Origin of the sequence: Oceanobacillus sp. CFH 90083 (genome assembly GCF_009389585.1) — a bacterium.
GTDB lineage: Bacteria > Bacillota > Bacilli > Bacillales > Amphibacillaceae > Oceanobacillus.
In genome coordinates this window covers 1-57671 of record NZ_VIYG01000015.1, presented here as the reverse complement: position 1 = coordinate 57671, position 57671 = coordinate 1, and the positions used below count along the sequence as shown (strand labels likewise).

Below are 57671 nucleotides of genomic sequence, written 5' to 3'. Positions count from 1 at the left end.
ATTTTTCACAAGTCTTTCAAAAATGAAGTGCTTGATGATTTTCTTTAATAATCTCATTCATATAGGAGTTTGGTTATGGCAAATATTCATGATATTGCAAAAGTAGCGGGAGTTTCTGTCTCTACAGTTTCCAGGGTTCTGAACAATTACAAATATGTTTCGAACGAAAAAAGAGAGGCTGTTTTAAAAGTAATGGAAGAAATGAAATATACACCTAATAAAAGTGCGATTGATTTAATTCGTGGGGAAACGAGAACAATTGGTGTTATTCTTCCATACAACAATAATCCAGCATTTGATCAATTGCTGAATGGTATTCTGAACAAAGCTTTGGAAAATGATTTTTTAATAACTCTGCTTCCTTCAAAATATGATAAAGAACAAGAATTGGAATACCTGGAAAAATTAAAAAGTAAGCTATTTGACGGTATCATTATTACATCAAGAGCAAATGATTGGGAGGAAATCATCCCTTATAGTGAGTTTGCACCAATTGTTTCTTGTGAGTATGCACAGCATCATGAAATTGGTTGTTCCTATACAGAACGGTATGCTTCTTTCTTCGATGCTTTTCAATTATTGAAAAATAAGGGACATCATATGGTTGCATTTACAACAGCCAGAATGGAAAGTAACAGTACAAAGAAAATTATAAAAGCTTATCACGAGGTTTTTGGTGATATTCCACCTGGCTATCATATTTCCAACTGTCAATGCTTAGAGGATGGATATGAAGCAGCAAATCAATTTTTGCAATTAAGAGAAAGACCGACTGCGATTTATGCAAATGGAGATGAAGTAGCCAGTGGAATATATCTATATGCAAAAGCGGAGAAATTGAGCGTCCCTGAGGATCTGGCAATTATTGGTCAGGAAAATCAGCCTGTTGGTATTGGTTTAGGACTGACGACTGTAGACCACCAGCTTACTAAAATTGGTGAGCAGGCTTGCAGTTTAACTATAAAAAAGTCAAAAGAAAAAATAAAAATCCCTTACCATATTATTGAGAGAGATTCAGTTTGAAAAGGTATCACAATAATAGATAATAATCAGGAGGAATGGTGCATGTTTACTGTGGCGATCTTTGATGTTGATGGAACAATATTAGACACTGAAGAAGCGATATTAAAATCATTGCAAAGGACACTTAAGGCAGAACTTAACCTTAATTATGAGAAGGAGGAACTGACATTTGCTTTAGGAATACCGGGAAAAGAAGCTTTAAACAGACTGCGAATACAAGATGTGGAAAAAATTCAATCTGTGTGGGCAAAAAATGTACTTTCATTTGTGAATGAAGTAAAGGTGTTTGAACAAATCGAAGCAGTGATAAAGCAGCTCACGAGCAAGCAAATTAAACTAGGAATTGTTACATCCAAAACAAGTGAAGAAATGTTCAATGAATTTGATCAATATGGTTTAAATCACTATTTTTCTAAGACTATAACGGCATCTCATACAGAAAAACATAAACCGCATCCTGATCCGCTGTTAGCCTGCATTAATCAGTTAGCTGTAGAAAAAGAAAAAGCTGTCTATATTGGTGATTCGATTTATGATTTACAATGTGCCAAAAGTGCAGGAGTAAAATTTGCACTTGCTCTATGGGGCAGTAAAACACAAGAAGGGTATGAAGAAGCGGATTATGTATTAAATCAGCCCGCCGATTGTTTGAAGTTATTTTAAAAGTAAACATTTAGAATTGTACTTTTTGAATTGGTAAAGCTAACCGGCTTAAATAATATAAGGCCCTGATAGAGGGCTAAGTTAAGAAAACACTGAAATGCAGATTGTTCAGTGTTTTTTGCTTTTGGCATGCTTTATCATTCACATTTCGGTAGGAATTTTATTTTCGTGTAACAGTATTCCAATCTATATAAACACGATAGCGCATAAAAAATTAGATAAAAATAAAATGGTAACACAGTAACCAGCCCCAAATTTCTTCTTGACATTCAAGCTGCTTTAAGGTTTATGCTTATCCTTAAGAAAGGCTACAGGGGGAGAGCAAATTGATGACAATACAGGCATTTTCAATTAAAACCGGAATACCAAAAAGTACCCTGCGCTATTTTGAGGAAAAGAACCTTCTGCAATCAGTGAGGCAGGAGGAGAGTAATTATCGGATGTACTCAGAAGATCAGGTTCCTCTTGCCAAGATGGTTGCAAGCTTAAGGACAGCGAATGTCGCTATTCGTGATATTCAGCTTTACTTAAAAGCCGATGAAAACAGACAAAAGCTGATGAAGCAGAAATGGATTCAAGCAATTAAAGAAAATCAGAAGCAGCTGGAAGTCAGTCTCCGCTATTTAGAAAGTGATTATGGAGAAGAGGAGATTTATATGTTTGAAAAACCGGCAGAGAAAGTTATTTGGTTTGAGGCAGAAGCTTCCCCGGGGCAGTTTAGTGAGGAATTTAAGTTAAGGCGCAAACAGATGGCTCAGAATCATATTCCGGTTAAGAGTACGTATTTGCGGTATATATCCGGAAACACCAAAAAAGTAAAAGCAGAAATTGGTTTTGGTATATCAACTAAAATTAATACTGGATTTATTCCAGACGCTTTTTCCGAGAAAATGAGAGGAAGCTTCTGTATTGGTCTGACTTTTAAAGATGATTTTTCAAAAATTGATACCGCTTATCGAAAATTAATGCAATATTATATGTCGCATAACTGGACTCCGGCCGGTTCTATACTGGAATGGTATCGCGGAGATCAGATGGATGCAGCAGATATTATTATACCTGTGACACACATAGGAGGGAAGCAATGACTCAAAAATGAAAGCTGCTGGTGGACGTGGTAGCATTAAAAGGAAACGCTTATGAAATCGGAATGAAACAGGGGTCTGCACTAAAGTTACATGCAAAATGGAAGCAGCAATTGGAATTATTGACGAAGCAAAATAACAGAGCACATACATTTTGCTTCTAAAATGAAGGAGGAGCAAATTTTTGAAAGAGCTATTTGAAAATAATTTTGAGAAATATGAAAATCCTGAGAAATACGATGAAATGTATAGTAAATATCAAGATGATTTACTATATTTAATGGAGAATGTAAGCGGAATGGATAAACCAATCATTGATCTTGCTTGCGGTACAGGAAGACTGACAATACCTATGGCTAAAAGAGGATTAAATATGGTCGGGGTAGATTTACATGGCGGTATGCTGAGCCGGGCAAAACAAAAAGCCGCTGCTGAACAGGTAAATATTATTTTTGAACAGCAGGATTGCACGGAGTTAGACTTAGCTTATAAATCACCATTAATTTTTATGACTGGTAATTCATTTCAACATTTTTTAACAAATGAAAGTCAAGATGCGTTATTCCAGTCGGTGAAAAAACATCTATTACCAAATGGACAATTTATATTCGATACAAGAAATCCTGATATAGATGAATTATCAGTTGACAGTGAATTTGAGGAGTCTCATGTAAATAATGAAAGCCAGACTGTGATCAAAAAGCACTGTGAAGCGTATAATCATGAAACACAAATTTTGTATTGTACAACGCACACTGAAATTATTGAAAATGATCAGTTAGTTCATACGGCAAGTGATTCCATTTCATTGCGCTATGTTTATCCCATGGAGCTGTATTGCTTATTGGACTCACATGGTTTTGAATTAATCAGCTTATATGGCTCCTGGAAGAAAGATATTTTTACAAAAGATAGTACTTCCATGATCGTTCATTGCCGATTAAAATAGGAATGGTTTGCTTTAGTTGAATGATCATTGTAAAAACAAAAAGCGTATTAGTAATTTGACTAATGCGTTTTTTGTTTTTACAGGAGTAATTCGATGATGTTTCGTAATAAATAATAGAAGAAAAATAAATATGGAAAAGGCATCAAGGATATCTCTTGACGCCATCTTATAGTGTTTAATGATGTTTTACTTATAGCCGGGATTATCTTGACAATTTATACGCTTGTCACGTGAATTGTAATCTGATTTCTGATTCGATTGTTTTATTAAAGGGAGCGGAGCCTAATAGATTATATAATAATTTATGTTATATTGAGATATCTGAATTTACAATGTGAGTCTGGTTTTTAATTCAGTTAAAAGACTTCTATAAGAGAATTTGATCTTATCTGAGTTTTGAGGGGTTAAAATGTTCATAGCACTGGAAACAGATTTTAAAAAACGAATGATAAATACTGAGATAATGTAACAGGTATAGTCTAATTAATGTTTGGTTGAGTAAAATAGAACTTTCAATTTTTAAAGGAAGTTCTATTTTGGCTGATACCAACTTAAAACAAACTTTAGAACCTTTGTTAGAAAGCTATCATATGCTATAATTAGTACCAGATAATAATACTAACTTCTAATTACGTTGGAGGGATACGATGATAGGAGCAAGAATGACTGCGATTGGCAGCTATGTACCTGAGAAAAAATTAACCAATTTTGATCTTGAAGAAATGGTTGAGACAACGAATGAGTGGATTGTTCAGAGAACAGGGATTCATGAACGCAGAATAGCGCGTTCCGATGAATTTACAAGTGATTTATGCGTAGCTGCTGTGGAAGATTTAATGGAAAGATATAATAAAACAGTGGAAGATGTCGATATGATTATTGTAGCAACCAGCACGCCAGATTTCCCTTATCCGTCCGTTGCCAGCATCATACAGAATCGCCTGGGAATCAAGCAGGCAGGGGCAATTGACTTAAGTGCAGCATGTGCAGGATTTGTTTATGGATTGCATACGGCGAATAGTTTAATTCGCTCTGGTCTTCATAAAAAAGTGCTTGTGATTGGAGCCGAAACACTTTCAAAAGTAACGGATTATACGGACAGAACCACCTGTATTTTATTCGGGGATGCTGCCAGTGCAGTGTTAGTGGAAAAAGATGAGGAATCAGAAGATTTTATTGACTTCCATTTGAGCAGTGATGGAAGCGGAGCACAGCATGTATACCAAACTAGTTTATCGAACAAGGTGAATGATGTGGAATTGATTGATACACAATATCTTGTCCAAAATGGAAGAGAAGTTTTCAAGTGGGTAGTAAGGAATGTGCCGAAAAGCATCGAACAGCTTTTGGAGAAAACAGAAACCAGTCTGGATGAAGTGGATTGGTTTATTCCACATAGTGCAAACTTGAGATTAATCGAGCCAATTTGTGAAAAAATAGGACATCCAATCGAAAAAACACTTTATAGCCTCGAGAAATTTGGCAATACTTCTGCAGCAACCATTCCTTTGGCGCTGGACCTTGGCATTCGGGAAGGAAAAGTGCAGAATGGAGATAAAGCGCTTCTGTACGGATTTGGTTCGGGTTTAGTGCAAGCAGGGCAGCTGTTAAAGATACATTTTGATGAACAAATCAACGCTCCGGCACCATTATAATTAAATATTTATTGGAAAAAGGAAGAGATTTATGTGCGAAATCCCTTCCTTTTCTCTTGTACTAAATTATGAAAGCTCACTACATATTAATTCTATTTTTCATTAGAAAAGAAGCTATTAATCAATAATATCAATGAATATCCGCCTTCTTAAAATAAACAATCATAGTGATAAATCCTATCAGCGCTGTAGCTGCAATAATAATATACGAATATTCGGGCGGATACGTAGGGGGAAGCGTATGATTAGAAATATCTCCTGCCGCTGCCCAAGGAAACAACCCCCGATGCTCTGAATTTCCCGCCATGACATTGATTAATGTGATGACAACTGTAAAAATAATAGTTGGCACATAATTTTTCATTACCAATGTTACTAAGATAATGGGGGAAGAGAGGATAAATAATAATATTCCTCCTGTACTAAATTGTTTCAACGAATCCAGCAATAAGGAGCTGTTTAATCCATCAAACTGTGTTAACAATCCCAAGAATAAAGTCAGTCCCCAGGCTATTATCGATAGCATCATGATCCACATAAACAGCATCAGCGCTTTACTGATAATAAAGCTCAGCCGTGACACAGGAATCGTTAATAAATTTTTCAATGTATTTTCCGTATATTCACGATTGAAAAGATATGTTGTCACCACGCCATATAGGGGAACTCCTATGATAAGAACAGTATACAGATTAACGTTGTAAAACAGGTCCCCAAAAGGAGTGGATGGTTCATAAATAAATGTAGCGATTACTACCACAAAAGGGGCAACAGCTGCTCCTAGTATACTTATTAGAAACATACTGGAGCGCTTGAGTTTTAAAAGTTCTGTAAATAATAAATCAGCCAATTGATCCACCCCCGACCAATTTTGTAAAATAATCTTCCAAATTATCCTCACTTACTTTTATTTTTAACACTTCAATATCATTTTCAACGAAAACCTTATTAAGCTTGCCTTGATTTCCTAAATGGGAATATACTCGAATATTCCCTTCATCATGAACTTCATAATCCGAAATACCAAAGTGGCTTTCCAGGAGCATAGCTGCTTTGTTGTCATTAGAAACTTGAAACTCTAAATACTTGCGGTTTCGCTTCCTGAGGCTTTCAAAGGCAGTTTCTTCCAGTAGCTTACCTTCATGGATAATTCCCAAATGATCTGCCAGCTGTTCGATTTCCGATAATATATGGCTCGATACAAAAATGGTTATATTTCTTTCTTTAGCCAGTGACTGGATAAGGTTTCGCATTTCCTTAATCCCAATTGGGTCTAAACCGTTGGTAGGCTCGTCTAATATTAACAGCTCCGGATAATGAAGCAGTGCTCTGGCGATGCCTAATCTCTGCTTCATCCCTAAAGAATATTTGCCGACAAGTTTTTTTGTTTCATGGTGCAAATCAACAATCTCTAAGGCTTCCTCGATTGCATTTTTCTTATGCACACCGATTATTTTTGCATTGATTAAAAGGTTTTCTCTCGCCGTAAGATTTTCATAAAATCCCGGAACTTCAACCATTGATCCAATTCTTCTTAAAATTCCTTTTTGATTCTTGAATAGATTCTCACCAAATATTTCAATTTGACCGGAAGTTGGCTTAATCAGCCCCAGTAACATTCGGATCGTCGTAGTTTTCCCGGCACCGTTTCGGCCGAGAAAACCATATATTTCTCCCTGATTCACAGTAATGTTAAGGTGATCCACCGATTTCTGCTGTCCATAAATTTTCGTCAGATTCGTAGTTTTAATAATTTCACTTATTTGAAACACCTGCTTTCAATGGAGTCTATGGTTACATTATAGAGAGCAGATTTTAATTCGGGCTTAATCATTTCTTAATTGTTTCTTAATTCAGGTATGATAAATTGTTTAGGAATAGAAAAGCCGAAGACAGTTCTTTCCCATGGAATACTTTCAACCCAAATTTTGCCGTGATGCTTTTCAACCAAAGCTTTTGCAATGGACAGACCGAGCCCGCTTCCTCCGCACAGCTGATTTCTTGACTGATCTCCACGATACATCCTTTCAAACACATGCATCACATCTTCATCAGCAATTCCCGGTCCTTGATCCCAGATCAGCAATTGATAGTCTTTAGGGGTTTCTGTAAGCTCTACCCCCAATATTTTGCCTTCTCTGCCATAATGTAAGGCGTTCCTGATTAAATTACCTATGATTCTTTTAAGACTCAGATGATCTGCGTTGATGATATACTTTTCTTCCGGAATAACCGTTTTTAATTCAATCTGCTCTGTTTTTAAATCAGGCAGAAACTCAATTAAGCATTCCCTTGTCATTTCAGCAAAGTCCAATTCTTCTTCCTTTAATGTGATTTCATCCGCGTCGATTTTTGCCATTTGGAAGAGTTCATCTAATAATTGCTTTAGACCGTTTGCTTTTCTGGATATAATGTCAATATAAGCTTTCTTTTCTGCTTCTGAAGCAGCGATATCATCTTTTAAGGCATCTATATACCCGATAATAGACGTAAGAGGTGTACGGATATCATGGGAAATTCCGGAGAGGATACCTTTTCTTGCTTTTTCTGATTTTATTGACTGAACCTGTATCTTTTCCAATTGTTCTACTAATTCGTTGATAGAAAAAACAAATTCATTTAGTTCCTTATCGTGCTTAGTCAATAATCTGGTTTTTACATTTCCATCATCAACAGCACGCCTTATCTCTTTATTCATCCGTTTTAATTGTGTAAGGTAACGAAATCTAGAAATAAAAAAAGCAGCTGATATGAAAAATAACATAATATATAAAGTCCATTTTAATATGTCTCCTGGATGGCCATTGACATCCATAATAAATATCCAATTCAAAACGACAAACTGGAGGATGATAAGGAAAATAATCTTGTCAAACTTCATCCTGTTCACCCACAAATTTATAGCCTATTCCCCACACCGTTTGAATGAATGTAGGATTAGAGGGGTCCGCTTCTATTTTCTTTCTAAGCTTTCGAATATGCACCATAACGGTATTATCATCTTCTATAAAATCACTTCCCCAGACATGACGGAATAATTGTGTTTTCGTGAAAACCTGTTCCGGCTGGGAGGCAAAAAATTTAAGAAGTTCAAATTCTTTTGCTGTCAGCGGAATTTCTTTGCCGGCAATGGTTAGTGTATAGTTTTTAAGGTTTATCGTCAGACCTTTAAAAGTTATAGATGTTTTTTCAAGCAGGTTATCACTATTCTCCCTTATAAAAGATCTTCGCAGCAAAGCCTTGACTCGGGCGACAACTTCATGGATACTGAAAGGCTTTGTAATATAATCGTCTGCACCGATTCCTAAGCCTAAAAGCTTGTCCACTTCCTGATCCTTCGCGGTAAGCATCATAATAGGGACATTTGACTTTGTACGGAGTCTTCTGCATACCTCTACGCCATCGATCTTGGGCATCATCAGATCTAAAATGACAAGATGATATGGCTTTTTATCGAATAATTGTAGGACATCTTCACCATTTACAGCTAAATCAATTTGATATTGCTCTCTATCTAAATATTTCTTTAGTAAATCTCTAATTTCTTTTTCATCATCAGCTATCAGAATTCGAATGTTCTCCATGTTTTCACCTGCTTTTTATGGTTATATGATAAATATTTCTGCTGGTTTGCAATTCATAAATGTGTTTTTTTCTTCGGTTACCTGATGTTATTTTCCAGGATTTATATACATTCTTTAGTTTAATGTTTGACGTATTTATTATATTTCTCTTGTAAAAGATCTACAAGTTTATGAACACATGCCATTAAGTGAGGTCATCTCGTATATGTTAGTATGGAGTAAATAGAGAAATTAAGGAGACTGACTTATATATACATGTTGATTCACTAAAAGAAGGGAACAAAGAACAAGAGGGTTATCGAATAAAGGCATAATAGATGCTCACCGAATAACTGACGTAAAAGAGGAAGAGCTTAATGCTTTTATTTCCAGTCCATACAAACGTTCGATACTAACTGTTCAGCCATTAGTAGATCAACTAGGGCAAAAAGTTTTGATAAGGGAAGACCTTAAGGAGATAATCTTTTCCCGTGAGGATAAGAGGATTCCTGATAATGAATTACTGCCATTATTAAAAAAGTAATTCGCTGAACCAAATTTTACTTTACCCGGAGGAGAGTCTAATACAGACTGTCAGGAAAGATCCATAAAAATCTTAAAAGAAATATTAAATACATACCGGGGACAGAAAGTAGTTATAGGCACCATGGTGCTTTAATGCACTAATGATGGGTTATTATGATAGTAAATATAACTTGGAATTTTTACTCCATACATCAAAACCAGATATATTAATGGAGAAGACTTGTTGGAAGTTAATAGAATATGGGATTTCACATAAAGCCTCCGGTTTGGCGGATAAAAATTTATACATAGTGTAAATGATTGAACAATGAATATTTAAATTAGTGACGAGGCAGGTTAGTAAAATGACTGTTGTACTTAAAAAGGTCTTAGAATCGGAAAAAATTAAATTAAGAAATCTTTATTCACTGTATCTTCATGATCTGTCAAAATTCACTTCAACGATCGATATTGGGGCGGATTGTTCCTTTGAATACGAAGACTTGGACCAGTTCTGGGAAGTGGATGGTCTATCTCCATATTTTATAAAAATGGATAATCATATCATAGGATTTATATTGCTATTGGAGCGTCCATTTTTGAAAAAGGAGAATGACTTTGGAGTAAACGATATTTTTATATTGAATAAGTACAAAGGCAAAGGGATAGGTAAGCGGGCTATTGAAAAATTATTTCAAGAGAAGAATGGAAAATATTTTGTCATTGAGCTTATTGAAAATAGACCAGCGGTTTCTTTTTGGAAAAAGCTGTACACGGAATTAAATATAGATTATGAAGAAAGACAAGAATTAATTGATGAGGAACAATGCTTGATTCAAATATTTAAAATATAATTCATTGATTGGGCACGAATCGAACAACCGAGATTAATCAAAGGGTTTGTCAAATAACACGTTTTTCCTTATTATCAGCTTCCTGGTGTGTTGCTATAAAAGGAAATGGATATAAAACAAAAAGAGAGTGGATTTTCTCCTCTCTCTTAGTTCCTTTCTATTGAAAATTCGGATGACTAACAGGTGGAGAGGGCTATAAAAATTTAGGGGTAAAGAAGATGTAATCCTGATTTCTTCTCTTTTAGTGAATTTTTTCTTGAAGAAATAGCCATTTCGTTTATACTGGAATCTAAATGCAATACGGATTATAAAATAAATTAAAAAGTGAGGATATATATAATGATTGCAAAGACAGAAGAGGATTTTAACGGATTAAAAGAAATTGGTAAAATTTGCGGGGAGATTCGAGATGAATTAGTCCAGCGTGCTAAACCAGGAATTACTACGAAAGAGCTTGATGAAATTGCAGAGGAGATGTTTGCCAAAGCAGGCGCTCAATCAGCACCAAAAGGAGAATATGATTTTCCAGGATACACATGTATCAGCGTAAATGAAGAAGTAGCGCACGGGATTCCGGGAAAGCGGGTTATTCAAGAGGGAGACCTTGTTAATATTGATGTTTCAGGCTCGAGAAATGGTTATTTCGCAGATACCGGAATTTCTATTGTAGTCGGAAAGGGCGATGAAATTTTACAGAAAATATGTGATGTGGTGAAAGAAGCATTCGACGCCGGACTTAAGAAAGCAAAACCAGGCTCGAAAAAAAGCGCGCTTGGAAAAGCGGTACACAATGTAGCAAAGCAGCATGGCTTAACGGTTATCAAAAATCTCACTGGACACGGAGTTGGACGGTCTATTCATGAGGCGCCTGATCATATTTTTAATTACTACTCACGCTGGGATGACGAAATTTTAAAAGAGGGTATGGTTATTGCCTTTGAACCTTTTATCTCTACATTGGAAGAGGAGGTTTTTCAATCCGAAGATGGCTGGACTTTTCTGACGGATGAAAGCTTTGTGGCTCAATATGAGCATACGATTATTCTGACGAAGGAAGGCCCGGTTATTACTACATTGTAAGAGGGCGAAAACTAAAAAAGGGTGCAATAATTGAATAAGAGGAAAAGCGACCAAAGATTTTGTTAATAAGGTCGTTCAGCTGATCACACGTATATTTATGAAGAAAATGAAGAATGAAATGATGGTTTTCGATTTATATATACATGTTGATTGATGTTCTGTTAAAATTTTGACGACATAAAACCCCTTGGTATAAAGGAGAAAGCCTCTTGGAAGAAGTCAGTGGAATCTTTCTATTGGCTTCTTCCTTATTATTGCCTCGAAACTTAGATTAACCTGTTATTTATTAGTTTATCTATTCAGCAGAAAATTATCTTTCTAACTGGACAGCCAATTTTTCCCCAATAATATGACTTACAATAAACAGTGGAATAAATAGTATAATAACAATCAATGAATAAATAACTGTAGTTAAGTTTAAGATTCCATGATGGTAATATTGCATATAAACGATAATATTATAAGGAATAATAAGTAATAATGTTGTCCATAGCCCTGGGACATAGCATCTTAATAATAAGGACTGAAGCGGATGAGTAAAGATATTTAAAGCAAAAATCATGTTTAAACCGAAAAATATAAAGTATTGTTCTGTGATAACTGTCACTAATATCAAAGCTGCTGCTACAATAGAAAGTATACATACTACGATAGAAAATTGAACAGAAGTCATTGTTTTGTATTTTTCTAATTCCTTAATGGCAAAAGACGGTATGCGTTCACGGGTTTTCGGATACTTTTTATGAAACCAACTTTCTATCATAATAATTTCCTCAAAATTATGAAGCATGAAGACGATTAAAAAAGACCAAATCAATGTATTTATATCCATTTAAATTCCTCCTCAAGGAATATTTTCTTTATGTCTTTTGCTTCTTAGGAAAAAGCGTATAACTGAAGCTTATCACAAAATCGATAACCACAATCAGAGACCAGAGCAGCATGATATGCATTAATGCCTCAGTTTGAGGGGAATTGTTAATATAGAAAATGATACTTATTAAGATTCCTCCACCTATTAACAGGGAGAGCAAATGCCGGTACCATGCTTCGCGTTCTTTTCTGGCGTGCTCTTTTCCATATTTTATTTTCACCGGTTTTTTACCATTTCCAAACCAGTAATTAAAATGCCCATCTGCCCATTGAATCATTCGGTGACCAAAGGCTATACTTACTCCAACATAAACCGCAGCTATTCCATGTATAGCGGTAGCAACAGTGCCATTTTTTAAATCGAATACTGTTACAATCAGTAATACGAGGTCCACAAGCGGTGTACAGAGAGTTAATATTTTTCTCTAGTAGGAGTTCATGCTGTGAAAACTGTGTAGCTTTAGTGGTTTATTACATAAATACGATTTCATATGAGCGAAAAGCTATAGTAGAAAAACAAACATAGAAGGCATAGTGGCCAAATCGTCAGCAGTCCTTAGCAACCAATATTGGACAGCATAAGGACTGAAGAATTTACAGTATAGATAGCAAAAAAACGTTGAATTTAAGTTTCACCAATATGGCGGTGCGAGAGAGACGGTTCGTTACCGCCTCCTATTCGATTCTATATAGTAACGTTTACTATCATCCTGCTCATTTTTTTACATATATCCCAGTCCGAAAAGTAGAGTATGCCATCTTCCTAAATTTGTTCTTTGCAATTAAGTTAATGACAATTGCTGCTATAAGGAATTTAACTTGAATGGAACTAAGCATAAGGTATCAGAAATCCTTTTCCTCCGTTTTTTAGAAGTAGCTAAATCAACATTGAAAATCCCCATCCTCCATTAGCAGAACTTCGCTTCCATTTTCTTTAATACCCACTACTTTCATATCTTCAGTACCAAAGGTCACATTGACTAACAGGAGTGAAGTATTAAGACCTGCTTCCTTCAACTCTTCCTCCGATAGGTTGCTGCTATTTTGAAGGGTAGAAGGGGAGGCATTTCCGATTCCAATATGACAGGTTGTATTTTCATCAAACAAAGTGTTGTAAAAGAGCGTATCTGCATGAGAAAGAGGAGAATTGTTAGAGACCAAGGCAATTTCACCTAGATAACATGAACCTCCATCTGTTTCGATAAGACTTTGTAACACTTCCTGCCCAGTAGCGGCATAATAGTCAGTAATTCGTCCATCTTTAAAGATTAGGTAGAAATCATCGATGACGCTTCCGCTATAGATAAGTGGTTTAGTGGCTACTAGTTTGCCATTTACTTTATTTTTATGAGGAGCAGAAAATATTTCTTCTGTAGGAATGTTCGGAAAGAACGGTATTCCCTTTTTGTCTGTAACAGCCCCGCCGATATAGAGGTGATTTTTAGGCATGCCAACAAATAAATCAGTTCCTAGGCTATTCGTAAAATGCAGTGTTTTAAACTGGCTGTCGTTTAGGATTTTTTTCCGTGACTCGAAGGCGCTGTCATGATTTTCCCAGTCTTTTATAGGGTTCTTTCCATCTGCCCGAGCTCCTTGTAGGATTAATTGCCATAATGATTGCAGCGCTTCTTCTTTACTTAAGTGGGGAAATACCTTCGTTGCCCAGACAACATTCGGGACAGCCAGAAGACACCAGCGTACCTCGTAGGACCTAGTCTTTGCATAATGAGCCTTTAACTTTGTGCGATAGGCTTTTTGGAAGCGGCTCATTCGTTCTGGGGAAATATCTTTAAAAATATCTGGTTTTTCAGAAATAACATGAATATAAGCAGCACCCGCCTCGTCCCATTCTTTAAAGCGGGCAGCTTGCCAGTCGGGAAAGTGATCGATGGCATCATCTGCTGCATGTAAATAAAATTCTTTGGCAGACTGTTCATCTGCCCAATCGATAACCACATTTGAAGCTCCCGCATCATAAGCAGCTGTCTGGATTAGACGTGCAAATGTAGCATTTTCTATGTCACTATGGATAATCACTAATTGATTCTTTTGCACATTTACACCCGTCCGTACAGCGAGCTCTGCATACTTTTTCAATTGTTCTTCATTAAAAAGCTCATATTTCCCTCGAACCATCGTACATGCAACTCCTACCTTTTTTATTCCATGATACCACGATACTATTAGGAAAGCAGAATTTTTGAATGAAGGATGGGGCAGGGAGCCTCGAAGAAATTAATTCTTAAATAACTTTATTACGTTCTAGTTTTAATTAATTGTTATTGGTATAAGAAAAAACAAGCTGAAATTAAACTGGCAGGGGTAATGGCTAGCAGTTTTATTAGATAGCATACTACAAAAGAGTTTGATTCCCAAAAATCTACCTATATAGAGGGAGGCGACCATTTAAACGAAGCTTGCAGAAATCCTGATTATTGAATACTTACAATTGATCACTATAACATGAAGAACCCATTCCATTATCCCTCAAATATCTTACTGCTTTACTAAACATTCATATTGTGTTTTAAGAAAAAATTCAATTTTATGGTAAAATGAAAAATAATAATTTTATGACAAAATATGAGAGGTGAAAGCCATGGAATTAGGTCTAAAGAGAGACGAAGTAAGACTAGTGGATTATACACCTGAATGGAACGAAGAATTTATTAGAGTGAAAAAAGAGTTAGTGGAAAACACAAATCTTGGTGAAAATCGTATTCAGCATATTGGCAGTACAGCAATTAAAGGGATGTCAGCAAAACCAATCATAGATATATTAGCAGGTGTTGATGATTTGAGTAAGGTAGATAAATCCTTATTTAAAGATTTTACTAGAGCGGGTTTCCTGAGATTGAAAGTTGAGAGACCGGGAGAAATTGTGTTAGCAAAATTTACTGATGATACCTATGAAGTAAAAACTCATTATATCCACTTGGTTGAATATCAAAAGGAGCTGTGGAACAACCTGATTTTCTTTAAGGATTATTTAAATTTAGATGAAACAGCAAGAAAACAGTATTTAAAAATAAAGTTGAAATATCTAAAAAAGTCTTCCACAGGAGTCAAGGAATATACTGATTTCAAGGAGGAATTTGTTAAAGATATTTTTAAAAAGAGAACCGGTTAAACTTTAATTGATATGCGCCATTTGTGATTTATTATTTCTTTGTCTACTATAAAGGGAGTATATCATTTTAAATCAAGAGTTTTCCTTTGGAACTTGAGAAAAGTAGAATCAAAGTAGAAGGACGCTTGAAATAGAAATAATAATTTTTAAGTAATGTATATGTGGAGTCAGCTTACTTTTACTCTTTAAGCCCACATTGTATGCTAAAATAAATGTATGTAAAACGTTTTCGAAGTTAGGTAAATTTATAAGCACTTCAAATCCTTTATAAGCTATATTTTGGAGGGGAGAAAGTTATGAGCGAACTGACAAGGGAGCAATATCCTTTAAAAAGAAGAAAATTCTTGATTACGGGGGTTAGCAGAAGATCTGGCATAGGATACGCTATTGCCAGGAAAGCAGCTGCTCTTGGAGCTTCTGTTATTATTCATCATCATCAAGCGCATGATCAAGAACAAGAATGGGGAGCTGATGATCTAGAAGCTGTGATAGAGGGAATTAAAGCAGAGCTTGTAGAAGACGCAACATTTCATGAGTTTAAAGGAAACTTTATGGATGTTTCTGCTCCTGAAGAATTGTTCAAAGAAATAAATAAACATTGTGGGTACATAGATGGTTTAGTTTGTAATCATGCCTTGAGTGGTTCAGATGGTTTTTTAGAAGAGTTAACAGCAGAGATGATTGACAAACACTATATTATAAATACGCGTTCTTCTTTGTTACTTACCCAATCATTTATGAAACAACACTCACCAGACAAAACTATGGGCAAGGTTATTTTTATGACCTCTGGACAACAACAAGGTCCTATGCCTGGAGAAGTAGCTTATGCTTCTTCAAAAGGTGGGTTAGCAGAAATCGTCCTTACTTTATCTGATGAACTAGCAGATAAAAATATTACAATCAACGCAGTGAATCCAGGCCCTGTAGATACGGGTTATTTAACAGAAAATACATGGAAAGAGATAAGAAGTAAATTTCCATTTAATCGTTTCGGTACCCCCAATGATACGGCTAATCTCATAGGTTGGCTATTAACTGATGAAGCTTCCTGGATCACAGGGCAAGTGATTAATTCAGAAGGAGGATTTGCGCGGTGGAGATCTTAAAGAGGAGTAGCTAAGCTTAAAGTTTTTATAGATTATATAACAATATTAATATAATATTCTAAGCAGTTACTCAAAAAATAAAGACCATCAATTTGATGATCCTTATTTTTTGCAACTGTTTATTAAATAAGAACTAAAGATGTTTCGTTTCATTACGATTTTTTAATCTCTCCAAAAGTAATTTTCATACTGGGAGCGTATATTAAAGAGGAATGCATGTTAAATACCTGTGAAAATAATAATTCGGCCTCAAATTGTTTCTGTGCTTCCTTAACTGTGCCTCCTCGTTTTTGCATACTTTCAATAAACTGATCTTTATGAACAGGTTCTCCACCTACTCCATCTTCTTTAAGCGAATGAAATAATTTTTGTTTATCTTGTTGATTCATATCAGGATGGAGGAAATTGACCTTATCACTAACTCGACATTCAATATTTTTCACGTCCAATTCAGATAGATATTGAGGCACTTTTGCTCCAACATTTCCATTTTTACCAGTTTTGTTTGCACTATCTTCAAATAATCTCTGTAGAATACCAAGAGGAACAAGCTGTGATTGCTCATATCCTTCAAGCTCATATGATGACATACCTGAAATCCAATGTGGTTCAAAACAAATAATTCTTCCGTTGTTAACAATAGAATCTATCATTGTTTGAAGCATTCTTTTGGTTTCAGACATGTGTAATAAAAAAGCATGACAAACAGCAATGTCGTACTCTCTCTTTAATTCTATCTCATTTGTATCTGCTACAAAGAATTCCGTTTCATATGGAAGATGATGAAAATACTCTATCGCCTTATTAATCAGTTGTTGTCCCTTATCTACCCCTGTATATTTAGAACCTTTTGGTAAAAGAGGAAGTAATTTAAGCCCTAAATATCCATATCCACAACCAAAATCAATTATATGTACTGGTTTAGTAATTTTCCAAACTCTACTCACTAAAAACTCTAAATAGTCATCATTATAATACAATTCTCTTGTTCTTTTGAGGTATTCTATTTGGGTATCCCAATAATAATTCTCCATTTAAGTCCTCCTGCCTTTCATTTTTATTGGGGGAAATCTACCATCTCTTTTCTCACTAATTCATTCTATTGGTTGAACAAATTCTTAGATTTTTATTGAATAAAAATCCCTCAATATGCAACGACTTCATATTCTAATAATACATTAGCGTTAATAACCATACTACCCAGACCTACATATAAATACAAATATATTAAAAGGGTTATTTTTCTCTTATTAGAAGCATGACATGGAAAATAACGATAACTGAGCATTTGAAAATGGATAAAGGATTTACCGATGAAAACCAGGTTTGATTTGATGATCATTCAAAAAAAGGAGAGGAACTTCGTATAGAGAAATTATGTACGAAAATCCTCCCTAAATATTTTTTAAAGTCATGCATATTTCTTCAGCAGGATGGTAGCATTATGCCCGCCAAAGCCAAATGAATTGGATAAACCAATATTTATTTTCTGCTTTCTCATTCCTTCAGAAATAATACCAGCACCAGTAATGACTACTCTGTTTATAAGAATTCCTCCTTACTGTATCTGCACCTTATTTTACTGCAACTTTATCCCATTACAAGTTGGAATTTATCATAGTATAATTAATACTATGTAAGAGGAGGCAGAACTAATGGAAAAAGAAACAAGGCTTTTAGAGCTAGCCAATTTCTTAAAGAGTAAGAGAGCCAAGCTTCATCCGCAGATGGTTGACCTGCCGGCAGGAAATAGAAGAAGAACTCCCGGATTACGAAGGTAGCACAAATAGCCGGAGTAAGTACCACATAGTATACTTGGCTTGAACAGGGAAGGGATACTAAGGTATCTGGTTCTGTGTTAGATGCTGTTGCAAATGCTTTAAGATTAAATAAAGATGAAAAGCAATATTTGTATGCACTTGCTTCCGGGGAAAGAGCAGCAGAAGATTCATCAACTATGAATAAAGCAGGGGATTCTTTAATGACTCCTTCTCTAAATAGAATTTTTCAGGAGCTTCAGCATTGCCCGACTATTATTTCAGATAAATACTACCGAATTGTCGGCTGGAATAAAGCAGCAGCAATGGTTTTTATTGATTTTGAGAAAATACCTGAAGAAGATCGGAATATTATCTTTTTATTATTTTCCAGAAAAGAATTTAAAAGTCTGGCTGTAAACTGGGAGCATTTTGTAAAAGGGTATCTTTCTATCTTTAGATCTTATTATGGTCAATATGTTGTTGATGAATGGTATAAACAATTTATTGAATAAATATAATGATGGATAAGTTATCTTCATTTTGTATTGAAAAATATCCAAATAAAATATGAAAGATTTTTTCAAATTTAAAGGGCGATGGAGGAAAAAATGAAAAGAATATTTATGATGTTAATAATGGGACTGTCGGCATTAGCTTTAGTTGCTTGCAGCCAAAATGATACGGACGCAAACACTATTTCTGCTGGTGAATTAACAGAGAGAGAAGACGCCATACTTTCAACTATTTCAGATAAATCATTTGTATTTGATTTCAATATAGATAGTGAATATAAAGAAATAGCTGTATGGATTGAAAAATATGAATCAGGTAATTTGGTAGACGATAGATTAGGACATATGACAACACAGGTTGAGCAAAGTGGTTCAATTATTTTTACACTTTTAGAAAACGGTAGTGAAAACAATAATATCTTTAATATTGGAGTTGGTACGAATGAGAGCGTGACTTCAATAAATGGTTCGGATACAAATTTAAATGACTTAGAGAATATGGCGAGTGTATGGGGAAATATTCCGGAAAAGGGAGCTTTAGATAATGGGAAAGTAGTATTAGCAAATATTGGTTATTCTCTTGATGAAAATGGTATCCGTTCACTCACAACAGATTTTTATGAAGATACTGCGGGCCATATGAATGAGCTTGAAGAATATGATGTTACCTATTTACTTAAAGCTGAATTTATCAAGTAAACGCTAGTGAAAAAATAATTGCATGTTGTTCCACGTATTTTGCTGCTATTCGTACTGTATCCTTATAGCCGTTGGGCACCTTGAATAACGGCTATTTCTTCTTCAGAAACTATTTTATGCGATAAGGACACCTCTTTCGTAGTTTGTTTGTATAGTAACTTCATACTACAAGAAAGGTGTCTTTTTAGCATGTTTCTATTGGATATTACTGATTAATCAACACTCGTGATAAATATTAATTCATTGACAGAAAAACGGGAGAAAATATACTATACGATACAGCATATCAGATGGATTCTAACTTATAAATCCTGCTTTATATTTATAAGCAATTATAATAAAATGGAAGCTAAACAAAGATGTTCTTGTCAAATTTCAATCTGTAGCCGGGAGGAATTTAATTATCTTTCAAAAGGAAATTAGGGAATTCAGGTATCAGATTATTTGTGCCTTAAAACCAAGCTTCACTTAATTTTTTGATTCCTTCGTCAATTTCTTCCTCAGTTAATCCACTGAATCCAAGCATTAAAAGTGGAAACCGTATTTGGTTGTGATTCACCCAATATTTGAAGGTTGGATATACTTTAACCTGTTCTTTTTTTGCTACTTCAATTAAATTTTCTTCGATGGGGCGACTTTTATTTTTTTTGACTGGTGGACAAATGAAAATGAGCTAAAACATCATGTATATGCAGCCGCACATGAAAAACCTAATGAATTTGAATATGTAACCCCCAGGGCTGATTGCTTGTTGTTGGGATTTGAAAATTCTTAGCTATGAAAGAGATGCATGGATCAGTAAGGTACTAAATAATCCGTCTGGACAAACAATTTTAAACGAATATTTACATTGTTGTTTAAATGCCGATATTTAAATATCCTTTTTTATAGGAGGGGAAATATAATGCTTGGATTACCAAATGGTGAGGTTTTTTAGTACCCTGGACAGAAAGTTGGTCAAAGAAATTTTTATTAGAAAAAGAGAGAATACAGGAGGAAATTGGTAAATATGACATTAGATAAATATATGGAAGTAAAGTTTCCCAACTTAGAACTTAGGCCGCCTCTTTTTTATAATTGGGATGTAAGTATTCGTTTTGAATTAGGTGTGGATTATGATTCAAATAAAATTGATGAAAACCATTCATATTTAGATGAAGTTTATAAAAGAGCTATTACCTAATTTAAGTCCATTCACCTACCAAGCAATGATGTCTATATTGTGTTGGATGTAAATAACTTTGGAGAGCACACAGCTTTCAAGAGTAAATTAAATATCTTCTCTAAGTATATAAAAGAGAAGGCAGTCCTGTCTAAATTACAACTACATACAATTCCTTATATTTTTCCAGAAGATGATGAGAGTGGAATATATAGAACATATAGATTTATTTTGAAATGCAAAACATCTGACTTTAAATATATCCCTATGCTCACAGCAATCTGCAATCAAGATATGGGAGTAAGACCAAGTGTATTTCATAGAGTATATTTTATTAATGTTAACAAGAACACTATATTTCACATTTATGATGATAGAGGCTGCGATTTGCTGGCTGCCTCGCCCGATACAATACAAGATTTTTATAAAAACTATAATGAGTGGATATTAGATTTTGACCGGGATGAGATTGATAATATTTTCAAAGGAAAACATTAACCTGATAGAAATGATAGGCTGAAATGAAAGAAGCGGCCTTCAATGCTGGAACAGAAGAAAATATTTTGTTGCAGGAGTGAATTTATTTTGCTAATTACGATGTGTTTAACTGACTGATGCGTTTCTATAAGGGTGTAAGAGTACATATTTGATACAACCATAACGTAATTCTAGATTAGTTTGACTTAATAAATAATGAAGTAAACTACCCCAGTTCCTTTGTAGTAATACCCAGAGATTCATATAACCCTTTTTCCCCCGTGTCAGTAACCCTTACAGCCCGGCCAGGCAATCTTTCAATCCAGCCTAAATCAAATAATCGAATTAAAATAGCATTTCCTAAAGCTCCTGCTAGGTGATAGCGCCTCTCACTCCAGTCCAGGCACTTTCGGGCAAAGTGTCTCCGTTTTTGCCGTAAAGCTTCCAAATCAATGTTGAAATCATGAAAAAATTGTTCACCTTCTTTTGTTACTAGAAAATTGTTTTCTTCCTCAAGTAAATACCCATTTTCAATCAAAGCATCCGTTAATAATACACCTAGTTTTCCAGCTAAATGATCATAACAGGTTCTGGCGATTTGAATATTTTTGGCACGAGAAAAATCCTTCAAAGAATTAATTTTTGGAGGAGGGGCAATAACGGTTAACATTTCTATCGCTTGTGCAACATCAGCATTAGCAATTCGAAAATAACGATGACGGCCATGCTTTTCCACGCAAAGTAAATTTCCGTCTACAAGTTTTGTCAGATGACCACTCGCTGTTTGCAAGGAGATATTTGCTCTTTTCGCCAATTCACTTGCCGGAAGACCATCCAGATCAAGCAGAGCTTCCAGCATAGCTGCTCTTGATGAATCAGCCATTAGTTTCGCAGTATATGAAAAATCGGGTTTGTTTCCCATGGTTATACCTCCTTAAAACATTCATAGTTCGATTATAGCCGAAGTTTTTACGTGCTACAATAAATTATAATATGACAGGAGGGCTAGAAATGAATACAAATGATTTAATCATTCTTAATTTTGAAGAAGTTAGACGTAGAAGTGAAAAAGTTTGGAGAGCAATACCGGAAGAAATGCTGCAATGGCGGCCCGATGAAAACGCATTAAGCTGTGCTGAAATGATTAGACATGTATTAGAAGGGGAGTTTCTTTATCATCAAATTCTAATAGACAGAGGCAGTAAGGCATTAACATTAGACAATATTTCTAATCCATTTGAGGAACGAGCGTTCACAGCAGTTGATGATGAATTGGAGTTCGCACAGCAGTACCGGAATAAATTTATGAAATATATAAAGACAATTAGTGCAAATGATTTAGAAAATATTGAAATTGATCGTTCTGATGTTGGTTATGTAAGAAAACTGGGCGATATGCTGTTGCGGATTGCGTATCATGAATCTGTACATACAGGGCAATTATTGAGTTATATGAGAACCATGGAAATAGACCGCCCTAAGATTTGGGATTAATTTTAGGTTTATTTATCGGAGTGTAGCTGACTGCCCTTGGTTCGGGTCTGCAAGATGCAGGTCACAAAGGCATTGCAACAACGCTTTTCGACGGGGAATAATTGCAGTCGAGTCTCATTCTGTGGGGGGGGGTTAAAAGAGAACCCCCATGGAATGAAGTTTTACTTTATTGGCGAGGAATATGAACTTGTATAAGAGCATATCACTTCAGAACAAAAAAACTTTTAATCTGGAAATATTCCAATTGCAATAAATTGGGGAATGGCAGATTAGCAAATGGACTATTCAAGAATTAACACATAATATATAGTTATATTATATAAAAATTATCACTGATAGATAAAAGCAATTGAGGCTTTGAATCTGTATTATAGATTTTTACCTGAAATTTGCGGCAATGGATATGCTACAGAGTTAGCCAGATATTCTGTATGTTTGGCACGTAAACACCTTTCTGAGTTGCCGGTAATATCAAGAGTTAGGCCATCCAATATCCCTTCTTTAAAAGTCGCGGAAAAAATTGGACTGTTACGCCAGCCTAATTTGGATAATGCGTAACATATCTTATTTACTCTAGGCTGGGATTGAATATGGAAGAATCTAATGAAAAATAAATATGTGAACTTGATGCTTTATTGCCGGGAGAGTATATAGAAAAGGTAAGAAATCTGGTAAATAAATTTTCTTAATTAGGGAGAAGCAGGAGGATGCTTATGTTAAACGATCCATGGTTTACCGTTCGGGAAATTGACAACAAAACATATGCCATTAGTGAGCTTGGACATTGGGAGAGAGTACATTCTTTTTTGCTTATTGGAGATACAAAAGCAGCATTAATCGATACGGGCCTAGGTATCGATAATATGAAACGAATTACAGATCAACTTACCAATCTGCCAATTAATGTTATTACGACACATGTACATGCCGATCATATTGGAAGTCATGGAGAATATGATCGGCTGTTTGTCCATGAAGCGGAAAGGGACTGGCTTGTTCATGGAATTGTAGGGCTGCCGTTAGAACAAATGAGACAAAATATAGCGAGAGATATTACGATTCCTGTGCCGGAAAGCTTTGATCCAAGTACATATAAACCCTTCCAGGGAGAACCGACGGGGCTATTAAAAGATGGAGATAGGGTGGAATTAGGAAATAGAACCTTAGTTATCTATCATACTCCTGGCCATTCCCCAGGGCATATTGCTATTTTTGATGAAGAGAAAGGTTATTTATTCACAGGCGATTTATTGTATGATGAAACACCAATCTATGCTTTTTATCCGACAACAAATCCTGTCGACTTAGTGAATTCGTTAGAGAAGATAAATAAAATACCCCATATCTCCATGATTTATGGATCGCATAACACACTTGGACTTACTCCCGAAATTCTGGATGAAGTCAAATATGCAGTGGAATATTTACGGAAGAATGGTTTCGCGCGATTTGGCACAGGTGTTCATTATTTTAAAGGGTTTAGTGTGCAATTTTAAACATTAGGATGGGGGGAATCCAATGAAAAATAAATATGTAAAATTTGAAGTCTTATTGCCGGAGGAGTACATCGAAAAGCTCAGAAATGCGCTAAATGACATTGGTGTATTAAGAGTGGGAAATTATGATCATGTCATTTCTTATTCATTGGTAAAAGGATATTGGAGACCCTTGGAGGATGCAGCGCCATTTGATGGTTCTATTGGTGAGATATCTTTTGGGACAGAATGTAAAATGGAATTTAATTGCTTGTACGAGAATATAGAAGAAGTGGAAAACATAATTAGAAGTGTTCATCCTTATGAAGAACCTGTTATTAACGTACTGTCATTATTAAAATAGGCTGTTTCATTGTTAATGGAGTATTCATAAATAAAAATTTAATATCTTTTTTCAGTTATGTAAATTAGCGTACTGAAATAGGATGAAGTCTGGCAAGGTCTTCTATTGCGGCTGCGGAAAATATCGGATTTAGAAATGTATTTAATTATATAAGGAAGCTTTATGATTAACTTAAAAGATGGGAGTTGAATATAATTGATTCGCTTAGAACACTTTGGCAGACAAGACTTTGAACAACTTATCAGCTGGATTGATTCCCCTGAATTTTTGATGCAATGGGCAGGACCGCATTTTAGTTATCCCTTGGATGTTAAACAATTAAATCAATATATAAAAGGTGCAAATGAAGAAAATTCAAAGGTACATATTTACAAGGTGATTTTAGATGAAACCAATGAAACCATCGGACATATTTCTCTAAACAATATTGATCTAAAGAATCGTTCTGCAAGAATAGGAAAGGTTTTATTAGGTGACACCGATATACGTGGTAAAGGCATAGGGCAGCAAATGGTTATCGAATTACTTAATATTGCTTTTGATCATCTTTCTTTACATAGAGTCGGGTTAGGTGTATTTGCTTTTAATGAATCAGCTATAAAAAGTTATGAAAAAGTCGGTTTTGTAAAGGAAGGTCTGCTTAGAGATGTAAGGAAAGTAGGAGATGAATATTGGAGCTTATGGGAAATGAGCATGTTAGAGAGTGAATGGAGGAAGACCTGATTAAATTGAGGAGGGGTTACTGTAATACCAAATTTACAAAAAGTGCAGATAAAAGTATATTAGGAAGGATAATTAGTAATGGCAGATCAGGTTATTATTAATGCCATTAAGGAATTAAAAAAATAAAAATGGAACATATTCAAAAATTGGCAAAGGTGCTTGGCATAATGTATATAGAATAGTAAGACAATTTGAAGAGGATATAGCATTAAGAGTTAAAAAGAAAATCGGATATGGGCATTTACAAGAATATAAAGAAACTGTTAAAAAACGTTACTCTCGTGAATAAATATTATCTTTTTCTAGTTATACATATTGGTTTAAAGCATAAAATAAAAGTTTGATCTTTCTATAATATTCAAAGTTATTTCATCTCAAATTTATTGACCAAAAGAAAAAAATATTACGAAGCAGGTGACCACATGAAATTTAATGATTTTTCAGCAATGCAAGTAAGAATAGCTAGACCAACAGATAAATTTGATGAAATTATCAGCTTTTACGAATCTGGAATCGGTTTAACAAAAATAGAAGAATTTGAAGGGAATAGAGGATTTAAAGGGGTTATATTTGGTTTGCCTCATATAGACTATCACTTAGAATTTACATCTCATCGGGAGGGGAGTCCATGCCCTGCACCTACAAAAGATAATCTTCTGGTTTTTTATATAGAAAATAAAAATGAAATAATGCATGTAGTAAATAGATTGGAAAAAATGGGATATAAAGAGGTGGAGCCGGAGAATGAATATTGGAAAGAGAAAGGGATTACGATAGAAGATCCAGATGGCTGGAGAGTGGTTTTTATGAATCGTTCCTATTAAAGCAATAAAGTAATTTGATAAATTTAATTGGGGGAGACAGGGAGGGAATAAATAATGATAACAGAATTAAAAAGTTCAAAATTCTGCAAATGTAAAGAGTTATTACATGAACAGAGCCAATTAGAAGCAAAAGCAGTTGTAGAAGGAGTAAATCCCGGCCGTATTTTTGTAGATGATGTAGAGTCTCCTGCTTCGGGGCTTATCTGGCTAGGTAATAATGATGGTTTTTTCTTTATTGGAAATGAAAGTAACGGGGCGTTTAATAATGAATTAAATCATTTTATTGATACGGTAATTGTACCAGAAGCAAGAAAGATCGGGCTGACCTGGTTTGAGGGAATTGGCGACCATATCAAGTGGGAAGAGACGATTAAAAGACTGTTTGAAGATCGTCATTTAGGAAGCTGGGATCAGAGGGTTTACACTTTACAAAAAGGCGATTATAAAGGCAACAGCTTCGAGCCTGCAATGGAAGAAGGATATAATATAGTCAAAATTTCTGAAAGACTTTTTGAAAATAGTGATCAATCAGTTGAAAATATTGAATTTTTACATTCAAGGATATTAGAGTCCTGGTCTTCCCTCAACAGCTTTTTAGAAAAAGGCATTGGCTATTGTGTGATGTTTAAAAATAGAATTGTAAGTATCTGTTTTTCAAATTTTGCAGTTGATAATATTCACGCTACTGCGATTGAAACATTAGAAGAACATCAAGGTAAAAAGTTGGCACAAAAAGCGGCCTTAACTTATGTGGAGGAGTGTTTGGAGAATAATCTTATTCCATATTGGGATTGTATGGATTCTAACAAGCCTTCGATAGCTGTTGCAGAGAATATCGGATTTAAAAATATATTTAATTATACAGGCTATGAATTTAAGATTGTGTGATTTTAAATTCAATAGTTATTAGAATATTTTTTCTGAAAATTAGTATAATCGTTTAAATACCTATGTTAAAGTATAGTAAAATAGGAGGGGATTATTATAGCTGAGAAAAGTGGGAAAGAAATTCTATTAACGGAAAGTGAAAAGAATCTTAAAGCATTATTAGAAATGATTGAATCCATCCCAGCCAGAAAAAGAACAATTACCGTTGAAACCGAAGAGAGAGATAAAAATTTCTGTGATGTATTGATGCATCTCTATGAGTGGCATGCAATGCTTGAGAGATGGTACAGAGAAGGAATGGATGGAGATACTCCTTTTATGCCGGCTCCGGGTTATATGTGGAGAACAATCAGGCTGCTGAATAGGCAGATTTGGGAAAATTACCAGGATGTAACGATAAATCAAGCGATAAAAAAATTGAAGCTAAGCCACGAAAGAGTAATGAAGCTTATACAATCACATACTAATGAAGAAATCATGACAAAAAAATACTATAAGTGGACAAAGACAAGTAATTTATACAGCTATTTTGCTGCGAATACTTATAAACATTACATATGGGCAATCAAGAAATGTGAGGCTATTGCTAATTCTATTAAAGAAGAGACTGTGGAGTAATGTAAATGGGTAAATGCAGAAAGGATTCATTGTACATAAGGAGAAAAATGTATGAGGGGGATTTAGTTTAAAAAGTATCTTAAAGAAAAAGATGAATTGGTTACATTGATGATATGCAATAATTGGAAGTTTCATGCTGATGAATTTGCTAAGCCAGGAAGCTAGGGGCTTTAGATTCGTTGAGGATTTTATTTTCGGAAAGGAAAAAAGAATTTTAATATCGCGTAGGTTGTAAAAATATCACTCAGGCTAACAAACACTCCCGCCGGCCTGAGTGGTATTCTATAATATTAACTCCATCTCCGAATGCTTATCAGTAAATCCCATTTGCTTATAAAGAGGATGACCCTCTTCAGAAGCATGCAGCCATATTCGCTGAACATTTGCGCTTTTACAATGCGAAATGCATTCTTCCAATAAGGAACGGGCTATACCCATGCCTCTAAAATCTGGTCTGGTGTACATGTTCATTATATACGCTTCTGATCCAGTTAAATTTTCACCGTGGGGCGGTCTTTCAAAAAATACTAATCCACTTATGGCGGCAACTTCTCCATGAATCTCTGCTAACCAGGCAGTAAACAGACCATTAGCTAGCTTTCCCTTAAAATAAAGCTGGTTTGCATGAAATACTTTTAATTTATTTTCTTCAGTTACATCTCCGGCTGCTGTCAGAAGTTCCATTCTTAATACAGTAATTACATCTGCATCACTTTGTACGGCTTTTCTAATCTTCCAGTTCATTTTATTTCCCCTTCGTATATTTTTTAATGGCAGCTATTTAATATGTTTATTTTATCATGGAGTATAACTTTTCTAAGTAATTTTTATAAAGGCAATTTGATAAAAAATGAAAACAATAATGACTGAAAATATGCAGACGATTGGTATTAGCCCGTGTGCTCCACCGAAATTTCAGGTGCTGGTTTTCCTATCGCTTCACAGGTAGCCTATTCTGCTATCAGATTTTTTGATATGGAAAACCTCTGCTTTATACGGAGTAAGCTTTTTGTTGAAAATAACTTTCGACAAGAACGTTTGTTTGGTATTATTAATGTATGATTAAAAGTTCTTTCTTGGGAATCAAAATGAAAAAAGCAAACTACAATGTATTTAGGAAAAAGTTAACATTGCCTGGATGTTATGTTCACCGCAACTCAAAGTATTCATAAGTTTTGATAATGGAATATTTTGAAAAATATTCAGGTTTTTTGTTATATATATATAGAAATAAAGGATACTTAGATCATATAATACATACTGGGAATTCAACTGCTCATTTAATAGAAGCTGCTCCTGATTATAAGGGTAAAGAACATTTTATCGAAAAACAAGCTGTTTCAACAGAAGGTTTTATTACTGCCAATGGTACGGCTGCAGTTGAGTTTTCCAGAGAAATTCTAAAATACCTTGATATTGCCACAAAATCAATTGGAAGAATGGTATCAAATATTTAAAAAGGGTTTTTATACAACTTGATGTTCATTCTGAAAGTTTTTAATTTTTAGAATCTGGTTTTGATCTCACCGTGGCAAGAATGTTCATTATAAATTATGTATTAAAAGTCATTTATTCCTTTTATGGTATACGGCTGTTTAATATAAAGTGAAACTCATTCAGTGGGGGTTTTCTTTCCATCTNAATCTGGTTTTGATCTCACCGTGGCAAGAATGTTCATTATAAATTATGTATTAAAAGTCATTTATTCCTTTTATGGTATACGGCTGTTTAATATAAAGTGAAACTCATTCAGTGGGGGTTTTCTTTCCATCTCCCACTGAATGTTTAGTTGAACGAATCGGGCCGTTACTGGCTGTAAGACTCCCACTTAGAAATAATATGTTTCCTTCATTTCTTGAAGTGGGAGTCTTACAGCCAGTTACACTGCGATAAATTTTCCGGGAGAGGAGATGAAAAAGAACAGTGTATGATGTATAATAAAAATATCGTATTTATGCGGTGAAGGAGCGATTTCGCATGAGTGAAGAAATAAAAGTGACAAATGAAGCTTTAATGCTGGCAATAAAGGAATTAATACAGAAGGTAGACAAACTGGATTTAAGAGTCACTTCACTGGAAGAAAAGGTAGATAAAGTGGATTCAAGAGTCACTTCACTGGAAGAAAAGGTAGATAAAGTGGATTCAAGAGTTACTTCACTGGAAGAAAAAGTAGATTCAAGATTTATTTCATTAGACGAGAAGGTAGACAAAGTAGATTCTAAATTAGATGTTCTATCAACAGAATTATTATCTACCAGGGCAGATGTGAATATTTTAAAGAAAGCCAAATAAATTTGTTATTTAATAGAGTTAAAAAATAAATCATAGATCATTTCAAACCATTGGTGTATCTAATTAATAGATAGTGCTGTGGTTTTTTTATTGCAGAGGGTTCTTCAAAATGGGTTTGTTTTACACTCCGGTTACCGTTTTTTTTATCCATAGAACCAGTTGGCTATCAGCTGGATTAACAGCATCTTTTTTCATTAATTTAAGGAGAGCGTTATTAATGGGAACATTTTCTGTACGACTTGTTTACGGCTGAAGAAATTTCGCTAAAAGAGATACAATTTAATATTAGATAGTAAAGAGGAAAATTAAGTTTTGATATCTCCAAAGTTATTCATTCTTCTCTTCAGCAGCGAGTAAGGCTTTTTATACAAATACCCCAAGATAAAACCATTTCTTGGGGTATTTGTGTGAAACATAATCTTTTAGAAGCTAAATGTATTGACCCTGACATCATGTCATGCTTTATCATGAGGTTACAACAAAAAATAAAAGAGGGATAAACGATGAAAATTGGTCAATTATCAAAGGAAACAGGAGTAAGCATTCGTTCATTACGTTATTACGAGCAGAAGAGTCTAATCCGTCCAATTCGATTAGAAAATGGTTATCGAGAATACCGGGAATCGGATATTGAAAAAGTAAAAGCTGTTCAATTATTTATGAAGCTTGGGATGAATACAGAGGAGATTTATCATGTTATCTCATGTGATAATTTTCAGCTTACTAAAAATAATGGATGTGCTCATGATGCAGTAGAGCTTTATGCAGAGAGGCTGGCAAATATTCGAGAACAGATTCAACACTTTCAAGCAATTGAACAGCATTTAGAAAAGCTTCTACTGTTTTGGGAAATGGAAAAGGAAAAAGAAGAAAGCGGGGATTAAATGTACTATCGGCTTCTTATACTTGTACTAGGAACATTTATTATAGGGACAGATGATTTTGTTATTGCTGGTTTGCTGCCTGCTATTTCAAACGATATGGATGTTAGCATTGCTGCTGCAGGGCAGTTAGTTACTGTATTTGCTATTGCTTATGCGATAGGATCTCCTCTTTTTGGGACGTTAACGATGAATTTGCCTTTAAAAGCGCTTTTGATTCTATCGATGTTGCTATTTGCCGTTGCAAATGCGCTTTCTGCAGTTGTTACTTCTTTTGAGATGCTCTTTCTTACAAGAATCGTTGCTGCGCTGGCCGCGGCAGTGTTTACTCCTTTAGCGATGACGGCTTCTGCCAGTTTAGCGTCTGACAAAATGAGAGGAAAGGCATTGTCCTTTATATTAGCGGGGATAACCATTGGGTTAGTGTTAGGAGCGCCGATCGGGACATGGATTGGTAATGCGCTCACCTGGCGTTATTCTTTTATTTTTGTATCCTTGGTTTCGTTCATTACCGTCATAGGAGTGCTTGTATTCCTGCCCAAAATGGAGAGAGAAGCGGAACTGACGATCAGAGAAAGATTAAAAGGCTTTAATAAAATTATCCTATTAACGTTATGTGTAAATATTATTGGGACTACTGGCGGCTTCATGACATATACGTACATAGCACCTATTATTACAGGTATTACAAATGTAGAAAATATCAGTGTCTTTCTGGTACTGTTTGGAATAGGCGCGCTGTTGGGAAACTTAGTCGGAGGTTATTTTACAGATAAAATTGGTGCGGCAAAAACATTAAAGCTATCCCTTGGAGGCTTCGCTATTTTATTAGCAGCGTTCTCATTTTTGTCACTGCTAAATCCATCTACATTTGCCATTGTGATGGTATCAATTGTCGCAATATTATGGGGGATTCCTGGCTTTGGCATGAATCCGGCTCTTAATTCCTTTCTCATATCCTTGAATCCGAAACAGGCTCAAATGGTGTTATCCTTCAGTGCTTCGGCGCTTTATATGGGGATTGGACTGGGTGCATTTATTGGAGGAGGAGTTATAAGTGTAAGTTCAGTAAATTATGTAGGTTTGGGCAGTGGAGTATTGGTTCTCATTGCATTGATGCTGTTTATTTTTGTTTATAGGGCTGCTAATAAGATTTTTTTCTGATAAAAAAGCTGACGCAATCTTGATTTTAAATTAATGACAGCAGCTCCCTATATGTTGGAATTCTCCTTGACGAATCCATCTCTTCCATGTAAAGTAATCTGTAATTGTTCATATAATTCCATATATTCTTATCAAGAAAGGTGGAGGGACTGGCCCGTTGAAGCCTTAGCAGCAGACGTTCAATCGTACTGTGCTAATTCCAGAAGCATTTTTGCTTGAAGATAAGAAGAGATTTTACCATAACGGACCTCTTCTATTTTCAGAAGGGGTTTTTTAATCGGATTTAGAATGAATCTAGCAGGCAAAGAGGAAGGGGTATTCGATGACAATATCAGCAGAAAAGAAACATACAAGTGCTCCATTCAGAGCCGATCATGTAGGGAGCTTTCTCCGGCCCAAGCGTTTAAAGGAAGCTCGTGCGCAAAAGGCAAAAGGAGAAATCAGTCCTGAACAATTGCGTCAAATTGAAGATGAGGAAATTATAAAACTGGTAGAGAAGCAGAAGGAAGCAGGCCTTCAATCAGTGACAGATGGCGAGTTCCGCCGTGCCTGGTGGCATTTTGATTTTCTGGAAGGTTTAGATGGCGTGGAAGGTTATACTGCTGAACAAGGTTTACAGTTTACGGGGGTAGAAACCAAAAAATGAGGTATCAAAGTAACAGGTCAAATTGGCTTCGGTAATCATTATATGATTGAACATTATAAATTTCTTCATGGTATTGCTGGAGATGCTGTTGCCAAATTTGCGATTCCAAGCCCGAACATGCTCTTTTTCCGGGCAGATTTTGAAGAAGGGATTTATGAAAATGATGAAGCCATTATCGATGACTTGGTCACTGCTTATCAAGGAGTGATTCAAGCGTTATATGATGAAGGCTGTCGCTACCTGCAGCTGGATGACACTTCGTGGGCAACCTTTTTCTCAGAGAAGGGCAGAAATTCTTTGATCGAAAAAGGAAAAGATCCCGAGAAAACAGCTGAACTATGCGCTAGAGCAATCAATGAATCGATTGCAAATAGACCAGATGATATGCTGGTAACGATGCATATTTGCCGGGGGAATTTCCAATCTACCTATATGTCTAGCGGTGGTTACGAAGCGGTATCAGAAACTATTTTTGGCAGTTTGCAGGTTGATGGTCTTTTCCTGGAGTTTGATGATGATCGCTCGGGTGGATTTGAACCATTGCGTCATGTGAACCGCGATGATTTATATATCGTGCTGGGTCTTATCACGTCTAAATTCAGCGAGCTGGAAGACCCGGAAGCTGTTAAAGCTAGGATTAAAGCAGCTGCGGACTATGTGCCATTGAACCAGCTTTGCCTGAGTCCTCAGTGCGGGTTTGCTTCCACAGAGGAAGGAAATTTATTGAGTGAAGCACAGCAATGGGAAAAAGTTCGGCATGTTGTTCGAATTGCTGAAGATGTGTGGAAATAAGGGCTATGAGAAAAAAGGGGATTTGGAGAGGTGAGCTCTCCAAATCCCCTTTTTAAAATAAAGTATTATCAATCATTTAAAGAATTATGTTTTTGCATGTAAATACCTTTGAGTTAATAAACCAGTATTGAAAATGGAAGCTAAATAACTGCCCTTCTGTTGTCACTCTGTTTTAAATCGGGGTGACATAATGGCGTGAAAAAATAAATGCAAATTCTTAAAAATTCAAACGAAGAAAGAAATCTGTATAATTTTTTGATATATTAGTTTTAACAATAAGAATATTCAACTGTTTTATCATGGGAAATAGAAGAATCTATACAAATGGATGGTACATAGTGCCATTAATGAGGGAGAATTTAGAATGGAGATTCGCAGTTTACAAAGCTCCGATTATGATGTTCTGATTATGCAGATAAATGACTGGTGGGGCGGGCGTGATATGGCAGGGATGCTGCCTAAATTGTTTTTTAATCATTTTAAAAATACAGGCTTTATTGCAGAAGAAGAAGGAGAAATTGTAGGTTTTTTAATCGGGTTTTTATCTCAGGACCAGTTAGATGAAGCTTATATTCATTTTGTTGGCGTACATCCGGATTATAGGAAGAAAAGTATTGGGCAGATACTTTATGAGAACTTTTTCAACAAAGTTAAAAAAGTTGATCGAAAAGTCGTTCGCTGCATCACTTCACCAGTTAATAAAACATCAATTGCATTTCATCAGAAATTGGGATTTATCATTGAACAAGGGGATGAAACAATAGACGGTGTATCTGTCAAAGCAAATTATGATGGATTTGGTAATGATCGAGTTCTGTTTAAGAAAGAGCTGACATAAGTCATTTTAAAAGGGAGGCAACATGATGAAAGCGGTTGTGATAAATGAATTTGGCAGTTCAGAAGTACTGCAATTAAAAGAAATACCAAAACCGGAGCCTAAGCCGGATGAAATTCTAATTAAAGTTATTTATACAAGTGTAAATTATGCGGATGTTAAGAATAGAACTGGCAATAAAGCGAAGGCCGAATTCCCGATGATTTTAGGTTTAGATGCAGCTGGAATTGTAGAGAAGGTCGGTGCATCTGTAGAAAAAGTCCAGCCTGGTGACCGTGTTATTTGCTTTCCAAAGCGTGGAGCATATGCTGAATATGTCGTAGCCTCTGATTTACTTACTTTTAAAATTCCGGATCAATTAGATTTTAAAATAGCGGCGGCATGCCCGACTGTCGGCTTTTTATCCTATAAATTGACGCATGATTTAGCGCAAATAAATCAGACAGATACTGTTTTAGTACATTCCGCAGCTGGTGGTGTCGGTTCAACAATCATTCAAATGGCAAAGTTACTGGGAGCAAAACGAATTATTGGTACGGTAAGCAGTCTTGAAAAAAGTAGTTTGCCGCTTGAATTAGGAGCAGATGACGTTTATACCTATGCGGATTTTGATGAAAAAATCAAAGAATCAACAGACGATAAAGGAGTCGACATTATTTTTGATTCGCAAGCTGGCGAGATAACAAAAAGAAGTATGGATATTTTATCTCATTTTGGCAAGCTGATTCATTTTGGCAATTCATCTGGTGGCATTGGCAGTTTTAATACAAAAGAAGTGCATGCCAGCTGCAGGTCTGTTCTGGGATTCAGTTTAGGTACAACCCGAAAAGAAAGGCCTGAGACATTAGAGCCTGTAGCCAGACAATTATTTGAATTAATCACAAACGGAAAATTAGAAATTCAGATAGGTGCTGAATTTCCCCTTGAGAAGATAGCGGAAGCACATGATTTAATTAGCAGCAGGAAGAGTACAGGGAAAATTTTGATTCGGGTATCTAGATCTTGTTAAATAAAGAAAGAAAAAGGTGATCCTATGTCTCCAGAATTACAAGTTACTCCGATTGATTCCTATATTGATGAAGAAATAAATATAAACATAACGGGATGTCCGCAAAATAAGAAGGTTTCCATCCATGCCACAACATTTGATGAGGAACAAAAGAAATTTTCTTCTTCGCGGTTCAGATGGCGGGATGCAGGAGCATGCAGCGGCCTTGCTGGCTTCGAAAGGATATACAGCATTGGCGTTGTCTTATTTTAATGTGGAAGGGCTGCCGAAAAACCTTGAAAATATCCCGTTAGAATATTTTCAAGAAGCATCAACGTGGCTGAAAAGCCACCCATATGTCAATGGAGAGATAAATTTAATTGGCTATTCACGGGGCGGGGAACTTGCTCTTGTTTTAGCAGCAGCCTTTAAGGACTATCAGTCTATTATCGCTGGTGCTCCCAGTGCTTATATAACAGCAGGAATGAAAAATGGCATTTTTGCTCCTGTACCATCCTGGACACTTCATCAGCAAACTTTACCATATATAAAATTTAAATATCGCTTTGCAACGATGTTCTCTATCCTTAAAAATATGATATTAAAAAAACCGGTCTCTTATTTATCGATATGGGATAATACCTTGGAAAATCAAGAAGAAATTGCTGAAGCAAGTATTCCTGTTGAGAACATAAAAGCTCCAGTAATGTTTATTGCAGGAGGAGATGACCAATTATGGCCTTCTTGCCGATATGTCGAAATGATGGAGGGGAAGCTGGAAAATACAAAGAGATCGAAACAGCATCGCTATTTATATTATAAAAATGCAGGTCATTTTTTAGCTTTCCCTTATAGCTTTGTTAACCTGCCTGCTAATGTTGTCATGAATGTAGGGGGAGGAATGACGATGACCTTTGGCGGTTCAAAGGTAGCAAATGCGAAAGCGGCAAAGGATTCCTGGGAGCAAATACTAGTATTTCTTGATAAGAATAGAGAGAGTTCCAGACAAAGTTAAAATACGAACTTACAGGGAGGAAATGAAATGATACGAAAACTGACAAAAGAGGACCATGGAAAAGTCATGGAACTGGTTGAGCCTAAAGCCGCAGAAAATTTGTTTATTATTGGCGATATTGAAGCATTTGGCTATGATTCAGATATTCAAGATGTCTGGGGACAATGGGAGAAGCAGAAATTAATAGCTGTTCTCCTTCGCTATCGTGAAAATTTTATTGTATACAGTGAAAATGACTATGATGTGAAAGGGTTTTCGGAGATTATCAACGCACATAAACATCGATTTGATCTAAGTGGCCTGAATCATCTGATTGATCCTTTGCAGAAGTATATTGATAGATATGTACGTGTACACAAGGAAACCTATTATGCAGCTTGTGAAAAATTAAGCTATGCAGTAAATACAGAGCAAATAAAGCAGGTGGAATATCTGAGTCCTGCTGATTATAAAGAGAATATCGAAATGCTGGGTTCCATCCCTGAATTTTCAACCAGTAATATAACAATAGAATCCAGAGCGGATGCAGAGAAAAATAAAACAGGGCGCACATATTTTATACGGGACACAAATGGAACGATGGTTGCTTCTGCATCGACGACTGCTGAGAATTCCCAATCTGCGATGATTGTTGGTGTAGGAACAAAACCAGGATATGAGCAGCAGGGCTATGCAACGAAATGTATGGAGAAATTATGTGTTACCCTGCTGGCAGAAGGAAAGTCGCTATGTCTTTTCTATGATAATCCGGCAGCAGGAAATATCTATAAACGATTGGGCTTTAAGGATATTGGGATGTGGACGATGCTTCGTTATGAAGCGGAATGAAAATGCTGTCTTCAATTTATGAGGGAGAGGGTTAACTTTGAAAATTATTTCGTTTCAAAAAGAACATGGAGTAGCTGTTGATTCCACAACGACCAAATTTACAGCACACCGGATTTTACACGATGCAAGCGATATTAGAATGAGTTATAAGTATCTTGAAGCAGGAGATAAAATCCCATTTCACGAGGCACAGGCAGATTAGCTTTTCATGATTGTGGCTGGGGAAGGGTGGGTCTGTGGCAGTGATGAGATTAAAATTCCTCTGGCTTCCGGAAAAGCAGCATTTTGGGAAACAGGAGAATTTCATGCGGCTGGTACCGATTCTGATATGACTGTTTTAACGGTAGAGGGGAAAAAATTACATGCTTGTAATTTACCTATTTTAAAAAATATTATCTCGAATGATTAGTTAAACAATCCCCTTCTTATTCCATTTACGTTCAAGGTGAGAATTCTGTTTTCTTGTTCAAATATCCCGTCATCAAAGCAACAAGGAAAATAGATGTATTGGATAAGGGGTCTTTATACCTGAATCTTCATTTGTCTGTAGTCAATCAGCTCTCCTTCCCGTATAATTCATGTAATATCTCTTATACAAAATGGAAGGGAGGCTGGGTTTGTTGTGAAAAAGTATATAGTCGGTGTTGGATTATTCATTTTAATATGTATAGCCGGCTGCTCCAGTCCTGATTCTTCAGAAATTCTGGGAGAAGCGGAACAAGTGGAGCAGAGCCTTGACTCATTGGATGTAGATTTTGAGGAAAACAGGGAAGAAGAAGCGATTATTGGAAATGCTGTTTTTGACTATGAAAATAATATCGATTATTACAATTTAGGAAGCTTTGCTCTGTATAGAGATGGGAGTAGTTTTTTGACCGAATTTGATGACGGAACGGTGACCGAGGGCTTTGAAGGAGCAAACGCTGAGCAGGGCGAATTGGAAGAAATATTTAACAGCCAATTAGATATGTTGAAAATGCCAATTGCATTTTTCTTAACATTAGACCCGGATATCCATAATAAATTCGATGTGGAAACAAGAGACAATGATTATGTGCTCACATACAATGGTAATGAAACGGACATAGAAGAGCTGGGCAGAGCAATCATTGAACAAAATACGAAATATGTTACTGCCTTTTCAGTAACGGAAATTGATCAATCCGACTTGAGTATTGATGCATTTTCACTCGAAATAATGATTGAAAAAGAGACACATCAGCTGCAGCAAGTCAAACAGGAATTAGCATATACATTGGATGATTTCTCTAATATACAGAATTATACGCATGTGTATTCCAATCACAATAACGCTGAACAAATAGAAATTCCAGCAGTCGCCGCAGAAGCAGGAGGGGCCGACTCTACAGAAGTATTAAGTGATGCAGAGCGAAAAGCTTTGGAAACAGAAGCATCAGCATATCTGGATGCGCTGATTCAAGCAACTGTCTTCCAGAATGCCGAAGAGTTTATCAACCGGGCACCAGACAATTATTCGGAAGATGAGAAGAAAACAGAAGCTGAAACACAACGGGACTTTTTCAAGAGTACGTATATCCAAAATACAGAACAAAACATGCAAAGCGCCAATGTGACAGGGGAAGAGATTATAGAGTTAGCTGATGCTGTTATGTATGCACTATCGACAGCAGAATATGAAATGGTTGATGCGCATGCTGAATCGACGGATAATATTATTGTCACTATTTCCGTAAAAGGAATCAGTGATACGTCTATATACCAAGAAACAGAGCAGGAATTGATCAGGCTATATGAAGACGGCGAAATTACTAATGATGAAATTGATTCTAAAAATCTGGAGATATTAATTGAGAAATACCATGACATCGATGAGCTTCTTGATCCGGTGGAGCTCGATGTTCATGTCATGCAGGACCCTGCCGGAACCTATGTCGTTCTCATGCAAGATCAGTATTTGGCAGGATTTATACAATAAGAAATAAAATGGAATAGCTCCTGATCAGACTAATCTGTCGGGAGCTTTTTATGGATTCAGTGAAAAGTATTGGTTCTTCAGTATAGTATGAAAAACTGCCTGCATTGAACTGTTTATAATATTATGATATAAATAATTTAAAATGAATATTTTTTACTTATAGATATGTGCAAGCTGTTCATTTAATTTGTGGCATAAAAGCAATACATTCATATTATTAAAATGGAGGAAGACTTATGAAATTTCATATTGGATCAAATGTTAGAAAAAGAAGGAAGGAGTTAGGTCTTACACAGCAAGATCTGGCATCTGATATATGTACACAAGCACAGGTCAGTAATATTGAAAAAGGTGCTTTAAATCCTTCAAGCCTTGTTTTGTTTGAACTCAGCAAAAAATTGTTGGTTGATATGAATTATTTCTTTGAGTCAAATCCTGTGAAGTCCAACAAGTATTTTAATGAAATAAAAACCATGATAAACCAGTTAAAAGCCCAAAGGAACTATACGTCCATTAAATACATTGTAGAGAATGAGCTAACTGTGAATATAAACAGATATTCTTCTTATGAGCAGCGTTACTTACTATGGCATAAGGGGATTGCACTTTATTATTTAACAAATAATTTTCAAGAGAGCATCGAAGTACTGGAGAAGTTATTGGTCGAGGAAAAAAATGTTTCTGATCAACTGCTGAATATTAATGTGAAAACGAGTATTGCGATCATCTATCAAACGGAGAAGGATTACGACAAAGCTTGCCAATTATATAAAGATGCCTGGGACCAATTAAAGGGAATAGAGGAAGCGGATGACTATGAAACAGAGCTGAAAATTCTTTTTGGCTTATCGCAGACGTTGACGTATTTAAAGCAATATACGGAATCAAAATCTTATAGCCTGCTGGCAATCTCTATTTGTGTAAAAAGAAATACATTATATTTGCTCCCTGACTGTTATTATCAGGTTGGTTACAATCTTATACAATTGAATCGAAAAGAAGAAGGCTTGCATTATATTCAAACAGCGCTAACTTTATATGAGATTCAGGGAAACACGAATTTGATGAATATTGTGAAGGAAAGGCTGGAGGAGTTTCAGTTGAATTAAATGTTTAATTAATCATAAATCTCTAATGCGTGTATTACGTGGAACACCTTTAAAGAAACAGCTTTTCTTCAAGCACCTGCCGAGTAGCAGCATCCTTTACTCTAAAGAAGACACTTTCGAGCAAGGTGTCTTGGTTTTGGAGTATGATTTTCTAAATATATTCTCAAAGAGGAATATACCATTAGAACGATTGCAAAGGAGTTGTATCAACTATAAAAAAGAATGCAAGCCTTTAAATTATGGAATGTTACATGGTGATTTATGGTTAGAAAATATACTGGCTGGTATACATTTAAATCTGGGAATAGTTGACTTTCAAGGTAATGAATCATTTTAGAAATCATCCGATGCTGGATATCTTAATCAGATAAATTAAATTGAATTGAATAATAGAAAAGCGAGTGAAATTTTTATTCCATTCGCTTTTCTGTTAGACGCTATGTTGTTTTGTAATGAACCCTAAATTAAGCACTTTTTTTGGAGTGCTTTTTCATTTTCTTATCAAAGCGTATACAGATTGTTTCGCTGCTTATCAAGGTTTTCTGAAAAAGCACCACCCGTACCTGCCATTTATCATTCTATTATATATATTTTTTCAATCATATGGATAACATCTTCATCGTTGCCGGGGTCGATATGCACGGATTCTGTGTTTTCAATAATATCCCTCATATCTTCTTGGACATCTTCTAAATCAATATCATCTGGACGGGGCATTCCTCCGTACCAGCGGTTTCCATATGGAATATCATATACATTAATGGTGCCATCTTCATTTCCGCTATATGTTATCATGCCATCTGTAATCCGGGAACCAGATATCTGAATAACCTCTTCCGGGTAGCTGACATCATTTTCCGCATCATTCGGATCAAGCGGTGTCCCGGCAGGAATATGTTCAATATATAATTCATCAATATCCTGGTTTGGACCAAGCTGCAGCCAAACACGCGCATATTTCATTTCTTCAGGAGAATAGCTGGATAACGTTTTGTTATTTTGATTTTCTTCCTCCCCAGCAGAGCTATCGTTATTTTCTTCATTTTCAGCAGAATTCTCATCTGAAGTAATCGTTTCCGATTCTTTACGCTGGTGATCCTCAGCGTCAACTTCCATAGAATCTTGAGAGGAATCGTCTGCTGCTATGTCATTCTCATCTCTTGGATTACTACCTTCCGTTATGCCCTGTTTTTCAACGGTATTGACTATTTTAGAATCATTATTCTTCTCTTGATTCGTATCATTCGAGCAGGCAATTAGCAAAAAGGTAATAGATAGCAGAAGAAAGTTGCAGTAAGTAAATTTTATGTATTTCTTCATTTTGTGACCTTTCCTTTCTTTTCATTAAAAATTGCAATGATCCTATGAATCCTCATTCAATAAATTAATCTTAAAGTAATTTGGCTGGCTTGTAAAACTTCGGGAATCAAAGTAATTTTATATGAGGAAATATATTTATAAATCAGCAGGTAATGGTAATAATGTGATGGAATAAGTACTTCTTTTGATTGTACGGCAAAAAACTAAGTCAAGATCTAATCGTTGACTCAGTTTTTTTCTGCACAGATGCTATCTTTTTCGTTTGTTTTTCTTATTGTCCAAATTTAGAAACTCACTATTTTCACTCGCAAATTCCGTATCATTACCTGTTTTATTATGTTTATTACGATTATTTTGTTTTCCTTTATCCTTGTTGCGATTTTTATTTTGCTCAGACATGATTGCTCCTCCTGTAGTGATACATATTAGTAATGAAGATAGTTTAACCATACATCCAAAAATTATAAGTGAAAATGCTTAAAAGGTATTTCATTGTAGCAATCAATTAGAAAAAAAGTACAAACTATGTCATAATAGAATATCGAACGAATGTTTCTAATTAGGGGAATGGTTAGCAAAAAAACGAATTGATATGACGCTAAAGGAAAGGCGATGAATTCAAAATGGGAGTCCGATTAATTTTAGCAGAAAAACCATCCGTCGCAAAAAATATTGCAGACGCATTAAATATTAAAACGAAGAAAGACGGCTATTTTGAAGGTGATAATCATGTAATTACCTGGGCGTTTGGCCACCTTGTCGAGTTATACGATGCAAAGGACTATGATGGAAAAATGCGAAGCTGGAAAATGGATCATTTTCCTTTTATCCCTTCTGAATTTAAATATAAAGTGAAAAGTAATCCGCGAAATCGGGCAAAAACGGATGGCGGAGCTGCAAAACAGTTAAAAACGATTCACTCTCTGATGAGACGCAGTGATGTAGAGGCGATTATTTCAGCATGTGATTATGATCGGGAAGGACAGCTGATTGCCGACAGTATTATCTACCGGGGCGGGGTGAAACCCAAGGCTGCGGTATATCGCCTGCTTTTAAATGAATGGACACAGAAGGAAGTAATACAGGGCTTGGAAAATCTTAAGCCGAATGATGCGATGAAGCCATTACGGGATGCGGGGGTCAGCAGGCAATGGGCGGATTGGGTCATTGGCATTAATCTGACATCTGTTGCAACGTTAAAATACCAGCAGGGAAAAAGTAAAGCATTAAATATAGGCAGGGTACTGCTCCCGACATTAAAAATAATCTATGACCGCGATCAAGAGATAAAAAATTTCAAGCCGGAAGATTATTTTAAGCTGACTGTAACGTTCCAGACAGCGGAAAACAGGGAATATGAAGGAACTTATATTGAGAATAAAGAGGATAAATTTAAGAAAAAAGAATTATTGGAGCCGATTCATGAAGCAATTCAGAACAAACAAGCCGTCATTACGGATAAGCAGGTGGAGAAGAAAAAAGAATTTCCTCCATTTTTATTCAATTTATCCAATCTGCAGGGGTTTATAACGAATAAATACAAGGGATGGACATCTGATAAGGTGTTAAAGGTGGCTCAGTCACTTTATGAGAAAAAGCTGATTACCTATCCACGGACCTCCAGTATGGCATTAGAAGAAAGCTTAGTTGGAAAAACTGCTCATGTATTAAAAGTGCACGCTGAAGATCTTCCTTATAAAGAGGAGATTACATTTATGAAAACCAAGCGTGTCTTTAATAACGCAAAAGTGGAAAGTCACAGCGCAATCATTCCAACATATATGAAGCCTAAACGGCTTTCAGCAGATGAAGGAATAGTGTATACGGCAGTTAAAAACCGTTTTATTATGCAATTTATGCCGATAGCTGAATATGAGGAGACAAGGCTGATTACAAAAATTCTGGAAGTGGACTTACCTGGTGATTTCCATTCAAAAGGAAAGGTTCAATTGGTGGAAGGCTGGAAAAAAGTAGAGAAAATCCAATCAAAAGATACGCTGCTGCCAAATGTGACTAAACAAGAACATGTTCATGTAACAGGCTCTGAGGTCACTTCCCATGTAACGAAGCCGCCAAAGCATCATACAGAAAGAACGCTGCTTCGTGTTATGGAGACATGCGGGAAAAGTTACAAGGAGGAGGACGAAAGTGAAGAGCTGCTGGGAAGTATTTTGACCGGCTTCAGTATTGGTACTGCGGCAACAAGAGCAGAAACGATAAAAAAATTAAAGGATGTAGGCTACATTACAACGGAAAGCAAACATTTGCTTTGTACAGAGCTTGGCAACCGGCTTGTTGAAATCTTTCCGGTCAAAGATTTATTCGATTTAGAATTTACCGGACGTCTCGAAAAAGCATTATCAGATATTCAAAAAGGAAAAGCGAGCAAGCAGGAATTTCTCCGCCTTGTTTTTCATTTTACCACGGAATCGGTGGAAACGATCAAGCGCGGGGAGGACATTATTATTAATAAGGTAACATCAAAACGGGCAACCAATGAAGTATTAGGAACATGCCCTGTGTGCGGCGGCAAGGTGACGGATGGCTATAAAGTCTTTGGCTGCAGCAATTGGAAGAAGGGCTGTTCATTTGCTATTTGGAAAAATGATAAATATTTAGCCTCGATGCGTAAGAAGCCCACGAAAACAATGGTGAAAACATTATTGAAAGAGAACAAAGTCTTTGTGAAAGGTCTGACCAGTAAAAACGGAAATAAATTCAACGCCTATTTAAGCTATGAAAAAAATAAAGACAATGACTACTATAGCTGGAAAATGGAGTTTTAAAGTGATGCCATTTAAAATAGGTGTAATGAAAAAGTGAACATTTCCTCGTTTTCAAGCTTTTAGACGGAAAATAGTGTATACTGAAGAATAGAGGTAGCATTATTTAATAAACGGAGATATGAAGAATTGTATTTGCCATGCTAAATTTTCCTCTAGACAGGATGACAACCATGAAAAAAGTTATCGTAAGTACAAAGGAAAATCTGGATTATGGTACATTAATTTGGATCTACGCAAACAACCGTAAAGTATATCGCAGCAGTAAAAGCATTGCTGCCGATATGCCATTTCACCGCTATGATTCACATTACATGGGAATGGTTAATGAGCTGTACAGAGATCAGGAAAAACATCCGCTTCTATTTAACCAGATGATGGAGGAGTCGGATCGGATTTTTGGTGTATGCTTAAATAAACGACGTAATCATGATGGTTCAAAGGATATGAAGGTTCTTTTTTTTCTTGATTGGGATGATGTACAGGACTTTGCTGAAGATATCTACCCAAAGCTCGTCAAAGAGGAAATAAAGAGAAGAAAAGCAGCCAAACAAAAATGGCTGGAAAGAGGGAAGCTATTCTCCGAAAAGAAAAAAATGTCGGAATAAATGTTTTCACAAACAGGCAAGCTGTCCATGAGGTATTTTACTTCATAGGACAGCTTTTTTGTTTAAAGGTAACAGTTAAAAAGCCTGACTCTTTTTTGTTATCTAATTTCACAAGGATTTTTTTTCTACTCCCAGGCAGTTGGATATCTAGCATGATGTATGAAAAGGCAGTATACTAAAAATAGATGTTAATATTTTTTCTGGATTTTGAAGGATTACTGGATTTTAGTAAACAAAAGATCGCAGGGAGGTCATTCGATTGGACAGGAAATATAATGATTTAATCGGTGATATGATTAAAGAAAGTGATTATAGTTATGAAAAGGACTTGCCGGGCAAGGGAAAGCCATTGCCTAAAGATCATATGCAAAAGGATACGTTTCAGCACTTTCAAAAAATAGCGAAGGATGCCGGTTATTTGCCGCCGTGGCTGAAGCTGCAAAAGGAAATAAGTGAATTATTACAGGATGCTGAAACAGAAAAAGATATCAGGAAAATCAACAAGCAAATTAAAAAGCATAACCGTATATGCCCGCCGCCTTTGCAAAAGAAGCTTGTCAGCTTAGCTAATCTGGAAGCAGTGAAGAAAGAATGGTGAGTGAAAAATAAAACTGGACTTGTTCAGATTAATGATATCCTTCCAAGTCCAGCAGATTGTTTAAGTTTACTCTACTTTCTTCCCTTTTTTATAAACAACTTTATCACCTTGGACAGCTTTTATGTCCTCTAATGGGTTGTCCTCGATAATAATAAAATCAGCAAGCTTTCCTGTTTCAATAGAGCCTGCATAGTCATTAATTTTTAGCAGTTTTGCTGCATGGACGGAAGCAGATTGTAATGCCTGTAATGGCGTCAGACCAGCATTGACCATGTGCTCAAGCTCTTGGGCAGATCCGTTTTCAAAGTCGTTATAAGCAGTTCCTGAATCCGTCCCCATGGCAATTTTAATTCCTGCTTTCGCTGCTTTGCCAATACTTTCAATATGTGCCTCCTGGACAGCAAGTGATTTTTTAACCATGAAATCCGGCAATTTCTCAGGATGCTGATTAATCGCCCACGGCGCCATTAATGTTGGTACAAGATAGGTGTCATTTTCCAGCATCATTTGAATTGCTTCATCATCCAGGTAAATACCATGCTCGATTGAATCTACACCGGCACGGATCGCATTTTTGATTCCTTCCGTTCCCTGAGCGTGTGCACAGGCGGTGTAGCCTTTATGATGTGCTTCCTCCACTGCAGCCCGCATTTCTTCAACGCTAAGCTGAACATCATGAGGTGTTTCACCATCCATACTTACACCGCCGGTAGCCATTAATTTAATGTTTCGTGCCCCATTTTTAATATTGGTGCGGGCATTTTTACGAATCTCGTCGACACCATCAGATTCCAGCCCCAGTTCAACACCGTGTCCGCCAGTCATCACAAGTGCCGGGCCGGATCCGATAATTCCAGGTGCAGTAATTTTATTTTCTTTTTCTAATTTAGATAATTGCAAATCAATGTCGTCAGAAGAACCGACGTCACGTATATATGTCACTCCATGTTTTAAAAACTTATTTAAGTTATCCACCGCAATATAAGTGTTTACGACTGCTCCTGTTTTGACAGCGTTAACGGAAGATAGACCGCCAATTTTGAAGAAAGGGTCTAAAACAATATGTGTGTGAACGTTGATTAAACCAGGCATCACATATTTACCTTTCAGGTCAATGACTTTATCGGCATCTTTCGTTTCCTGGTTAATAAATAGACCTGATTCTGTATCTACCGCAAAGTCAATTGCTTCAAAATTTGTGTTTTTGCCGGTAAATACCTTGGCATTTTTAAATAAGATCGTCGTCATTCTTGTCTCTCCTCTTGATTGATTATTCTAAGGTTGTATGCAAAATGTTAGAATACAGATTAATATACCATAAAAAAAGAGACAATTGTGTGAAATAGCCCCTGAGTTATTTTCTAAAGGAAGTATTTTTATGAAAATTAAACAACAAACGGTACCCATCAATGGCTTCGATGTAAAAGCAGTTAACCAATTAAAAGATGCCTTAGTCAGCGCAGTTAAGCTAAAGTAAATAGCCAGGATTTCATATTTTCATGATGATAACATTCCAGATATAGATAAGCCTGAAAAATGTTTCCTGCACCGGTTTCGGCTGTATAATGATCGCGGCTCAGAGAAAGAAGGAAATGATAAATATCCCGAAAATATAATTGATAAACTTGATCAATTGATTTCATGTATTCCTCCTTTCCGTATACACATAACACATTTCAGGTAAAAAAAGTTACAGGTTTATTTCAAGTTTAGTAAAATAAAATAGTAACACGCATGAAGTAGTTTGCTAAAGCTAAACTGAATGTTTATGTAATAAATCTGGAGACGTTTTTCTTTTTCTGATTTTAATGATTTATATAATATAGTAGATTGAAAGATTTTTTACTGTCTATTTACCGCGATATCTGATTGGAGTGAACACCTATGAGTAATCCGGTTATTCTGATACTCACCAAAGAAATTGACTTGTACTATACGTTTCGTGATAATATCCGTGATGTTTTCGGAGATGGAATCCGGCTGCGCAGTAATCATTTTTTACCGGTTCATCTGGAAGACGTGGATTTAATTCTGTCTTCTATCCCGGACAGTCTGGCAGAGGATTTTATTGATTTGGAGAAGACGAAGGCACCAATGCTGGTTGCTAACCGGTCTATTGATTTTAAAAAGCTGGAAAAATTATTTGAATTGCCGAGAGCAACACGATGTCTGCTTGTCAGTAATGATGAAGCTATTGCTTATGAATCTGTAACAATGCTCAAGTATTTGGGATTCGATTATCTGGACTTTTATGCATACTCCCCGGATATGGACAATCCGCCTGAGATGACAGGCATTGATGTTGCCATTACACATGGATTAGCGAATCTGGTCCCAGGAGAGCTGGAAATCGTTATTGATTTAGGAAACAGGCGCCTTGATTTGAGTACACTTTTTGATATTTCAAAAATTCTTAAACGCAATTTTAATCATGCTCATCATATAACAATGGGGTATGTGAAAAACTTTGCACGTATCGGCAGAGAGCTTGCCAATTCTGTACGAAATGAGAATTATATTAATTCCAGTTTGCAGGCTGTCCTCAATGCGGTGCAGGATGGTGTTGTTTTTATTGACAGTGAAGGATGTGTTTCTTTATTTAATGAAGAAGCAGGCAACATTTTAGGTGTTGACAGCCATGATGTCCTACATAAGCATTATGCTGAGGTGCTACATGAATTTCAAATTGATAAAGTTATGGAGACAAAACAGCCTATTCCCAGGCAGCTGATTCAGGTACGTGGATTAAATCTACTAAGCACACTGAATCCGATTTTGCTCGATGAAGTATTTTCGGGAATTGTTCTTGTTTTTCAGGATGTGACACATGTAGAGCGGATGGAACAGGAAATAAGAAAAAAGAAGCTGCAAACGGGATTAACTACAAAATATTCCTTTGAGGATAATGTTGGCAGCGGTAATATGATTATGCAGACACAGCAAATTGCAAAAAGGTTAGCCAGAAGCGACTATACCATATTGATAACGGGAGAAAGCGGAACGGGAAAAGAAATTTTTGCACAATCTATTCATGAGTACTCATCCAGAAATAAGGGACCTTTTGTTGCAGTGAATTTTGCCGGAATTTCCGAATCACTTGCGGAAAGTGAATTATTTGGCTATGAGGAAGGGGCTTTTACGGGAGCAAGAAAAGGAGGGAAAGCAGGTCTTTTTGAATTGGCGCAAAACGGGACAATTTTTCTCGATGAAATAGGAGATGCGCCATTAAAAATTCAAGCTGCTATCTTAAGAGTGCTGCAGGAAAGACAAGTAATGCGGGTCGGTGGAAACAAAGTTATTCCGATTAACGTCCGAATTATCGCAGCAACCAATAAAAATTTAGAGGATATGGTCAAAAACGGGGAGTTTCGAGATGACTTGTTTTACCGTTTAAATCAATTACCTTTACGAATACCTTCTTTATCTGAACGGAAGGAAGATATTCCGGATTTAATCAGCTATTTCTTAGTAAAGAAAAATAGCCGGCTGCATTTCCCTCAGGAAGTCATGGATAAGCTTTCCTCTTATAGATGGCCAGGGAATATTCGAGAATTGGAAAGTCTGGTTACTTATTTATCGGTTATTGTGAACGGGCCGGAAGTTAGCCTTGCTGATTTACCGTCTAAAATGACAGATAATCAATTTACAGATGTTCAGACAGATAAAATAATAAAGCTGCTTGAACATTCAGGGGATATGAATTATTTTAAAGATATTTTAGAGTGCTTATCTGTTACGAGGGGAGAAAATACTGGAATTGGCCGTTCCACATTACAGGCAATGCTTTCTAAACAAATTTCTGAGAGTAGGCTGCGTACGAAGCTGGAAGTCCTTAAAAAATACGGTTTAATAGAAACTGGAATAAAAAAGCAGGGAACTAAGATAACGGAGTTGGGAGAAAAAATGAAAGAGATCATTTAAATTTAGGAGGTTTATAGGGTTGTTTTAATCCTATAAAACCTCCTAAATTTTATTTGGATTTTGAAAATCAGCTCTATAAAGCCTTATAATTAATTGGCATGTTTTTTGCATGGTATACTTTATAGCATTTTATTTGAAAGCAGAACGACTGCTGTTAATTTTTTCGGAAAATAAGTATTATTTAGCAAATGGAGGTCAGATGAATGATTACATTAATTAAAAACGCAGAAGTTTATGCTCCCGAACCGTTAGGGAAAGCGTCTATTTTATTGGTTGACCAAAGAATCGCCAAAATAGGAGAAGTGAATGAGGAAGCGGTAAAAGAATTAGATATCGATTATAAAATCGTTGATGCAGACGATGCTTATGCCGTGCCAGGATTTATTGATCCGCATGTTCACATAATTGGCGGCGGTGGAGAAGGGGGATTTGCGACCCGCACCCCGGAAATACAGCTGAGCGATATGATCCAATCTGGAATTACGACAGTTGTCGGTCTTTTAGGTACAGATGGGACAACCCGTCATATGACTTCCCTACTGGCAAAAGCGCGTGGACTGGAAGAAGAAGGAATGACAACATTTATTTATACAGGAAACTATGCAGTCCCGACGACAACAATTACATCAAGTGTTAAAGAAGATATTATTCTGATTGATAAAATTATTGGGGCTGCTGAGATTGCTATTTCCGATTCCCGTTCCGGACAGCCTTCCTTGCATGAATTGGCTAAAATAGTGGGAGAAGCCCGTGTAGGAGGCATGCTCAGCGGAAAAGCAGGAGTAACGCATTTTCACACCGGTCCCGGGAAGGAATATTTATCACTCCTGCATCAGCTTTTAGAGGATTATGAACTGCCTGCTTCGAATCTCTATGCAACGCATATCACACGCAGTCAGGAGCTGCTGGATGATGCAATTGGTCTGGCTAATAAAGGTGGATATGTTGATATCACAGCAGATGACGAAACACATGATTGGGTTGCTTACTATAAGAAGAATGGTGGAGATATGCAACATTTAACTATTTCCTCAGATGGCAATGGCAGTCTGCCGAAGTTTGACGAAGCAGGAAAAATGATCGGCTTCGGAGTAGCAAGCACACAAACATTATATCAGCAAGTCATTGCAACGGTGAAAAAACAAGCAATGTCTATCGAAGAAGTTCTTCCGCTTGTAACAAGTAATACGGCAGCTGCTTTGAAATTGAATAATAAAGGCGGCATCCAGGAAGGTAAAGATGCCGATGTACTTATTTTAGATAAAAAAACACTGGCGCTCGAGCATGTATTTGCAAAAGGACGTCACATGTTAAAAGATAAAAAGCTTCTTGTAAAAGGAACATTTGAAAAATAAAGAAATTTATACTGATAGATGAAGAGAGGAAGGATTTCACAGATGAGAAAACAACCCAATTTATTTGAAGCTTTTTCGCCAATTGTCGTGATGCTGCTGCTACTTGCTATCGGTTTTGGTGTGTACGGCTTCAGTCCGGAACCTCTGTTGATTTTAGCTTCTGTATATGCAGGGTTTATTGCATGGCGATTAGGATATACGTGGGATGACATGATGGAGGGGATTCAAGAAAAAATTAAACAGGCAATGCCTGCCATTCTTATTCTGATTTCAATTGGAATTTTGATTGGGACATGGATGATTGCCGGTACGATTCCAATGATGATTTATTATGGGTTACAAATAATTAATCCAACATTTATCGTACTTATTGCGTTTGTTGTTGCTGCGATTATTTCTATTGTCACAGGAACATCCTGGGGTTCAGCAGGAACTGTCGGTGTTGCGCTAATGGGAATTGCGACCGGACTCGGAGCGAGTCTTCCTGCGACCGCGGGTGCCATTGTTGCAGGTTCTTATTTTGGGGACAAATTATCTCCGCTTTCAGATACAACCAATATTGCTCCGATAGCGGCCGGAAGCGAATTATACGAACATATTCGTCATATGCTCTGGACTACAGTACCGGCTTCTATTCTCAGTATGATTGTCTACTTTTTTGCTGGTCTTCATTTATCGTCCGGCAGTACAACAACTACGGAGACGATGAATACGATGATGCAAACACTGACAGATATGTTTAATTGGAATATTTTGCTGCTTCTTCCGCCAGTAATTATTTTATATGGAGCAATCAGGAAAAAGCCGACACTTCCGATGATTATATTTTCATCTGCGGTTGCAGCAATTTTAGGGATTTTCATGCAAGGATTTAGTGCAGGTGACGTATTTGCATCTACAGTTTCCGGGTTTGATGTAGCCATGGTAAATCGTGCAAATTTTGATTCTGATACGGTGATCCCTGAAGTGCTTAGCCTGGTGCATCAAGGTGGCATGCAATCAATGACTGGAGTCGTTTTAATTGCTTTCTCTGCTTTTATCTTTGCTGGTATTATCGCCAAATCAGGATCACTTGAAGTGATTATTCAAACATTGATGAAAGTGGTTAAGCGTACTGGTGATTTAATTCTGACTACGGTTCTTTCTTGTATTACGATGGCTCTGGTTACAGGGAATTCGTATCTTTCTATTATCGTACCCGGGGAAATTTTCAAAGATACGTATAAGAAAAAGAAATTACAGGCGAAAAACTTATCACGTACTTTGGAGGATTCTGGTACTGTTGTTGTACCGCTTATCCCTTGGTCATCAGCAGGGGTATTTATGGCCGGAACACTGGGCGTTTCTACACTCAGTTATGCCCCATGGGCGATTCTGTGTTATACCGGATTTATTTTTGCGATTATTTTAGGGTATACAGGTATCGGTATTGCGAAAATACCGGATGATGAAGCTGAAGATAATTCCGAAGTTAAATCGGAACAATAAGCAATTCTATTGAAAACATCCTCTTTTTTGATTGCAACCAGAATCAGAGAGGGGATGTTTTTCGTGATCTATTCTAATAGGTGGTAGGAGCTTTGGTGTAACAGCTTTCTAACTCTAAGAATCTTAGCATTAACCTGTGTTGTTTTGAAATTGGGCAGAGGCTCCTTGCCCCGGTCTGATATTTCCGATAAACTGATAGTGCAATTAGATAAAATCTATGGAGACGGATTGATCGATAGAAAAGGAGGTATAAATGTTTTCTTTTATTAAAAATATGACCATTCGGAAGCGGATTGTATTTATATTTCTGACATTATCGACTTTTCTTATTTTATTATTCATAGCTGCATTTGCTTATTTTGAGGTTAGAAATGCACAGGATACATATAAACAGCTATCAAGACAGACTGCTAACGGACTGGCATTTATGCCTGCATTGGAGGAAGCTATCAGCACTAGGGATGATGCAGAATTACAGGCAATTATCGATCGTGTACGGCTGCAGGCAGAAAATCCTGTTGTGACTGTTGTTACGCGTGAGGGAGAGTATATTATTCATCCAGATGAAAATCGGATTGGGTTAATGGAAGAAGCGGATCAGTTTGCGCAAACTTTGTTATACGGCTCCTATGTTACAGAGAGCGGAGAAGGGGCACTTGGACCGGCAATCATGACCATTGCGCCAGTCTATAAAGAAGCAGATGAATATGGCGGCGAAAGAATTATCGGCGCTGTTACGGTAGAGTATCTGGAAGAATCGATTAATGCCATTATTGTAAGCAAACTGACGAGATTATTTATTGTGGCATCAATCGGGGTGGTATTATGCATCGGCGGTGCATTGCTTTTAGCGAGAAGCATTCAGGAGGACACGCTGGGAATAGAACCGGCTGTTATTGCAGAAATGTTCCGTGAGCGGGAGGCGATGCTGAATGCGGTAAAAGAAGGGATTATAGTGATCGATGATAAACAAGCTATCTCCATGATCAATCCCTCTGCGAAATCATTGTTAAGCTTATCAACGGATTTACAGCAACCTGTCCGGATTCTTGGTTTACCGGAAACACTTCATACTGGGAAAGCAAGCTATGATGAGGAGAAAGTATATCAAGGAAAAACCTTTATTACCAACCGGATTCCTTTATATGAAAATAAGCAGATTGTTGGTGCAATTTGCAGTTTTCGAGATAAAACAGATATCAAACAGCTTCAAGAAACGGTTATGCAGATGGAGGGCTATGCAGACAGCCTGCGTGCCCAGACTCATGAATTCAAAAATAAAATGTATGTACTGATGGGATTATTGCAGCTTGAACAATACGAAGAGGCGCTAAAGCTCATTCAGGAGGAAACAGCGGATAAAAGACAGGCATTCCCGATGCTTAACAATATTAAAGATCCTGGTGCCCAGGCCATTCTGCTTGGAAAAATGGCTAAGGCGGCTGAGAAAAAAATAACACTCGCCATAGAGGAGGCAAGCCATCTTGATAAAACGGAAATATCCACTACGGATATGGCTGTCATGCTCGGAAATTTATTAGATAATGCAATTGATGCCGTATTGGATTCAAAGCAAAAGCAAATTACGGTGATGATTACGGATATTGGAAGTGAAATTGTTATAGACATAGAAGATACAGGGATGGGGATTCCGAAAGAACAAATGGAACAAATTTTTGCCAGAGGCTACTCAAGTAAAGGAGAGAACAGAGGCTATGGTCTTTTCCATGTCTATGAAACAGTGAGAAAGTATCGTGGAGAAATGGAAGTGACCTCTCCAAATGAGGGCGGGACAGTATTTTCCCTCTATTTACCCAAACGAGGAGGAGTGAAAAAATGAATGTTGTGATTGCAGAAGATGATTATCGGGTAGCTTTATTGCATGAAAAGTATTTGCAGACATTTTCAGAAATTAGCGTGGTAGGAAGAGCTTTAAACGGGAAAGAATTGAAGGAACTCTTAAAAAAAGAACCAGTGGATGTCGTATTACTTGATATTTATTTTCCGGATACATTAGGAACAGAGCTCCTCAGTTATCTTCGCCAGCATTATCCGGAGCTGGATATGATAATTGTTTCCGCTTCTACAGACAGGCAGCATTTACAGCTGGCGAAACGTTACGGGGTGTATCAGTATTTAATTAAACCTGTTACGATGGATGATTTTACAAACGCGATAACAAAATATATAAAAGATCGAAACTGGTTTGAAGAAGCTGGAGAATTTGAAGTGAATGATACTAATTATGTATTGACTGGAGGAAATGAGCGGAAAATAGAAGAAAAAGGAATGAATACACTGCTTCCATCTGGAATTGATTCGATTACATTAGAGAAAGTAAAAACAGCTTTAATGGAGCATCAGGAAGGGGTCACCATTGATAAAATGTGCCAGCTTGTCGGCATTTCAAGAACAACAGCCAGACGATATCTGGAGCATATTGTCTCAAATGAAGAAGCAACGACGATTTTAAATTATGGTGTTATCGGCCGGCCGGAAAGAAGATATATTTTACAGTAAAACATCCTGATTATCGGGGTGTTTTTTGCGTTTTAAAAAAGTATAAGCACAACTAAGGCATTCATCGAAAAGTTTGACGAATAACAGGTTTTCTTTATTATCTTTTATTCTTCCCCATCAGTGGACGAAAAGGACGAAAAGGTATTAAAGAATGTTAAGTGAATAAAATTCGAAATATTGTTTTTCCTTTTGTGGTTTGTCATAATTATCTCTAATGTTGAAAGCGTTTACTTAATATAGATTTTGTGAGGTGTTAGAATGAAGCATTTGTGCTTATTATTTATGGCTTGTGCTCTGTTGGCAGGGTGTTCCGGGAATACAAGTGAAGGGAAAGGAACATTTCCTGAAAGAAATATAGAAATTATTGCTCCAGCCAGTCCGGGCGGGGGCTGGGATCGAACAGCCCGGTCCACACAGCGTGCGATGAATGCGGATGGGACAGTAGAAGAAGATATTACAGTTGTGAACAAGCCTGGCGGTGGCGGTGAAGTAGGCTGGCAATATTTAATGCAGCAGGATTCCCATTTTGCTGCATTGAATTCAAGTCTATTAATTACAGGTCCATTGCTGGGGCAGACCGAATTAACCTATGAAGAATTTACGCCATTAGCCATGTTATCTACGGAATGGCTTGCCGTTGGGGTAAAGGCAGGCTCAGGAATTGAAAGTGGTATAGATTTACTGGAGCAATTGAAGGAAGATCCAAAGTCACTGGTGATTGGTGTCAGTCCATCATTAGGAAGCGGAAATCACCTTTCCTTTGTACAGGCTGTGATTGAATATGGGATTGACCCGACAGAATTACAATTTCTTGTTTACAGCAGCGGCGGCGATATTATGAATGCATTGCTGGGCGGACATATTGATGTCACCAGTAATTCACTATCGGATTTATCAGAACAATATTTAGCCGGAGAAGTAGATATTTTAGCTGTAACATCTCCTGAAAGATTAGAGGCATTTCCGGATATTCCGACGTGGAAGGAACAGGACATCGATATGGAGTTTCCGCATTGGCGCGGGATTATGGGGCCTCCGGATATGAGTGAGGAGGAAATTGCAGCTTGGGATCTTTACCTGAGTGGAATGGTAGAAACAGAAGAATGGCAAACAGATTTAGAGAATAATAATTTGGAAGCATTTTATATGAATAGTGCAGAAACCGTTGAATTTTTAAAAGAACAAAATGATTTTTTTGAAGATATTGTAGAGGATTCAGGTTTAACGCCTTAGGAGGAAAAAATATGATGCAGGTAACAATACGATATGCCATGCCGATAATGTTTATTATTGGCAGTGTGATATACGGCACGATGATTATACAATTAGATGCAGCAACATTAGGTAATCCTGATGGACCAAAGTTTTTCCCTTTATTTGTCTGTGCTGGATTACTGGTATTTTCTATCGCTGACTTAATCAATGTACGTAAACAAATACATGCGCAGAATAAAGATTTAGAGCTGATAGCCAAGCTGAAGTCATTTAAATTAATTGGAATAATTATTGGAATTTGTGTGTTATATACACTTATTTTTGAACACGTAGGCTACCTGATTGCGACGATATTATTTATGGGAGCGCTAATGTTCTATTTAAATGGTATGAAGAAATGGCGTCTGAATGTAATTGTGACAGTAGTTGTCTCCGTTTCGACCTGGTATGGATTTACAGAGCTGTTACAAATAAGTTTACCTTAGAGGAGGAGTGCAACGATGGATGTAAATATCATTTTAGATGGATTATGGACAGCGCTCCAGCCTGCTAATTTGTTATGGTTATTGCTTGGAGCAGTACTTGGGACGATTGTGGGTATTTTGCCGGGACTTGGAGCGGCAACTGGAGTGGCGGTGCTTATCCCGTTAACATTTGGGATGGAACCGGTCAGTGCCTTAATTCTGATGGCGGCGATTTATTATGGAGCTTTATTTGGCGGCTCTCGTAGTTCGATTTTAATCAATACCCCGGGGGATGGATCTTCTATTGCAGCTACATTCGACGGTTATCCAATGACCAAACGGGGAATGGCAGGACAGGCCATGTCTATTGCCGCAATGGCTTCGTTAATTGGCGGTGTCATGGCAATATTCGGATTTATCTTTTTAGCGATTCCACTAGCTAACTTTGCCTTGAATTTTGGTCCGGCAGAATTTTTGTTACTCTTTTTATTTGCATTATCTGCTGTGGTTACTTTATCGCAAGGAAATATTATTAAAGGCTTTTTAACGATGTTTTTAGGGCTGGGGATCAGTACAATCGGAGTTGATTTGCAATCTGGTGTTCATCGCTTTACATTTGGGCTGCCGCATTTAACAGATGGTATCAATTTTATTGTCATTATTATCGGTATTTATGCTATAGGGGAAGTGCTTTACAACTTACTTAAACCGCAATACACGGGGAAGTCAAATGGACAAGACATAGGAAGTAAATGGTTTACCAAAGAACAGTGGAAGCGATCGCTTGGACCTATTTTAAGAAGCGGTCCCATTGGATTCTTTTTGGGGGTACTGCCTGGTTCAGGGGGAACCATTGCTTCTTTGTTATCCTATAGTACTGAAAAACAAATCTCAAAAAATAAGGATGAGTTTGGAAAAGGCGCGGTAGAAGGACTGGTTGCGCCAGAATCAGCAAATAGTGCCTCGGCTGTCGGTTCTATGATTCCCATGCTGACAATGGGGATACCCGGATCAGGAACAACAGCGGTTATGCTGGGAGCACTTGTGATGATTGGAATAACGCCGGGACCATTACTATTTGAAAATAGTCCGGATACCATTTGGACACTGATTAACAGTATGTTTATCGGAAACTTAATTCTGGTTATTATTAATATTTTAATGGTTGGTATGCTTGTTAAAATATTAAAAACACCGCCAAATGTGCTGTATCCGATTGTTCTTATTCTTTCTTTCCTGGGGGCATATACACTTGGCTACAGTACGATTGATTTTTATATTTTAATTATTGCCGGTGTGATTGGCCTGTTTATGCGGATACTTAATTATCCGGTCGTACCGTTGATTCTTGCATTAATTGTAGGCGGAGATATGGAGCAGAATTTCC

General features: G+C 36.6%; 55 protein-coding genes, 4 pseudogenes and 1 riboswitch. Of the genes and pseudogenes, 45 read left to right on the top strand and 14 right to left on the bottom strand.

Features of this window, described 5'->3' with window-relative positions; translation table 11 throughout:
• Positions 1-75 precede the first annotated feature (75 nt).
• The 5 genes from FLK20_RS18145 to FLK20_RS18125 all read left to right on the top strand — a co-directional run bounded on the left by FLK20_RS18145 (position 76) and on the right by FLK20_RS18125 (position 5375).
• Complete coding sequence (locus FLK20_RS18145) at positions 76-1023, top strand: LacI family DNA-binding transcriptional regulator (protein ID WP_152658006.1); 948 nt, start codon at positions 76-78, stop codon at positions 1021-1023.
• A 42-nt stretch (positions 1024-1065) separates the two neighbouring features.
• Positions 1066-1686 (top strand): HAD family hydrolase, encoded by a 621-nt coding sequence (locus FLK20_RS18140; RefSeq protein WP_152658005.1) that lies wholly within the window; start codon positions 1066-1068, stop codon positions 1684-1686.
• Between the two features lie 329 nt (positions 1687-2015).
• The gene (locus FLK20_RS18135) at positions 2016-2774 is read left to right on the top strand and encodes a MerR family transcriptional regulator (RefSeq protein WP_227995139.1); all 759 of its coding nucleotides are present in this window, start codon (positions 2016-2018) and stop codon (positions 2772-2774) included.
• Positions 2775-2955: 181 nt separating this feature from the next.
• Positions 2956-3720, top strand: a complete 765-nt coding sequence (locus FLK20_RS18130; RefSeq protein WP_152658003.1) for a class I SAM-dependent methyltransferase — start codon at positions 2956-2958, stop codon at positions 3718-3720.
• Positions 3721-4367: 647 nt separating this feature from the next.
• Positions 4368-5375: a ketoacyl-ACP synthase III gene (locus FLK20_RS18125; RefSeq protein WP_152658002.1), complete on the top strand. Its 1008-nt coding sequence runs from the start codon at positions 4368-4370 to the stop codon at positions 5373-5375.
• A 130-nt stretch (positions 5376-5505) separates the two neighbouring features.
• Here the strand turns inward: FLK20_RS18125 and FLK20_RS18120 are convergent, their stop codons facing one another.
• From FLK20_RS18120 to FLK20_RS18105, 4 genes are all read right to left on the bottom strand, one after another.
• Positions 5506-6225: an ABC transporter permease gene (locus FLK20_RS18120; RefSeq protein ID WP_152658001.1), complete on the bottom strand. Its 720-nt coding sequence runs from the start codon at positions 6223-6225 to the stop codon at positions 5506-5508.
• Complete coding sequence (locus FLK20_RS18115) at positions 6218-7138, bottom strand: ABC transporter ATP-binding protein (RefSeq protein WP_152658025.1); 921 nt, start codon at positions 7136-7138, stop codon at positions 6218-6220. The genes FLK20_RS18120 and FLK20_RS18115 overlap by 8 nt, the downstream gene beginning before the upstream one ends.
• Before the next feature lie 74 nt (positions 7139-7212).
• Entirely contained in the window at positions 7213-8256 is a 1044-nt protein-coding gene (locus tag FLK20_RS18110; RefSeq protein WP_152658000.1) for a sensor histidine kinase, read from the bottom strand.
• A complete protein-coding gene (locus FLK20_RS18105; protein ID WP_152657999.1) occupies positions 8246-8959 on the bottom strand; it encodes a response regulator transcription factor in 714 nt (237 codons plus the stop codon). Before FLK20_RS18105 ends, FLK20_RS18110 begins: the two co-directional genes overlap by 11 nt.
• Before the next feature lie 277 nt (positions 8960-9236).
• Here FLK20_RS18105 and FLK20_RS18100 point away from each other — a divergent pair.
• The 3 genes and pseudogenes from FLK20_RS18100 to map all read left to right on the top strand — a co-directional run.
• Positions 9237-9740, top strand: a pseudogene (locus tag FLK20_RS18100) (histidine phosphatase family protein); the annotation flags it as partial.
• 88 nt (positions 9741-9828) lie between these two features.
• Entirely contained in the window at positions 9829-10317 is a 489-nt protein-coding gene (locus FLK20_RS18095; RefSeq protein WP_152657998.1) for a GNAT family N-acetyltransferase, read from the top strand.
• A gap of 339 nt (positions 10318-10656) precedes the next feature.
• On the top strand, positions 10657-11397 hold the full coding sequence (gene map, locus FLK20_RS18090; protein ID WP_152657997.1) for a type I methionyl aminopeptidase: 741 nt from the start codon (positions 10657-10659) through the stop codon (positions 11395-11397).
• 310 nt (positions 11398-11707) lie between these two features.
• Here map and FLK20_RS18085 read toward each other — a convergent pair whose 3' ends face one another.
• The 3 genes from FLK20_RS18085 to FLK20_RS18075 all read right to left on the bottom strand — a co-directional run bounded on the left by FLK20_RS18085 (position 11708) and on the right by FLK20_RS18075 (position 14406).
• The gene (locus FLK20_RS18085) at positions 11708-12229 is read right to left on the bottom strand and encodes an HXXEE domain-containing protein (RefSeq protein ID WP_152657996.1); all 522 of its coding nucleotides are present in this window, start codon (positions 12227-12229) and stop codon (positions 11708-11710) included.
• 28 nt (positions 12230-12257) lie between these two features.
• Positions 12258-12665, bottom strand: coding sequence for a 2TM domain-containing protein (locus tag FLK20_RS18080; protein WP_152657995.1), 408 nt, complete (start codon positions 12663-12665; stop codon positions 12258-12260).
• Between the two features lie 487 nt (positions 12666-13152).
• Positions 13153-14406 carry an aminopeptidase gene (locus FLK20_RS18075; RefSeq protein WP_152657994.1) on the bottom strand — a complete coding sequence of 418 codons (1254 nt, stop codon included), beginning with the start codon at positions 14404-14406 and terminating at the stop codon, positions 13153-13155.
• A 463-nt stretch (positions 14407-14869) separates the two neighbouring features.
• On the opposite strand from FLK20_RS18075, the gene FLK20_RS18070 reads away from it, so the two are divergent.
• Both FLK20_RS18070 and FLK20_RS18065 read left to right on the top strand, forming a co-directional pair.
• Positions 14870-15400 (top strand): GrpB family protein, encoded by a 531-nt coding sequence (locus tag FLK20_RS18070; protein WP_152657993.1) that lies wholly within the window; start codon positions 14870-14872, stop codon positions 15398-15400.
• Positions 15401-15696: 296 nt separating this feature from the next.
• Entirely contained in the window at positions 15697-16509 is an 813-nt protein-coding gene (locus FLK20_RS18065; RefSeq protein WP_152657992.1) for an SDR family oxidoreductase, read from the top strand.
• A gap of 152 nt (positions 16510-16661) precedes the next feature.
• On the opposite strand, the gene FLK20_RS18060 is transcribed toward FLK20_RS18065, so the two are convergent.
• Positions 16662-17543, bottom strand: coding sequence for a methyltransferase (locus tag FLK20_RS18060; protein WP_152657991.1), 882 nt, complete (start codon positions 17541-17543; stop codon positions 16662-16664).
• 621 nt (positions 17544-18164) lie between these two features.
• Between FLK20_RS18060 and FLK20_RS18055 the strand changes: the two are divergent.
• The 3 genes and pseudogenes from FLK20_RS18055 to FLK20_RS18040 form a co-directional block, all read left to right on the top strand.
• Positions 18165-18778 (top strand): annotated as a pseudogene (locus FLK20_RS18055) (MmyB family transcriptional regulator); the annotation flags it as partial.
• A 99-nt stretch (positions 18779-18877) separates the two neighbouring features.
• Positions 18878-19480 (top strand): hypothetical protein, encoded by a 603-nt coding sequence (locus tag FLK20_RS18050; protein ID WP_152657989.1) that lies wholly within the window; start codon positions 18878-18880, stop codon positions 19478-19480.
• Between the two features lie 1009 nt (positions 19481-20489).
• Positions 20490-21140: pseudogene (locus FLK20_RS18040) on the top strand (DUF3885 domain-containing protein).
• A 205-nt stretch (positions 21141-21345) separates the two neighbouring features.
• Here FLK20_RS18040 and FLK20_RS18035 read toward each other — a convergent pair.
• A complete protein-coding gene (locus FLK20_RS18035) occupies positions 21346-22041 on the bottom strand; it encodes an ArsR/SmtB family transcription factor (RefSeq protein ID WP_152657988.1) in 696 nt (231 codons plus the stop codon).
• 89 nt (positions 22042-22130) lie between these two features.
• Here FLK20_RS18035 and FLK20_RS18030 point away from each other — a divergent pair, with 89 nt between their 5' ends.
• The 8 genes from FLK20_RS18030 to FLK20_RS17995 all read left to right on the top strand — a co-directional run bounded on the left by FLK20_RS18030 (position 22131) and on the right by FLK20_RS17995 (position 27505).
• Positions 22131-22613 (top strand): DinB family protein, encoded by a 483-nt coding sequence (locus FLK20_RS18030; protein WP_152657987.1) that lies wholly within the window; start codon positions 22131-22133, stop codon positions 22611-22613.
• Positions 22614-22970: 357 nt separating this feature from the next.
• Positions 22971-23171, top strand: coding sequence for a GNAT family N-acetyltransferase (locus tag FLK20_RS22310; protein WP_194165675.1), 201 nt, complete (start codon positions 22971-22973; stop codon positions 23169-23171).
• A gap of 155 nt (positions 23172-23326) precedes the next feature.
• Positions 23327-24109, top strand: a complete 783-nt coding sequence (locus tag FLK20_RS18020) for an MBL fold metallo-hydrolase (RefSeq protein ID WP_152657986.1) — start codon at positions 23327-23329, stop codon at positions 24107-24109.
• A 22-nt stretch (positions 24110-24131) separates the two neighbouring features.
• A complete protein-coding gene (locus tag FLK20_RS18015) occupies positions 24132-24452 on the top strand; it encodes a YqfO family protein (protein ID WP_152657985.1) in 321 nt (106 codons plus the stop codon).
• Between the two features lie 195 nt (positions 24453-24647).
• A complete protein-coding gene (locus tag FLK20_RS18010; protein WP_152657984.1) occupies positions 24648-25175 on the top strand; it encodes a GNAT family N-acetyltransferase in 528 nt (175 codons plus the stop codon).
• Between the two features lie 422 nt (positions 25176-25597).
• Complete coding sequence (locus tag FLK20_RS18005) at positions 25598-25999, top strand: VOC family protein (RefSeq protein WP_152657983.1); 402 nt, start codon at positions 25598-25600, stop codon at positions 25997-25999.
• A 54-nt stretch (positions 26000-26053) separates the two neighbouring features.
• Positions 26054-26887 carry a GNAT family N-acetyltransferase gene (locus FLK20_RS18000; protein ID WP_152657982.1) on the top strand — a complete coding sequence of 278 codons (834 nt, stop codon included), beginning with the start codon at positions 26054-26056 and terminating at the stop codon, positions 26885-26887.
• Positions 26888-26983: 96 nt separating this feature from the next.
• The gene (locus tag FLK20_RS17995; RefSeq protein ID WP_152657981.1) at positions 26984-27505 is read left to right on the top strand and encodes a ClbS/DfsB family four-helix bundle protein; all 522 of its coding nucleotides are present in this window, start codon (positions 26984-26986) and stop codon (positions 27503-27505) included.
• A 282-nt stretch (positions 27506-27787) separates the two neighbouring features.
• Here the strand turns inward: FLK20_RS17995 and FLK20_RS17990 are convergent, their stop codons facing one another.
• Positions 27788-28249, bottom strand: coding sequence for a GNAT family N-acetyltransferase (locus tag FLK20_RS17990; RefSeq protein WP_152657980.1), 462 nt, complete (start codon positions 28247-28249; stop codon positions 27788-27790).
• Positions 28250-28686: 437 nt separating this feature from the next.
• Between FLK20_RS17990 and FLK20_RS17985 the strand changes: the two genes are divergently transcribed.
• The 13 genes and pseudogenes from FLK20_RS17985 (at position 28687) to FLK20_RS17925 (ending at position 40012) form a co-directional block, all read left to right on the top strand.
• Complete coding sequence (locus FLK20_RS17985; RefSeq protein WP_152657979.1) at positions 28687-28962, top strand: type 1 glutamine amidotransferase family protein; 276 nt, start codon at positions 28687-28689, stop codon at positions 28960-28962.
• Between the two features lie 520 nt (positions 28963-29482).
• Complete coding sequence (locus tag FLK20_RS17980) at positions 29483-29797, top strand: hypothetical protein (RefSeq protein ID WP_152657978.1); 315 nt, start codon at positions 29483-29485, stop codon at positions 29795-29797.
• A 503-nt stretch (positions 29798-30300) separates the two neighbouring features.
• Entirely contained in the window at positions 30301-30681 is a 381-nt protein-coding gene (locus FLK20_RS17975) for a MerR family transcriptional regulator (protein WP_152657977.1), read from the top strand.
• Positions 30682-31842, top strand: a complete 1161-nt coding sequence (locus FLK20_RS17970) for an MFS transporter (protein WP_152657976.1) — start codon at positions 30682-30684, stop codon at positions 31840-31842.
• A gap of 125 nt (positions 31843-31967) precedes the next feature.
• A riboswitch (SAM riboswitch) is annotated at positions 31968-32070 on the top strand.
• 94 nt (positions 32071-32164) lie between these two features.
• Positions 32165-33280, top strand: a pseudogene (locus FLK20_RS17965) (5-methyltetrahydropteroyltriglutamate--homocysteine S-methyltransferase).
• Between the two features lie 364 nt (positions 33281-33644).
• Positions 33645-34118: a GNAT family N-acetyltransferase gene (locus FLK20_RS17960; protein WP_152657975.1), complete on the top strand. Its 474-nt coding sequence runs from the start codon at positions 33645-33647 to the stop codon at positions 34116-34118.
• A 25-nt stretch (positions 34119-34143) separates the two neighbouring features.
• Entirely contained in the window at positions 34144-35124 is a 981-nt protein-coding gene (locus FLK20_RS17955) for a quinone oxidoreductase family protein (RefSeq protein ID WP_152657974.1), read from the top strand.
• Between the two features lie 124 nt (positions 35125-35248).
• Entirely contained in the window at positions 35249-36118 is an 870-nt protein-coding gene (locus FLK20_RS17945) for an acyl-CoA thioester hydrolase/BAAT C-terminal domain-containing protein (protein WP_152657972.1), read from the top strand.
• Positions 36119-36145: 27 nt separating this feature from the next.
• On the top strand, positions 36146-36946 hold the full coding sequence (locus FLK20_RS17940; RefSeq protein ID WP_152657971.1) for a GNAT family N-acetyltransferase: 801 nt from the start codon (positions 36146-36148) through the stop codon (positions 36944-36946).
• Positions 36947-36983: 37 nt separating this feature from the next.
• Positions 36984-37148: a hypothetical protein gene (locus tag FLK20_RS21720; protein WP_194165673.1), complete on the top strand. Its 165-nt coding sequence runs from the start codon at positions 36984-36986 to the stop codon at positions 37146-37148.
• Positions 37149-37154: 6 nt separating this feature from the next.
• Positions 37155-37355 carry a hypothetical protein gene (locus FLK20_RS17935; protein ID WP_152657970.1) on the top strand — a complete coding sequence of 67 codons (201 nt, stop codon included), beginning with the start codon at positions 37155-37157 and terminating at the stop codon, positions 37353-37355.
• Positions 37356-37568: 213 nt separating this feature from the next.
• The gene (locus FLK20_RS17930; protein ID WP_152657969.1) at positions 37569-38903 is read left to right on the top strand and encodes a DUF6612 family protein; all 1335 of its coding nucleotides are present in this window, start codon (positions 37569-37571) and stop codon (positions 38901-38903) included.
• Positions 38904-39139: 236 nt separating this feature from the next.
• Positions 39140-40012 (top strand): helix-turn-helix domain-containing protein, encoded by an 873-nt coding sequence (locus FLK20_RS17925; RefSeq protein ID WP_152657968.1) that lies wholly within the window; start codon positions 39140-39142, stop codon positions 40010-40012.
• A gap of 573 nt (positions 40013-40585) precedes the next feature.
• Here FLK20_RS17925 and FLK20_RS17920 read toward each other — a convergent pair.
• Together FLK20_RS17920 and FLK20_RS21715 are read right to left on the bottom strand one after the other, a co-directional pair.
• Positions 40586-41332, bottom strand: a complete 747-nt coding sequence (locus tag FLK20_RS17920) for a hypothetical protein (RefSeq protein WP_152657967.1) — start codon at positions 41330-41332, stop codon at positions 40586-40588.
• Positions 41333-41581: 249 nt separating this feature from the next.
• Positions 41582-41731, bottom strand: coding sequence for a hypothetical protein (locus tag FLK20_RS21715; RefSeq protein WP_175297047.1), 150 nt, complete (start codon positions 41729-41731; stop codon positions 41582-41584).
• Positions 41732-41955: 224 nt separating this feature from the next.
• On the opposite strand from FLK20_RS21715, the gene FLK20_RS17915 reads away from it, so the two are divergent.
• The 3 genes from FLK20_RS17915 to FLK20_RS17905 all read left to right on the top strand — a co-directional run bounded on the left by FLK20_RS17915 (position 41956) and on the right by FLK20_RS17905 (position 45321).
• Entirely contained in the window at positions 41956-44118 is a 2163-nt protein-coding gene (locus tag FLK20_RS17915) for a type IA DNA topoisomerase (RefSeq protein ID WP_152657966.1), read from the top strand.
• Between the two features lie 170 nt (positions 44119-44288).
• A complete protein-coding gene (locus FLK20_RS17910; RefSeq protein WP_152657965.1) occupies positions 44289-44723 on the top strand; it encodes a hypothetical protein in 435 nt (144 codons plus the stop codon).
• 259 nt (positions 44724-44982) lie between these two features.
• Positions 44983-45321, top strand: a complete 339-nt coding sequence (locus FLK20_RS17905; RefSeq protein WP_152657964.1) for a DnaJ family domain-containing protein — start codon at positions 44983-44985, stop codon at positions 45319-45321.
• Positions 45322-45387: 66 nt separating this feature from the next.
• On the opposite strand, the gene FLK20_RS17900 is transcribed toward FLK20_RS17905, so the two are convergent.
• Both FLK20_RS17900 and FLK20_RS17895 read right to left on the bottom strand, forming a co-directional pair.
• Positions 45388-46569, bottom strand: coding sequence for a metal-dependent hydrolase family protein (locus tag FLK20_RS17900; protein ID WP_152657963.1), 1182 nt, complete (start codon positions 46567-46569; stop codon positions 45388-45390).
• A 215-nt stretch (positions 46570-46784) separates the two neighbouring features.
• The gene (locus FLK20_RS17895; RefSeq protein WP_152657962.1) at positions 46785-46964 is read right to left on the bottom strand and encodes a hypothetical protein; all 180 of its coding nucleotides are present in this window, start codon (positions 46962-46964) and stop codon (positions 46785-46787) included.
• A gap of 241 nt (positions 46965-47205) precedes the next feature.
• Between FLK20_RS17895 and FLK20_RS17890 the strand changes: the two genes are divergently transcribed.
• The 8 genes from FLK20_RS17890 to FLK20_RS17855 all read left to right on the top strand — a co-directional run.
• The gene (locus FLK20_RS17890) at positions 47206-49242 is read left to right on the top strand and encodes a sigma-54 interaction domain-containing protein (RefSeq protein ID WP_152657961.1); all 2037 of its coding nucleotides are present in this window, start codon (positions 47206-47208) and stop codon (positions 49240-49242) included.
• 203 nt (positions 49243-49445) lie between these two features.
• Positions 49446-50597, top strand: a complete 1152-nt coding sequence (gene iadA / locus FLK20_RS17885) for a beta-aspartyl-peptidase (protein WP_152657960.1) — start codon at positions 49446-49448, stop codon at positions 50595-50597.
• A 42-nt stretch (positions 50598-50639) separates the two neighbouring features.
• A complete protein-coding gene (gene nhaC, locus FLK20_RS17880; protein ID WP_227995133.1) occupies positions 50640-52085 on the top strand; it encodes a Na+/H+ antiporter NhaC in 1446 nt (481 codons plus the stop codon).
• A 253-nt stretch (positions 52086-52338) separates the two neighbouring features.
• Positions 52339-53925 carry an ATP-binding protein gene (locus FLK20_RS17875; protein ID WP_152657958.1) on the top strand — a complete coding sequence of 529 codons (1587 nt, stop codon included), beginning with the start codon at positions 52339-52341 and terminating at the stop codon, positions 53923-53925.
• Positions 53922-54605, top strand: a complete 684-nt coding sequence (locus FLK20_RS17870; RefSeq protein ID WP_152657957.1) for a response regulator — start codon at positions 53922-53924, stop codon at positions 54603-54605. Before FLK20_RS17875 ends, FLK20_RS17870 begins: the two co-directional genes overlap by 4 nt.
• A gap of 258 nt (positions 54606-54863) precedes the next feature.
• Positions 54864-55838 carry a tripartite tricarboxylate transporter substrate binding protein gene (locus FLK20_RS17865; RefSeq protein WP_152657956.1) on the top strand — a complete coding sequence of 325 codons (975 nt, stop codon included), beginning with the start codon at positions 54864-54866 and terminating at the stop codon, positions 55836-55838.
• An 11-nt stretch (positions 55839-55849) separates the two neighbouring features.
• A complete protein-coding gene (locus FLK20_RS17860; protein ID WP_152657955.1) occupies positions 55850-56305 on the top strand; it encodes a tripartite tricarboxylate transporter TctB family protein in 456 nt (151 codons plus the stop codon).
• 15 nt (positions 56306-56320) lie between these two features.
• On the top strand, positions 56321-57671 hold a 1351-nt coding region (locus FLK20_RS17855; protein WP_152657954.1), incomplete at its 3' end, for a tripartite tricarboxylate transporter permease.

Excerpts from the sequence above, each read along its gene's own strand:
- FLK20_RS18145 (WP_152658006.1), top strand. The coding sequence starts at position 76 with ATGGCAAATATTCATGATATTGCAAAAGTAGCGGGAGTTTCTGTCTCT.
- FLK20_RS18140 (WP_152658005.1), top strand. The coding sequence starts at position 1,066 with ATGTTTACTGTGGCGATCTTTGATGTTGATGGAACAATATTAGACACT.
- FLK20_RS18135 (WP_227995139.1), top strand. The coding sequence starts at position 2,016 with ATGACAATACAGGCATTTTCAATTAAAACCGGAATACCAAAAAGTACC.
- FLK20_RS18125 (WP_152658002.1), top strand. The coding sequence starts at position 4,368 with ATGATAGGAGCAAGAATGACTGCGATTGGCAGCTATGTACCTGAGAAA.
- FLK20_RS18110 (WP_152658000.1), bottom strand. The coding sequence starts at position 8,256 with ATGAAGTTTGACAAGATTATTTTCCTTATCATCCTCCAGTTTGTCGTT.
- FLK20_RS18105 (WP_152657999.1), bottom strand. The coding sequence starts at position 8,959 with ATGGAGAACATTCGAATTCTGATAGCTGATGATGAAAAAGAAATTAGA.
- FLK20_RS18095 (WP_152657998.1), top strand. The coding sequence starts at position 9,829 with ATGACTGTTGTACTTAAAAAGGTCTTAGAATCGGAAAAAATTAAATTA.
- map (WP_152657997.1), top strand. The coding sequence starts at position 10,657 with ATGATTGCAAAGACAGAAGAGGATTTTAACGGATTAAAAGAAATTGGT.
- FLK20_RS18085 (WP_152657996.1), bottom strand. The coding sequence starts at position 12,229 with ATGGATATAAATACATTGATTTGGTCTTTTTTAATCGTCTTCATGCTT.
- FLK20_RS18075 (WP_152657994.1), bottom strand. The coding sequence starts at position 14,406 with ATGGTTCGAGGGAAATATGAGCTTTTTAATGAAGAACAATTGAAAAAG.
- FLK20_RS18070 (WP_152657993.1), top strand. The coding sequence starts at position 14,870 with ATGGAATTAGGTCTAAAGAGAGACGAAGTAAGACTAGTGGATTATACA.
- FLK20_RS18065 (WP_152657992.1), top strand. The coding sequence starts at position 15,697 with ATGAGCGAACTGACAAGGGAGCAATATCCTTTAAAAAGAAGAAAATTC.
- FLK20_RS18060 (WP_152657991.1), bottom strand. The coding sequence starts at position 17,543 with ATGGAGAATTATTATTGGGATACCCAAATAGAATACCTCAAAAGAACA.
- FLK20_RS18050 (WP_152657989.1), top strand. The coding sequence starts at position 18,878 with ATGAAAAGAATATTTATGATGTTAATAATGGGACTGTCGGCATTAGCT.
- FLK20_RS18035 (WP_152657988.1), bottom strand. The coding sequence starts at position 22,041 with ATGGGAAACAAACCCGATTTTTCATATACTGCGAAACTAATGGCTGAT.
- FLK20_RS18030 (WP_152657987.1), top strand. The coding sequence starts at position 22,131 with ATGAATACAAATGATTTAATCATTCTTAATTTTGAAGAAGTTAGACGT.
- FLK20_RS18020 (WP_152657986.1), top strand. The coding sequence starts at position 23,327 with ATGTTAAACGATCCATGGTTTACCGTTCGGGAAATTGACAACAAAACA.
- FLK20_RS18015 (WP_152657985.1), top strand. The coding sequence starts at position 24,132 with ATGAAAAATAAATATGTAAAATTTGAAGTCTTATTGCCGGAGGAGTAC.
- FLK20_RS18005 (WP_152657983.1), top strand. The coding sequence starts at position 25,598 with ATGAAATTTAATGATTTTTCAGCAATGCAAGTAAGAATAGCTAGACCA.
- FLK20_RS18000 (WP_152657982.1), top strand. The coding sequence starts at position 26,054 with ATGATAACAGAATTAAAAAGTTCAAAATTCTGCAAATGTAAAGAGTTA.
- FLK20_RS17990 (WP_152657980.1), bottom strand. The coding sequence starts at position 28,249 with ATGAACTGGAAGATTAGAAAAGCCGTACAAAGTGATGCAGATGTAATT.
- FLK20_RS17985 (WP_152657979.1), top strand. The coding sequence starts at position 28,687 with ATGGAATATTTTGAAAAATATTCAGGTTTTTTGTTATATATATATAGA.
- FLK20_RS17980 (WP_152657978.1), top strand. The coding sequence starts at position 29,483 with ATGAGTGAAGAAATAAAAGTGACAAATGAAGCTTTAATGCTGGCAATA.
- FLK20_RS17975 (WP_152657977.1), top strand. The coding sequence starts at position 30,301 with ATGAAAATTGGTCAATTATCAAAGGAAACAGGAGTAAGCATTCGTTCA.
- FLK20_RS17970 (WP_152657976.1), top strand. The coding sequence starts at position 30,682 with ATGTACTATCGGCTTCTTATACTTGTACTAGGAACATTTATTATAGGG.
- FLK20_RS17960 (WP_152657975.1), top strand. The coding sequence starts at position 33,645 with ATGGAGATTCGCAGTTTACAAAGCTCCGATTATGATGTTCTGATTATG.
- FLK20_RS17955 (WP_152657974.1), top strand. The coding sequence starts at position 34,144 with ATGAAAGCGGTTGTGATAAATGAATTTGGCAGTTCAGAAGTACTGCAA.
- FLK20_RS17945 (WP_152657972.1), top strand. The coding sequence starts at position 35,249 with ATGCCACAACATTTGATGAGGAACAAAAGAAATTTTCTTCTTCGCGGT.
- FLK20_RS17940 (WP_152657971.1), top strand. The coding sequence starts at position 36,146 with ATGATACGAAAACTGACAAAAGAGGACCATGGAAAAGTCATGGAACTG.
- FLK20_RS17935 (WP_152657970.1), top strand. The coding sequence starts at position 37,155 with ATGATTGTGGCTGGGGAAGGGTGGGTCTGTGGCAGTGATGAGATTAAA.
- FLK20_RS17925 (WP_152657968.1), top strand. The coding sequence starts at position 39,140 with ATGAAATTTCATATTGGATCAAATGTTAGAAAAAGAAGGAAGGAGTTA.
- FLK20_RS17920 (WP_152657967.1), bottom strand. The coding sequence starts at position 41,332 with ATGAAGAAATACATAAAATTTACTTACTGCAACTTTCTTCTGCTATCT.
- FLK20_RS21715 (WP_175297047.1), bottom strand. The coding sequence starts at position 41,731 with ATGTCTGAGCAAAATAAAAATCGCAACAAGGATAAAGGAAAACAAAAT.
- FLK20_RS17915 (WP_152657966.1), top strand. The coding sequence starts at position 41,956 with ATGGGAGTCCGATTAATTTTAGCAGAAAAACCATCCGTCGCAAAAAAT.
- FLK20_RS17910 (WP_152657965.1), top strand. The coding sequence starts at position 44,289 with ATGAAAAAAGTTATCGTAAGTACAAAGGAAAATCTGGATTATGGTACA.
- FLK20_RS17900 (WP_152657963.1), bottom strand. The coding sequence starts at position 46,569 with ATGACGACGATCTTATTTAAAAATGCCAAGGTATTTACCGGCAAAAAC.
- FLK20_RS17895 (WP_152657962.1), bottom strand. The coding sequence starts at position 46,964 with ATGAAATCAATTGATCAAGTTTATCAATTATATTTTCGGGATATTTAT.
- FLK20_RS17890 (WP_152657961.1), top strand. The coding sequence starts at position 47,206 with ATGAGTAATCCGGTTATTCTGATACTCACCAAAGAAATTGACTTGTAC.
- iadA (WP_152657960.1), top strand. The coding sequence starts at position 49,446 with ATGATTACATTAATTAAAAACGCAGAAGTTTATGCTCCCGAACCGTTA.
- nhaC (WP_227995133.1), top strand. The coding sequence starts at position 50,640 with ATGAGAAAACAACCCAATTTATTTGAAGCTTTTTCGCCAATTGTCGTG.
- FLK20_RS17875 (WP_152657958.1), top strand. The coding sequence starts at position 52,339 with ATGTTTTCTTTTATTAAAAATATGACCATTCGGAAGCGGATTGTATTT.
- FLK20_RS17870 (WP_152657957.1), top strand. The coding sequence starts at position 53,922 with ATGAATGTTGTGATTGCAGAAGATGATTATCGGGTAGCTTTATTGCAT.
- FLK20_RS17865 (WP_152657956.1), top strand. The coding sequence starts at position 54,864 with ATGAAGCATTTGTGCTTATTATTTATGGCTTGTGCTCTGTTGGCAGGG.
- FLK20_RS17860 (WP_152657955.1), top strand. The coding sequence starts at position 55,850 with ATGATGCAGGTAACAATACGATATGCCATGCCGATAATGTTTATTATT.